This is a genomic window from Achromobacter sp. GW823-FHT04E03 (genome assembly GCF_058796095.1).
Window position 1 is genome coordinate 1,510,767 of record NZ_JBXAIJ010000001.1, and the last position, 54,944, is coordinate 1,565,710.

Here is a 54,944-nt window from a genome sequence, read left to right on the forward strand (position 1 = left end):
TTGCGTACTGACTTTGGGGCTACTCGCTGGCTGTGCGACACAGCAGGCGAAGATCCGCGTCGAATCGATTGCCGACCCCGCAGCCCAGCAGATGCGACGATTTGTGCTCGTTTCAGGGGTCCCCAACGTCAACAGTGGGAATCTGGAGTTTCGGGGGTATGCCGAGCAAATCGGCAGAGAAATGACACGCCGAGGCTACACCCAAGTACTGTCCCCCACGGATGCTGATGTCGCCGTGTTTCTTCAGTATCAGACCACCGGCCCCCACACCAGCACCAGCACATCTGTCATGCCTCTCTGGGGGCAAACTGGATACTCATCGTCCCAAACATATGGAACCATCGATCAATTCGGCGGTTATTCCGGGACCACCACCTACACGCCAAAGTACGGCATCACTGGGTACATGCCGATCACCAACACCAGCGTCTATTACGTGCACGGCCTGCGCCTTTCAGCCTATGACATGCGCATGCTGTTCAAGGGGACGAACCATGAGGTTTGGAATGCAACGGCCACCGGCATATCCTCAGATACAAATCTCCGAGACGACTTCTGGGTTCTGGTCGAAGCGATAGGACCATTTATCGGTCACACACAATCGGCGTCGACGGTCATCGTCAAGCCAAAAAGCAACTGAACTCCCAGCGCCGCCTACAGGGCGGCGTTCTGTTACATAAAAATATAGGCCAACCTATTGCCAACAAATATTGGCTGTCCTATAGTTTATCCCACGCACTCACCACCCGGTGAGCAGACAGGGAGAAAGCCTTGAAACACGAGATCAAGAACCGCTACACCGGCGCCGTGCTGTTCACGGCTGACGTGCCTGAGGGCACCGAGAGCGGGCTGATTGCTCGTGTGGCGCTGGAGCAGGCAGTAGAAGCCCGTGCCAACCTGGACGGTGCCAACCTGGACGGTGCCAACCTGCGCGGTGCCAACCTGGGCGGTGCCAACCTGGACGGTGCCAACCTGGACGGTGCCAACCTGCGCGGTGCCTACCTGGGCGGTGCCAACCTGGACGGTGCCAACCTGGACGGTGCCAACCTGCGCGGTGCCTACCTGGGCGGTGCCAACCTGGACGGTGCCAACCTGGACGGTGCCTACCTGCGCGGTGCCTACCTGGGCGGTGCCAACCTGGACGGTGCCTACCTGGGCGAGCTCAGCAACATCTGGGGCGCCAGCGGAAACCTACGCGAGATCAAGGCTCTCCAGTGCGACACGTGGCCCGTCGCCTACACAGCCACGCACATGCAAATCGGCTGCCAATTCCACACGCTGGAGCGCTGGTGGTCTTTCACCGATGAGCAGATAGCCCGCATGGATTCGTGGGCGCTCGCGTGGTGGCAGAAGTGGAAACCGGTGCTGCACACGATCGTCACGATGTCGCCGGCCGTTCCTGGCACGGAGAAACCTGTCGAGCAGCAGGAAGCGGCCTAACCCCCACCCCGCCCCGGGTGCCGGGGCAAGGAGACATCCATGTCCATCATCTTCGAAGCGACCACCGCCGAGCAGGCCATCAGCACGATGGAGGCCTATGGCGGCACGTTCATCAAGCAGCTTGCGCACCTGTGGTGCGTGGCTGACCCGGTCAACCGCGGCCGCCTGCAGCTGGCCTTCCGCGCTGAGTTCGACAAGTACGCCGAGGACGCCAAGATCCTGAAGCATTACCAGGGCATGGCGCGCGAGGCTGAGCTGGCTGCCAGGAACTGATGCCATGGGTGCCTATCACGCACAACTGATGGACGACCTGCTGCGGGTCGCGCCGCCTCACTCTCTGCCGCATGAGCCGGACGAGGACGCGCCCACGGTGACGAAGGCGCGCGCGGTGGCCTTGGTGGTGGCCTGCCTCGCCAACGAAGAGCCGACCGCCTTTGGTCTGTCCGCCAAGGACTGGGCCGAACACCTGATGAACGAGCTGGCCGACAACCAAGGCGCGGTGCTGCTGGTGCTGCTGATAGGCGCCAGCGTGCCGAGCGTGGGCGAGTTCCTGGCCGGTCATCTGGGCGACTGCATCGAGGGCTTAGCCAACCGCCAGCTTGCCGAAATGGACCCCGAGGAAGCGGAGGCCTGCAAATGATCGGCTTCCTTCTCATCGGCGTGCTGTGCCTCTACGACGCGATCGTCGACTGGCGGGCCGGCAAATGACCGCCACCTACGCCATCTGGGGCCTGTGCGGCCTGTACCTGATTGCCTTGATAGGCGACGAAATCGCCGCGCGCCGCAGGAGAAATGTATGACGACGAATCACACAGAGGGGCCGTGGAGCCTCGAAACCGTCCGCACATCTAGCGGCGTCTGCCATAAGGTTGGCCCGTTCCCCGGGCGGCGAGAGGACGACAAGCCGCGCCACGCTTGTCTATACGCGGACTATCCCAGCGAGAGCAACCCGGCCGACCAGGAACTGCTGGCCAACGCCCGCCTGATCGCCGCCGCGCCGGAGCTGCTGGACCTGCTGAGCGCGCTGGAATGCGACATCAACACCCTCGTCTACTGCTACGAGCGCAAGCCCGATAACTTCGGTCGGGCCGTGGCGGTTGCCAAAGCGGATGCCGAGCTCGCCCGCGCGGTCATCAGCAAAGCCCGAGGTGCCCAATGATCCGCCGCCTCCTGCGCGACCGCGACGCGCGCCTGTCCGCGTTCATCGTCGCCGCTGTGCTTACCGCCCTGGTCTTCGGCTACGGCGAGCGCCAGCAGCGCGACGAATCCACCCTCACCGCCTGCGAAGGCTGCGGCAAGACCGCCGTGGCCGCGAAACAGTAAACCCAACCACGCCCGGCCGAGTCTCGGGCAGGAGAACCACATGGCAACCGCCCTCACCGTCAGCAACTTCACTTCGTCCCTGGCCACGAAACTGGCCGAACGCTTCGGCATGGACGCCAACCCGGAAATCATCGACGTCCTCAAGAAGACCGCCTTCAAGGGTGACGTGTCGGACGCACAGATGGGCGCGCTGCTGGTCGTTGCGAACCAGTACGGCCTGAATCCCTGGGTCAAAGAAATCTACGCTTTCCCGGACAAGGGCAGCATCGTCCCTGTGGTGGGCGTGGACGGCTGGGCCCGCATCGTGAACGACCATCCGCAGTACGACGGGGTGGAATTCGAGATGGCCGCAGATGGCAGCGAGTGCACCTGCAAGATCTACCGCAAGGACCGTTCGAAGCCCACCGTCACGACCGAATACTTCGCCGAATGCAAGCGCGGCACGCAGCCCTGGCAATCCCACCCGCGCCGCATGCTGCGTCACAAGGCGTTCATGCAGTGCGGCCGCCTGGCCTTCGGCTTTACCGGGATCTACGACCGCGACGAGGCGGAAGCCATCATCGAAAAGGACATGGGCACCGCCCAGCAGGTGGCGCGCACGGCGCAGGAGTTCGCGGAGCAGGCCCGCCCGCAGCCAGCCACCGACGTGGACCGCGACCAGGTCGTCCGGGACCTGGAGATGATTGCACGCAGCGACGACGCCGCTCCGCAGCGCATCGCCGATCTGGAATCCGCCTGGAAGAGGCTCACCAAGGATGAGCGCGCCGCCGTCGGCGCCGCCGAGATCAAGCGCCTGAAGGACTTGGCCGCCGCCGAGGACGCCACGCCGGCGCAGGCCGTGCAGCAGGATGGCGCGCCGGCCGCGCAGGCCACCGAAGACAACCCGTTCGAAGGCGCCCAAGAATGAACGCGCCCGCCGAACAACGAACCGAGGAATGGCGGCAGGAGCGAGCCGGCAAGATCACGGCCAGCAACTTCGCCGCCGCCATCGCGGTCACGCCCGGCGAGGGTGTCTACAAGAGCGGCCCGCGCAAGGGCCAGCAGAAGGTGGCCGAGCCGACGCTGGAGCGCACGAAGCTGATGCGCACGCTGGCATTCGAGCGGCTGGCCGGTATTCCGCGCCGCGAGATCGGCGCGAAGTCGTTGTCCTGGGGCCGCGACCTGGAAGACGCCGCCAAGGAAGCCTACATGGTCGAACGCGGCGCCTTGGTCGAGGACAGCGGCTTCGTGCTGCACCCGGTGCACACGTTCATCGGTGCCAGCCCGGACGGCCTGATAGGCGTGGACGGTGGCATCGAAATGAAGTGTCCGCACGACGAGCAGGTGCATATCCAGACCTGGCTGGAAGGCATGCCAGAAGGCCACATGCCCCAGGTGCAGGGAAACATGCTCGTCACCGGCCGCCAGTGGTGGGACTTCGTCAGCTACGACCCGCGCATGGCCGAACCCTGGCGCCTGTACGTGCAGCGTATCCCGCGCGACAACGCCTACATCAACAGCCTTCTGACCGACCTGCTGCAGTTCGAAGCTGAGCTGCGCGCGATGGTCGACACCCTGCGCCGCAAGGCCGCCTAACCCTTCCCCAGCAGCACAACCTACGGAGCAATCCCGAATGTTCTCGATTACCGAGCAAACCGCCCGCCTCCAGGTCACCAACCGGCTTGAGAAGCACGGCCAATCCAATGTCCCCGCGATGACGTGCCGCCTCACCTTCCGCGCGCCCAACGACATCCTGTCGGAAGTCGATTCCACGCTGAAATCGTCGCTCTATCGCCGTCCGCATCCGGGCGAGAACGATATGGCCGACGAAGCCGACGAACGCATGCAGGACCCCAACTACCTCCCCCGCCTGCGCCACCCGAAGATGAAAAACAAGGTCGTCATCGACGAAAAGATCGTCGGCGCCGAGTTCACCCTGCATTACGGCCTGGGCGGCCCGAGTGACACCGTCCTCAGCGACGTGAACGTCGACAACTTCCAGTTCGATCCACAGGACGGAGGCACGGTTGAATGCTCCATCGACATCGACATGGTGCCGAGCGAGCAGGCCGCGGGCCGGATCTTCATGCAGAACGGGCAAGACGTCGTTTTCTCGGTCAGGCCTCCCGAGGAACCGCAGGCATCCCTGGGCTTGGACCAGTAACCCTTTCGGCCGGCCCGGCGGCGGGACTCCCTCCCTACTCCGACCGCTGCCGGTGCCCGGCCTCCTATACCGAGAACCACATGATCCCCGCCATGAACCGCCAGCAGCGCCGCATGATGGAAAAGCAGCAGGCCCGCGTGCGCGCCACGCGCCGGCCTGATCGCCCGGCCCGCCTGCCCATGCTGATCAAGACCCAGCAGACCCTGGCGCCGCTGGAATCGATCATCGATCAGATCGACCGTGACGGCACGGTGACGACCGATGACCGCGGCGTGCCGATCTTCCATTGCGTCGCGGATGGCGAGTGGTACGCCAGCGCGCCGGCGATCAACGGCATGGCCGACTTCTTCGACATGTGGGCGACGCGGCACGGGCGGGCATTCAAGGCCGTGGCCCTGCGCCAGCTTGCCAAGCGCCTGGAGGTCGGCATGCCCATCGACGGGCCGCTGATGGCCGCCCTGCGCGCCGAGATACCCACCCTGCGCAGGATCGGCGCCAGCCTCGACCAGGCCGACGCTACCGACCTGCTGCAGCAGACCCGAATCCTCGCCGAAATGGACGCCGCGCGCGTCACTGGAGCCTGACCATGACCACCACCCTCCCCGCCGGCCTGTTCCGCAAGAAGCCGGTCGTCATCGAAGCCGTGCAGATCGCCAAGCGGATGGATCTGACCTCGCCGCCCTGGTGGGCCGAGGCAGTCCAGCAGAACCGCGTGATTCTGCGCGGCATGGGCAAATTCACCCGCGACCTACCGATGGTCGAAATCCAGACGCTCGAAGGCGTCATGACCGGTGTGCAGGGCGACTGGATCATTCGCGGCGTGCAGGGCGAGCTGTACCCCTGCAAGCCGGATATCTTCGCCGCGACCTACGAGCCCGCCACCACCCAGGACGACACCCTGGCGCGCACGGGCAACACGGCCGACCACCAGAACGGCTGGTTCGCCGGGGTTGATCACGGGCGCGCCGAGGCGCGGGCTGGCGCACAGGACGATGCGAAGGACGTCCCCGTCGACGTGATGGCCGCGCTGGACCGTATGTGCACGCCGCTGCATACGTCCGTTCTCAGCGGGGCGACCGCCGACGCTGACGCCTTCAGCATGCAGCTCATCCGCGACTACATCTTGCGCCGAGCCGCTCCCGCTGCTGGCGATGCGCGGGCTTGGCAAGGGCTGACGGACGCAGAGCGCGACGGCTATGTGGGCGAGCTGGTGGATTACGGCACCGACTTCGTCGCGCCGCTGTACTCGGTCGTCGAAAGCATCGAGAAGCGCCTGCGCGAGAAGAATGCAGCCTCTCAGCAGCAGGAGGGGTAGATGAAAGTCCTATTCCTCGATATCGACGGCGTGCTGAACAGCGTCCGCTCTGCCGCTGCCCTAGGTGGTTGCCCATGGCCGCGCAATCGCAACATGCAGGCCGACTGGGAGAAGTTCGACCAGGTGGCCGTCAAGCTGATGGCGCGTCTGGTGCAAGAGACCGAGGCACACGTCGTTCTCAGTTCCACCTGGCGCATCGGTATGGATCAAGAGCGCGCTACCGAGCTTGGCGAATTCCTGGGATACGTCATCAGCAGTGCCACCCCTGGCGGTGGCGGACATCGCGGACCTCAGATCCAGCAGTGGCTGGACGAACACCCGGGCGTCGAGAAGTACGCCATCGTTGACGACGACTCCGACATGCTGCCCGAGCAGATGCCGCACTTCGTCAAGGTGGATCCGGCCATCGGCCTCACCTACCAGAACTACAAGGATGCCAAGGAGCTTCTGTCATGACCACCCACACCCCCGCCCCGGCACCTCAGGAGGCCGTCCAAGCTCTGCGTGACCTACGCCTGGGCGTCGAAATGGACCGCCACAATCTGGACGACGGCAACGCCAAGCTCCGCGCCCTTGATGCCGCTATCGAGCTGCTGTCCAAGCTGCGCGCCCCTGTAGCCGATGAGCGGGTCAGCCTTCGCGGCGCGGCCAATCTCGCGTTCAACGCGCTGCACGAGTGCAAGCCAGCCAAAGGCGCGGAGAGGCAGCATTCGGACGCTATCCAGGCGCTGCAATCCGCGTTGCACGATATCGCCTACACGGTCAACCGCACGGCCACGCCGCAGCAGTTCGCCGACCACCTGCAACGGGCCGCCCGCGCGGCCCTGGCAAGCGCCCCTGTAGCCGGGGAGGCGACTTACTACGCCGTGATGCATGGGCAAGCGCTTTTCGGCATCTTCGAAACGGAGACTGCCGCCGGAGATTGCATCGCGAAAGCTCTTTATCCAAAGGTCATGTCCATTCGTCCGCTCTATGCCGCGCCCCAGGCCAGCGAGGCGGTAGCCGCCGAAGCGCTGGAGGTTGCCCGCGAGGCGCTGATGGAAATTGCCGATCTGGCGGATGTGGATGCTGATGACCGCAGCGTCATCGTCAATCAGGCGCTGACAAAGATTGACCGGATCACCGCTCTGTCCGCGCAACCGGGCGCGCAGAAGGAGCAATGATGGGCAGCCAGATCACCGCCTTCATCCTGCCTGCGAAATTGCCGGGCGAGCAGTGGAAGCCCAGCAATGGGACCGTTGGCTTCTTGTTCGTCGAGGACGTCTGTGGCGACTGCGCGCGCGACCATGACGAGGACTGCGACATCCTGGCCAGGTCGTTCCGTGGCGAGGCCGTGGAATGGCGCCACACCGAAGAAGATGGCTGCTTCTGCATGGCCTTTGTCCCAAAGGGCGAACGCCTGCCGGAAGCGCCTTGTCCGCACACCAGCGCGCTGGATTTGGGCGCCCAGGCCCACCCCGACAACAAGGACGGAGGCGAAAATGGCCAGGATTGAGCCAATCAGCCGCACGGTGTACCGCGCGCCCACCGCCGGCCGCACCTATCTGACTGCCCGCGCCGCCGCGAACCGTGAGGCCGCGGCCATGCTGGAGCGGAAATACCCCACCGAGCGCGACGACCCCGAATGCGGCGGCGGCTACCACTGGACTCAGGACCACGCCCTGGTGAAGGTGCGCCAACGCCTGGCACGTCTCATCCTGCGCGCTCTACGTCAAGCCGTCCGCGCCACCGACAACAAGGAGCAGTAATGGCCACATGGTTTCTGATACTCATCCAGTTCGGCGGCGGCGTTTTGTCTGTCCCGTTTCAGTCTGAGGCCGATTGCCGCAATGCTGCGCAGATCATTGAGGCCGATTGGAACGCGAAAGGTCCGAAGTTGCGCGGAATCAGCACTTCTTGCGTACCAGCGAAAAAGGAGCAGTAATGGTCGTCACTATCGAGCAGCACGAGCTGCAGCGCCTGCTGGTCGAAGCGGCGCGCCTGGGCGCCAACCATGCCATCGAGGACCTGGTTTGCTACCACCTGAAAGACGCGTGCGCGCGGTTGGGGATCAGCTACAACACGCTGAAGAAGCGCATCCTGGAGGGGAAAATCCAGGCGGTAGACGGCAGGATTACCGGCGCCGAAATCCGTCGCTATCTAGCCCAGCTTGGCCGCGATGCTTGAGCCGTGCGGGTTGTAATAGACCATGGCCATTTTCGGATCGGTCCAGCCGAACATCTTGCACAGGTCGAGCACGTCGATCTTCTTGGCGATCATCGTCGCCGCGGTGTGCCGGGTGTCGTGGAAGGTGAAGCCCGACAACTCGGCCCGCTCGCGGTACTTGCGGAACAAGGCATCCAGCGACGCCGGCCGGATGCCGAAGACTAGATCTTCATCCCAGCCTTTCATGCGCCTCAGAATTGCCCGCGCCCGGGTCGACAGCGGCACGTCGCGCGGCCGGTCGCTCTTCGTGTCGGGAAGGTGCGCATGCAGGTCATGCACATTCGCCCAGGTCAGCCCGCACAGTTCTCCTGCACGCATGCCCGTGCGCAGCGCCAGCAGCATGCAGTTGGCCACCGCCTCCGCCGTGCTGCCAATGCGCCCGGCGCGCTGATAGCCCATCTCGCGCAGCATCTTGCGCACCTCGGACATGCTGATCGTTCGGTCGCGGTGCTTGCCCTTGGCGGGCTTACGGATCCCGCGCACTGGGTTCAGGTCCACCCACTCCCATTCCAGCCGGGCCGCTTCGAACACCGACGCCAGTAGGCTCAGTTCCCGCAGGACCGATGATGGCCCAATTGTCTTGGCCCGGTCATCCCGGAAGGCCCCGATATGCTGCGCGGTCACCTTGGACATGGCCAGGTCGAGCGGCAGCTTGTAGCTCTCGAAGGCAGCCAGGCGCACCTGCTCCCACCGCTCACCTTTCCGCTGCGGGGACACTTCATCGCTGTATTTTCGCAACGCTTGCCGCAGCGTATGCAGGTCGCCGGCCGGCTTTGTGGCGTGATCCCGGATGTGCGATTCGCGTTTTGCCGCCCACTCGACGGCCTCGCGCCGCGTGGGGAATACTTGGCTCTCGCGGACGCCAAGCAATTTTATTTGTGCCCGATACCCTTTTGCGGTCTTCTGGATGCTTGCCATGTGGGGCCGAGAGCGGGGCTCAGATGGGGCCGGAGACTGCGAATTCTTGCTTTTTGGCAGTCAACCGGTCACCCACTCACCCTGCTAAACCGTTGATTTGAATGAAATTGATCATAGCCGATCAACGGTTTGAATAGTCTTGGTGCGAAGGAGGGGACTCGAACCCCTACACCTGTTACGGCGTCAGGACCTAAACCTGGTGCGTCTACCAATTTCGCCACCTTCGCTATAGGCCAAGCCCGCTATTGTAGCTTGCTTGTTAAAATCTTGCGTCATGAATCCGCGCCTCGATGCCCTACACCCCTATCCGTTCGAAAAACTGCGCGCTTTGCTGGCTTCGGCCAGCCAGCAGCCGGACGGTCTGACGCCCATCAATCTGTCGATCGGCGAGCCCAAACACGCCGCGCCCGCGTGCGTCGAACAGGCCATCCGCGACAGTCTCGCAGGCCTGTCCGTGTACCCGTCCACCAAGGGCGACCCGGCGCTGCGCCGGGCGATCTCGGAGTGGCTGGCGCGGCGCTACAGCATCCCTGCCCCGGATCCGGAAACGCAGGTGCTGCCGGCGCTGGGCTCGCGCGAGGCGCTGTTCGCGTTCACGCAGACCGTCATCGACCCGGCCGCCGGCTCGGTGGTGATCTGCCCCAATCCCTTCTACCAGATCTACGAAGGCGCGGCGCTTCTGGCCGGCGCCACGCCCTACTTCGTCAACGCCGATCCGGTGCGCAGTTTCGCCAGCGACTGGAACCAGGTGCCGGACGAAATCTGGAAGAAGACGCGCATGGTGTTCGTCTGCTCGCCGGGCAACCCGGCCGGCAACGTCATGTCGCTGGACGAATGGAAAACGCTGTTCGAACTGTCCGACCGCCACGGCTTCGTGATCGTCTCGGACGAGTGCTATTCGGAAATCTACCTGGACGAAGGCAACCCGCCGCTGGGCGGCCTTCAGGCCGCGCGCCGCCTGGGCCGCGACACCTACCGCAACCTGGTGGCGTTCTCCAGCCTGTCCAAGCGTTCCAACGTGCCCGGCCTGCGCTCGGGCTTCGTGGCGGGCGACGCCGCGCTGATCGGCCGCTTCCTGCTGTATCGCACGTATCATGGCAGCGCCATGAGCCCCATCGTGTCGGCGGCCAGCATCGCCGCCTGGACGGACGAGGCGCACGTGAAGGACAACCGGCGCCTGTACCGCGAAAAATTCGACGCCGTCGTGCCCATCCTCCAGAAGGTGCTGGACGTGTCCCGGCCGCAGGCTTCGTTCTACCTGTGGGCTGCCACGCCCGGTTCGGATACGGCGTTCGCGCGCGACCTTTATGGCCGTACTGGTGTTACCGTGCTGCCGGGCAGTTTCCTGGCACGCGAGGCGCATGGCGTGAATCCCGGCCAGGGCCGCATCCGCATTGCTCTGGTGGCGCCCTTGGCTGACTGCGTACAGGCAGCCGAGCGCATCGCCCATTTTGTGCATACTTCCGTTTGATCAACCTTTAAAAGCTGAGCCGCTATGACTCTCGACCTGCAGACCACCATCGAAAAAGCCTGGGACGACCGGGCCAACCTGTCGCCCACCGACGCCAGCGCCGAAGTGCGCGAAGCGGTCGAGCGCACCATCGACGGCCTGGACCTGGGCCGCCTGCGCGTGGCCGAGAAAATCAACGACGACTGGGTCGTGCACCAGTGGATCAAGAAGGCCGTGCTGCTGTCGTTCCGCCTGAACGACAACGCCATCATGGGCCAGGCTCCGCTGCAGTTCTACGACAAGGTGCCGCTCAAGTTCTCGGAATACGGCGACAACGCCTTCAAGCAGGGCGGCTACCGCGTGGTGCCGCCGGCCGTTGCCCGCCGCGGCGCCTACCTGGCCCGCAACGTGGTGCTGATGCCCTCTTACGTGAATATCGGCGCCTACGTCGACGAAGGCACCATGGTCGACACCTGGGCCACCGTCGGCTCCTGCGCCCAGATCGGCAAGAACGTTCACCTGTCCGGCGGCGTGGGCATCGGCGGCGTGCTGGAACCGCTGCAAGCCAACCCGACCATCATCGAAGACAACTGCTTCATCGGCGCCCGCTCGGAAGTCGTGGAAGGCGTGATCGTCGAAGAGAACTCGGTGCTGGCCATGGGCGTGTTCCTGTCGCAAAGCACCAAGATCTATGACCGCGCCACCGGCAAGATCACGTACGGCCGCGTGCCCTCGGGTTCGGTCGTGGTCCCGGGTTCGCTGCCTTCGGCCGACGGTTCGCACAGCCTGGCCTGCGCGGTCATCGTCAAGCGCGTCGACGCGCAGACCCGCGCCAAGACCAGCATCAACGATCTGCTGAGGGCTTAAATGAGCACGACGGCTGTACTGGATCTGGTCAAGGACCTGATCGCCCGCCCTTCGGTCACGCCGGCCGATGAAGACTGCCAGGCGACGCTGGCCGCGCGCCTGGAGCGCATCGGCTTCGCCTGCGAGACCATCGCACAGGGCGGTGTCACCAATCTGTGGGCGCGCCGCGGCAACGCGGCGCCGCTGGCCGTGTTCGCCGGTCACACGGACGTGGTGCCTCCGGGTCCGCGCGAGAAGTGGGAAAGCGATCCCTTCGTTCCCACCGAGCGCGATGGCTACCTGTACGGCCGCGGGGCGGCCGACATGAAAAGCTCGATCGCCGCCTTCCTGGTGGCGGCCGAGGAATTCGTGGCGGCCCACCCGCAGCATGGCGGCTCGATCGCCCTGCTGATCACCTCTGACGAAGAAGGCCCGTCCATCGACGGCACCGCCATCGTCTGCGACGCGCTGAAGGCGCGCGGCGAACAGATGGACTACTGCATCGTCGGCGAGCCCACTTCGGGCGACGTGCTGGGCGACACCTGCAAGAACGGCCGCCGCGGCTCGCTGTCGGGCAAGCTCACGGTCAAGGGCATCCAGGGCCATGTGGCCTACCCGCACCTGGCGCGCAACCCCGTGCACCAGCTGGCGCCGGCCCTGGCCGACATCGTCAGCATCGAATGGGACCAGGGCAACGAGTACTTTCCGCCCACCACGTTCCAGGTGTCGAACCTGAACTCGGGCACCGGCGCCACCAATGTGGTGCCGGGCGAGGCGGTGGCGCTGTTCAACTTCCGTTTCTCCACCGCCAGCACGCCGGAAAGCCTGCAGGCGCGAGTACATGAAGTGCTGGACCGCCATGGCCTGGAGTACACGCTGGACTGGGAGCTGGGCGGCGAGCCCTTCCTGACGCCGCGCGGTTCGCTGACGGACGCGCTGGTCTCGGCCATCCGCGACGAAACCGGCGTGACGGCAGAACTCTCCACCACTGGCGGCACGTCCGATGGCCGTTTCATCGCCAAGATCTGCCCGCAAGTCATCGAATTCGGTCCCTGCAACGCCACGATCCACAAGGTCAACGAACGCATCGAATTGGCCTCGCTGGATCCGTTGAAGAACATTTATCGGCGCACGCTGGAAAACCTCCTGCTGCCGCCCAAGTAAAAGCCTCACATGTATCAATCCGCCCGCCAAGAACTGCTGACCCTGCGCGACCTGATCCGCTACGGCGTATCGCGCCTGAACGCCGCCCAGGTGGCGCTGGGACACGGCAGCGACAACGCCTGGGACGAGGCGGTCTACCTGACGCTGCACGCCTTGCATCTGCCTCTGGACACGCTGGAGCCCTTTCTGGACGCCCGCGTGCTCAGCGAAGAGCGCAACCGCGTGCTCGAATTGATCGACCGCCGCGTGACCGAGCGCCTGCCCGCCGCCTACCTCACCAACGAGGCCTGGCTGCGCGGCCACCGCTTCTACGTGGACCAGCGCGTCATCGTGCCGCGCTCGCCCATCGCTGAATTGCTGGACCAGGGCCTTGCGCCCTGGGTGCAGGATGCGCTGGCGGTTGAGAACGTGCTGGACATGTGCACTGGGTCCGGCTGCCTGGCTATCCTGTCGGCGCTGGCCTTCCCCTATGCCCATGTGGACGCGGTCGACGTGTCGCCGGACGCGCTGGAAGTGGCGCGCCGCAACGTCGACGACTACGGCCTGGCGGACCGGCTGGACCTGCACGAAAGCAATCTGTTCGACAGCCTGCCGCCACGCCTGTACGACGTCATCATCTGCAATCCGCCCTACGTGAACAGCGGCTCCATGGACGTCCTGCCCCAGGAGTACCGCCATGAACCGCAGTTGGCCCTGGCTGGCGGCGACGACGGCATGGACCTGGTGCGCCGCATCCTGGAAGCCGCGCCGCGCTTTCTCAGGCCGGAAGGCGTGCTGGTGCTGGAGATCGGCCACGAACGCGACTTCTTCGAGGCCGCCTTCCCGCAGCTCTCGCCCGTGTGGCTGGACACCGAAGAAGCCTCCGACCAGCTTCTGCTGCTTACCCGCGAGCAACTCAGCCTGTGATACGCGCTACTGGATTGACCCTGCGCCGCGGCACCAAGGTGCTGCTGGACGGCGCTGAATTCGTCGTGCATCCGGGCGAGCGCGTGGGCATCGTCGGCAAGAACGGCGCGGGCAAGTCCTCGCTGTTCGCGCTCTTGACCGGCACGCTGGACCTGGACGCGGGCAACCTCGCCATGCCCGCCGGCTGGCGCATCGCCAGCGTCAAGCAGGAAATCGAAGCTGACGAGCGTCCGGCGCGAGAGTTCGTCATCGACGGCGACACGCATCTGCGCGAACTGCAGGCGCGCCGCGCCGAACTGACGGACGAACAAGGCACGCAGATCGCCGAAGTGGAAGCGGCGCTGGTGGAAGCCGGCGCCTGGAGCGCGGCCTCGCGCGCCGAGCAACTGCTGGCCGGCCTGGGCTTCAAGCCCGCCGAATGGATGCAGCCGGTGGCGAGCTTTTCCGGCGGCTGGCGCATGCGCCTGGCCCTGGCCCGCGCGCTGATGGCGCCGTCCGAATTGCTGCTGCTGGACGAGCCCACCAACCACCTGGATCTCGACGCCATGCTGTGGCTGGAGAAATGGCTGGCCGCCTACCCCGGCACCGTCATGCTGATTTCCCACGACACCGAGTTCCTGGATGCGGTCGCCAAATCCATCCTGCATTTCGACCACGCCAAGCTGGTGCGCTACCGCGGCGGCTATGGCGACTTCCTGACACAGCGCGCCGAGCGCCTGCGCCAGACCAATATCGCCTACGAACGCCAGACCCGCGAAGCGGCCCGGCTGCAAGGCTTCATCGACCGCTTCAAGGCCAAAGCCTCCAAGGCCAAGCAGGCGCAGAGCCGCGTCAAGGCGCTGGCGCGCATGCAGGTGCTGGCGCCCTTGCACGCCGAGGCCGGCATCGACATCCGCATCCCCTCGCCCGACCAGGTGCCAGATCCCCTGCTGACCCTGGAGCACCTGTCGGCCGGCTACACGGACGCCGACGGCAACGCCGTGCCCATCCTGCGCGACGTGACGCTGATGGTGCGCGCGGGCAGCCGCGTCGGCGTGCTGGGCGCCAACGGCGCCGGCAAGAGCACGCTGATCAAGACCCTGGCCGAAGAACTGCCGGTGCAGGCGGGTACGCGCCGCGCCTCGCGCGGCTTGGCCATCGGCTATTTCCACCAGCACCAGCTGGACATGCTGGACGTGGACAGCACGCCCATCGCCCATCTGGCGCGCCTGGCCCCCGAGACCCGTGAACAGGAACTGCGCAACTATCTGGGCGGCTTCGGCTTTTCCGGCGACACGGTGACCAGCAAGGTCGGCCCCATGTCCGGCGGCGAAAAGGCGCGCCTGGCGCTGTCCCTGATCGTCTGGCAAAAGCCCAACCTGCTGCTGCTGGACGAACCCAGCAACCACCTGGACGTGGAAACGCGCGAGGCCCTGGCCGCCGCGCTGGCGGACTTCGGCGGCAGCATGCTGCTGGTATCCCACGACCGCCACCTGCTGCGCACCACCGTGGACAGCTTCTGGATCGTGGCCGACGGCGCGGTACGCGAGTTCGACGGCGACCTGGAGGACTACCGCGACTGGCTCGCCGCCCGCAACGCCGGCGAACGCGCGGAAGCCGCGCGCGAGAACGCCGAAGGCAACGAACCGGTGGTGGACCGCAAGGCCCAGCGCCGCGCCGAAGCCGAACAGCGCCAGCGCCTGTCCGCGCTGCGCAAGCCGCTCGAATCCAGGCTCGCCAAGGTCGAGGCCGAGATGGAGAAGCTGCGCGCCAAGCTGCATGCGCTGGACGCCGTCATCGCCGATCCGGACCTGTACTCGGATGCGCGCCGCGCCGAACGCCAAAAGGTCATGGCCGAGCATGGCGAACACGGCAAGCGCATGGACGAGCTGGAAGAACAGTGGCTCGAAATCCAGGGCTCGCTGGAAGAGATCGAACAGTCCGAGGCCTGACGGCCTGCGGCGGGCGCCCTGCCCGCCGCCGCTTCCTGCGCTCTCTCCTTATCTAGAAATAGAAATCGTTATCATTTATACTCTGGCGCGAATTTGACTCTATCTGGCGCCCGGCGCCGGCGACATGTCTACGCTCACGGATGTATTTCTCCGCCATTACCGAGAGGTGCTGGGTTTTCTCTCTTTGCGCACCGGCTCGCGCGACGTCGCGCAAGACTGCGCCCAGGACACCTGGATCAAGCTGGCGGAATTCAAGGACAGGACGCGTCCCGACAACGACCGCGCCTACGTCTTCCGCGTGGCCGCCAACATCGCTACCGACTGGCACCGGCGCCGCAGCCGCGAACAGGCCGCCACCGCCGACTACGCCGCTTCGCGCCCTACCCTGCATGAACCCGACACCCTGGACGTGGCTGCCGCGCGGCAAATGCTGCGCAGGCTGGAAACCGCGCTGCTGGCCCAGCCGCGCCGCAGCCTGGACGTGTTCGTGCTGCACCGGCACGAGGGCCTGAGCTACCGCGCCATCGCCGAGCGTTTCGCGATTTCGGTCAGCGCGGTGGAGAAACACATGATGCGCATCCTGCTGGCCTGCGACCAGGCGCTGGCATCCTGAGCATGGCCGCCCCCAAGACCGGCAGCGCCCAGGAAGAAGCGTCGCGCTGGGTCGTGCGCCACAGCGGTCAGGGCATGGATGCGCAAGCCCAGGCGGAGTTCGAAGCCTGGTACCGCGCTGACGCCAGCCACGCCGCCGCCTATGAACGGCTGGCGCGCCTGTGGCGGCGAATGGGCGAGATCGAACGCGGCAAGCTGCTGGCGCCACGGCGCGCGCATAAGCGCGGCGCGGCGGCCGCGCTTGTATTGCTGGCCGCCTGGCCAGCCTGGCAATTGCTGCGTACGGTCCATCCTGACGCCGACTACACGACCGGCGCCGAAGTGCGCCGCGTGGCCCTGCCCGACGGCTCCAGCGCCACCCTGGATGCGGACTCGGCCATCGCCATCGATTTCGCGCCGGGCAAGCGCGAAGTACGGCTCCTGGCCGGGCGAGCGTTGTTCACGGCCGCACCACGCGCGCCTGGTGGTCCGGATTTCACGGTGGTGACGCCGGACGCGTCCGCAGCCGCACTAGGCACCCGCTATGTCGTGGCGCGCGAGGCCGGCGGCACGCGCGTGGCGGTGTACGAACATCGCGTGGCAGTCCATTGCCTGGTCTGCCAGGATGACGCCGCCTTGGCGCTGGACGCGGGCCAGGAGGCTGCCGTGTCGGCGACGGGCATCACGCGCTTCGCCGCGTCGCAGGAACCGGCGCCGGACTGGAGCCAGGGCCTGCTGGCCTTCAACGATGTCGCATTGCCCGAGGCCGCTGCGCGGCTATCCCGCTATGGCGGCAAGCACATCCTGGTGCTGGGCGAAACCGCCAGGCGTTTGCGCGTCTCGGGCATCGCCAGTATCGACGATCCCAAGCGAGCGCTGGAATTGCTGCTGGCGCAGACCAAAGTCGGCATTACCGAGCTGCCAGGCCTGCTGATCCTGCGTTGAAGCCGATTGCCAATCAGTAAATGAGAATCGATATAAATTATTCATCGGCAATCCGCTGAGGTAATCCGTGCCTGCACACGTCCTACGGCTGACATCAACACCCGCTTGGACGCATTCATGCTGTTTCCCCACTTCAACCGGCGCGCCCGCCGGTCTGGCGCTTCGGCGGCGCTGCTCATCGCCGCGTTGATAACGGCTTCGCCGGCCCCCGCTCAGTCGACCGCGCCCGTCGCCTATGACCTGCCGGCCCAACCCCTGGGCGACGCACTGCTCGCGCTGGGCCGACAGGCGGGCCTGGAGATCTCGTTTCCGCCGGCGGCGGTGGCGGGCAAGACTTCGCCCCCGCTGCAAGGAGAGTATTCGCCGCTGCTCGCGCTGAACCACCTGCTGGCGGGGTCCGGACTGGCGCTGCGCGCGGACGGACCTGGCCGCTACATCGTCTACGTGGACAAGACCAACCAGTTTTCCGCCCTGCGCCTGGATGCCGTGCGGGTCTACGGCGAGCAGGTGGGCGAGCGCATCTATACCCGCGAGGACATCGCCGAAACGCCCAGCTCCAACCGCGACCTCAGCACACTGGTGGCGACGCATCCGGCGGTGCGCACCAATCCGGGCGCCGCCGGCTCGCAGAACCGCGGCTCGCTCAATGTGGAGGACATTTCCTTCCACGGCTCCAGCCCCTACCAGAACTTGTTCCAGCTCGACGGCATGGACGCGACCAACCGCGTGGACCCGGCCAGCAAGAACCTGAACCTGCAGGTCGGCAACGTGCCCAGCAACCCGCAGTCGTACTTCGTGGACACGAGCCTGCTGGAGGAAGTGCGCGTGCACGACAGCTTCGTGCCGGTGGAGTACGGCCGCTTCACGGGCGGCGTCGTCGACGCCAGGCTGCGCCGCTTTTCCGGCGAAAACCGCTTGAATCTGGACTACCGCTGGAACACTTCCAAAATGACGCGGCAGGAGGTCGCCGAGGGCGAACAAAACAGTTGGGCGCAGGGCAAGCCGGGCTATTCGCCGGAATGGAAAAAGCGCTTCTACTCCGCCGTGGGCGACCTCGCCTTCAATGAAAAATCAGGCGCCGTGCTGGCCATGTCGCGCCGCGAATCGGACATCACGCGCTGGAACATGGGCGTGGACGACAAGGGACAGCCGGCGCCGGGCCAGGCCGCCTATAGCGACCGGATCGACAACTTCCTGGGCAAGTTCAGCGTGCGCGCCAGCGCCGATACCACGGCCGACCTGACGCTGAAATACAGCGACCGCAGCGAAACCCTGGCCAGCGACCTGTTCCGGCACACGCGCTGGGACAACAACCATGAGGCGCGCGGCATAGGCGTCAACGTAGACCACTACTTCCAGGGCGGCCGGCTTGCGCTGCAGGCGGGCTGGGACCGGTCGCTCAGCAACCGCGAATCCGTCGGCGACGAGCTGGTGACATTCAGCCCCTACCTGCTGCCGCGGTACACGGCGGGCGGCTTCGGCAAGGAGCAGACGCGGCAGGACACCTGGACGCTGAAGGGCCGGGTCGACCTGGATCCGGTGCGCACGGGCGTGTTCACGCACATCCCCTATGCAGGCGCGGAACTGAACCAGGTGCAGGCGAACTTCGAGCGTTTCCAGGAAAGCCACTCCTACCAGCGCGCTTACAACCGCGACGGCAGCTATCGGGATTTCAGCAAGGTCCGCTACCTGCCCGGCACCGTGGACGTGAACTACAACATGGCCAGCCTTTATCTGTCGGACCGCATCGAATGGCAACGGCTGGCGCTGGACGCCGGCCTGCGCTACGACCGCGAGACGTTCCTCGGCAACAACAACCTGTCGCCGCGTACGCGGTTGGATTGGGACATGTTCGGTTCGGGCGATACCCTGCTCAGCGCCGGCTGGTCGCGGTACTACGGGGCCGGCGTGCTGGAGACGGCGCTCAAGGAAGAACGCAGCCGCCTGCGGCGCCAGGTGCTGGACAAGAACGGCAAGCCCGTGGCGGACGGCAGCAAGGAGTACTACGTGGAGTACAAGGGCCTGCGCATGCCCTATGACGATGAATGGGCGGTCTCGCTGCGCCAGCGCATGGCGGGCATGGAAGGCGTGCTGAGCTACGTGCGCCGCAACGGCCGCGACCAGTGGGCCACGACCGGCAACGACAAGGACGGCTACCGCTACACCAACGACGGCCTGTCCACCACCGACGGGGTCAGCCTGTCGCTGCGCACGCTGGAGCCCTGGCGCCTGGGCGAGACGCGCTGGAACATGCAGGCAAGCTGGAGCTGGCAGAAGCGCAAGACCAACGCGGACCTGGTCGAAGGCTACAACGGCGACGCGCGCGACCCCGGCGAATACGTGATCTACAACGGCTCGCGCCTGCGCGCCATCGACCTGCCTCCAAGCTCCTTCTACCAGCCACAGATCGCCACCCTCAGCCTGACCGGCGCGTGGCCGCGCGCCGGCCTGACCTGGAGCAACATGGTGAACTGGCGCAGCAAGCGCGACGCCACCGTCTACGTCGGGCGCGGTCCGCGGCCCGACTACCTGGATCGATTCGAATCCGGCGAGATCCCGTCCTACTGGACCTGGGACACCAAGCTTTCCTGGAATCCCACGTTTGCGCGCAGTCTGGAATTCACGGTCGAAGTCCTGAACGTGCTGGACCGCAGGCCCGCCGTGACGGCCAGCAATCCCAACGTCAAGACCAACCGCAGTACCTATCAGACGGGACGGGAGCTATGGCTGCAAGTCGGTTACCGCTTCTGATCCTGGGCGCGGCGCTGGCGCTGGCGGCGTCCCTATCCCACGCCGACGCAGACGCCCAGGACGATCAGGCCGCCTGCCGCACGCCCACGGGCTGGAATGCCGCGTGCCTGCGGCCGCTGTACGCTGGGCCGCCCTCGGCGTGGCCAGCGCCCACGATCGATCCTGGCGTGGCCTGGCGCGAATGGGGGCCGGTGCCGCCGGCCTCCAATCCGCCCCTATCCTGGACCGCGGCCAACGCCGGCCAAGCGGAACTGGCTGCGGACGTCGCGCGCCCGGCGGTGGTGACGCTGGGGCAGATGCTGTTCTTCGATACCCGGCTGTCGCGCAAGGGGCAGGTGTCCTGCGTCTCCTGTCATCTGCCGCAGCGCGCCTTCACCGACGGCCTCGCGCTGGCCGTGGGCGAAGACAAGCTGATGGGCAGGCGGCGCTCCACGCCGCTGTATGCGGCGCCGTTCGCGCCCCGGTTGTTCTGGGACGGACGCGCCGCCAGCCTGAAGGAACAGGTGCTGGGCCCCATCCACGATCCCCGCGAAATGAACCATGACGCCGACGGCGCCGTGGCGCGCCTGTTGGCGGCCGATCCCTACCCTGCGCAGTTCCTGCAAGCATTCGGCGCCGCCCCGGCAGCGCAGCCGCCTGTGGACGCCGACCGCCTGGCGCGCGCGCTGGCCGCCTATGTCGCTACGCTGCGGCCCGAAACCACGCGCTTCGACAAGTTCCTCGATGGACAATCGAATGCGCTGGACGACAGCGAGTTAATCGGCATGCACCTGTTCCGCACCCAGGCGCGCTGCATGAACTGCCACAGCGGCGCGATGCTGACGGATCACCAGTTCCACAACATCGGCCTGTCCTTCTATGGCCGCCGCAACCAGGATCTGGGGCGCTACGAAGCGACGCGCAATCCCGCCGATCTTGGCAAGTTCCGCACGCCCAGCCTGCGCAATGTGTCGCGCGCCGGACCGTGGATGCACAACGGACTGTTTCCCGACCTGAAGGGCCTGCTGCGGATGTACAACGCCGGCATGGGCCGCGATCCCGTGCCCAGCGATCCGCCCGACCCGTATGCGCCGCGCAAGTCCGAACACATCCGGCCGCTCGCGTTGAGCGCGGACGAGATCGACGCCTTGCTGGCGTTCATGCAGGTCTTGTAGGAAAGGGAGAGGCGGCGCCCGGCAGCTTGCAGATGCAGGCTCCCATGCGCCGCCGGCCTGGCATTACGAGTACGGGCGCTCGCGCAGGCGGGTGTGGTGGTCGACCACGGTGTCGATCACTTCGCGCAGGATGGTTTCGGCAAGCGCGGGCGGCACGCCCGCCTCTTGCGCCAGGCGGCGGATGCGCGCGACCTGCTGCTCCTCGCGCTTGGGATCCACCAGGTCCATGCCCAGATCGCGCTTGAGCTCGCCGATCATGTCCGTGCAGCGGAACCGCACGCCCAGCAGCAGCATGATCTGCTGGTCGATTTCATCGACCTCGGCGCGCAGCGACGCCAGCTCGGCTTTGGAAGTATCGTTGTCGGCCATGAGTATCAACCCTGAACAATGTCAAGTTTGGCGATGCCCAGCGCCAAGGTCTTGGCGCCCACGTCGCGGAACTGGATTTCAGCCTGGGCGTCCTGCCCTGCTCCGCTCAAGCCGATGATCGTGCCTTCGCCGAACCGCGCGTGGTGCACGCCCTGACCTACACGATACTGCTTGTCGCCCACCGTGACGCCGGTGGTAACGCTGCGGGCTTGACGCGGCGCAATGGTATTGGTGGGCTTGCGGCCGAAAGCGTCGCCGCGATTGCCGCCGCCCCAGCCGGCGCCCGTGCCGCCAACCTGGGCCAGACCGGCCTTGGGCGACAGCCACTTCAGGTGCTGTTCGGGGATTTCTTCCAGGAAGCGCGAACGCATCGCGTAGCGCGTCTGGCCGTGCAGCATCCGGCTTTGCGCCAGGCTGATGTACAGGCGCTGGCGCGCACGCGTGATGGCCACGTACATGAGGCGGCGTTCTTCTTCCAGTCCGGAAGCTTCCAGGACGCTGTTCTCGTGCGGGAACAGCCCCTCTTCCAGGCCGGTGATGAACACCGCGTCGAACTCCAGGCCCTTGGCCGCGTGCACGGTCATGAGCTGGACGGCGTCCTGGCCCTGCTGGGCCTGGTTGTCGCCCGCTTCCAGCGCCGCATGCGACAGGAACGCCGCCAGCGGAGTCAAACCGTCGGATGCCACGACCGGCGCGTCGACCACGCCCGCGTTCAGCGTGGAGGCCGTGTCCTGTTCGGGCACCACGCCGGCAGGCATGCCGTCGTAGTTTTCCTCGGACGCGAACACCGCCGCGGCGGTAACCAGTTCGCTCAGGTTTTCCAGGCGCTCCGCGCCTTCGCGTTCGGCCTTGTAATGCGCGTTCAGGCCGCTGGCCTCGAGCATGTGCTCGACCATTTCCGGCAGCGGCAGGTCGCGGGTCTCTTCGATCAGGCGATGGATCAGCTGCGCGAATTGCGCCAGGTTGGAGCCGCCCTTGCCGGGCACCAGGGCCACGGCCGCGTACAGGCTGGTGTCGTGCGCGCGCGCGGCGTCGCCCAATTGCTCCAGCGTGCGCGCGCCGATGCCGCGCGTGGGGAAATTGACGACCCGCATCCACGAGGTGTCGTCGTGCGGATTGGCCATCAGGCGCAGGTAGGCCAGCGCGTGCTTGATTTCCTGGCGCTCGAAAAAGCGCAGGCCGCCGTACACCTTATAGGGAATGCCGGCGGAAAAGATGGCGTGTTCCAGCACGCGCGACTGCGCGTTGCTGCGGTAGAGCACGGCGATCTCGCGGCGCAGGCTGCCTTCGCGGATCAGGGAGCGGATCTCGTCCACGATCCACTGCGCTTCCATGCCGTCGGACGGCTGCTCGATGACGCGCACCGGCTCGCCGTCGCCCTGCTCGGTCCAGAGGTTCTTGCCCAGGCGGCCGGTGTTATGGCCGATCAGCGCGTTGGCGGAATCCAGGATGTGGCCAAAAGAGCGGTAGTTCTGCTCCAGGCGGATCACGGTGCCGCGCGCGTAGTCGCGTTCAAAGTCAGCCATGTTGCCGACGTTGGCGCCGCGGAAGGCATAGATCGACTGGTCGTCGTCGCCCACCGCGAAGATTGCGGCGCCGCCGCCGGCCAACAGGCGCAGCCACTTGTACTGCAGCGTGTTGGTGTCCTGGAACTCGTCGACCAGGATGTGGCGGAAACGGCGCTGGTAGTGCTCGCGCACCGGCGCATTGCGCGACAGCAGTTCGTAGGCGCGCAGCAGCAGCTCGGCAAAGTCCACCACGCCTTCGCGCAGGCACTGGGCCTCGTAGAGCTGGTAGATCTCGATCAGGCGACGGCGATGGGCGTCGTAGGCTTCCACGTCGGCGGGACGCAGGCCTTCTTCCTTGGCGCCGTTGATGAAGCGCTGCACATCGCGCGGAGGATACTTTTCGTCGTCGACGCCATTGGCCTTCATCAGGCGCTTAATCGCCGCGAGCTGGTCGGTGACGTCCAGGATCTGGAAGCTTTGCGGCAGGCCGGCATCGCGGTGATGCGCGCGCAGCATGCGGTTGCACAGGCCATGGAAGGTGCCGATCCACAGGCCGCGCGTATCGATCGGCAGGATGGCCGACATGCGCGCGAGCATTTCGCGCGCCGCCTTGTTGGTGAACGTGACCGCCAGCAGCCCAAAAGGCGAGGCCTGGCCGGTTTGAATCAGCCAGGCCATGCGGGTGGTGAGCACCCGGGTCTTGCCGCTGCCCGCCCCGGCCAGGACCAGGGCGTGCTGCGGTTCTAACGTTACTGCGGCGCGTTGTTCAGGATTGAGCTTCTCTAGCATCATGCCGCGTAGCGGCGCAGACGTTGAGCGAATTGCTCGAGCCCGGCGATGCCGCTTTGCTGGGCGCGCTGGCACCAGGCCTGCAGGTCATGAAGAAGCTGTTCGCTGCTGGCGCTGGAGCTTTCCCAGATGCGGCCGAGTTCACGGCGCATCTGTACCAGCGTGGCGAGCGACTTGTTGCGGGCGATGGCTTGATCCACGGCGGCAACCTGTTCGGGTTGGAGGATGTCCTCGTTGCGGTGGATGGCGCGGCGCACGCTGTGCAGCTTGGTCCAGTCGCACTCGGCGCTGTCCTTGTTGCGCGAATCCTTCAGCTTGGCCAGCTCTTCACGGGCGGCGCTCTTGATCACGTCCGCATAGCGGGCCATGACTTCGTAGCGGTGCGTGATCACGCCCTGCAGGGTGCGCAGGTCGATGCCGGTCTTGCTGTCGTCCAGCTTGAGCTTGGGCGCAACCTTCTTGATCTTGGCCAGGCCGAAGAACTTCAGGATGTTGATGTAGCACCAGCCGATGTCGAATTCGTACCACTTGGCCGAGAACTTGGCCGACGTGCCATGGGCGTGGTGGTTGTTGTGCAGCTCTTCGCCGCCGATCACGATGCCCCAGGGGAACACGTTGGTGCTGGTGTCCGGGCTGTTGTAGTTGCGGTAGCCCCAGTAGTGGCCGATGCCGTTGACGACGCCGGCGGCCCAGAAGGGGATCCAGGCCATCTGCACGGCCCATACCGTGACGCCGATGGCGCCGAACAGGGCGATGTCGATGGCGAGCATGGTCAGCACGCCCCACAGGCTGTGCTTGCTGTAGACGTTGCGCTCGAGCCAGTCGTCAGGCGTGCCGTGGCCGAACTTGGCCATGGTTTCCTTGTTGTTCGATTCTTCGCGGTACAGTTCCGCGCCGCGGAACAGCACCTTCCAGATGCCGAACAGGATGGGCGAATGGGGATCGCCTTCCTTTTCGCACTTGGCGTGGTGCTTGCGGTGAATGGCCACCCATTCCTTGGTGACCATGCCGGTCGTCATCCAGAGCCAGAAACGGAAGAAGTGCATGACGGCCGGATGCAGATCCAGACCACGGTGCGCTTGGCTGCGATGGAGAAAGACCGTGACCGACACAATCGTGATGTGCGTCACAACCAGAGTGAACACGACAACCTGCCACCAAGTGGCTTGGGTCAGACCGCCGGCAATGAAGGAAAGGATGTAATCCATAAAGCTGTTAGGAGCCTCGCTAGAGAAGTGCCTGGAGTTTAGCTTACCTTGGCTGACTTATGACAAGGTAGTTTCAAAATAGTTTTTGAGCGAAATCAAGGACTAAGCCCCGGTTTTTCAGGGCAAAAACCCACTCTCGCCACCAAAAATGCGGGTTGCGAGGCCGAGCCTTGCGGCACGCGGCGCTAGGGCCGTCCTCCCCAGGGTAGGTGGGGGGCATACGCGAAGGCGCAAGGTTTGGGCTCGATTTCGCCGTTAAAGTTCCTGTCAGCTTGGCGTCCGGTCTTGAAGCGGACTTGCGGCTGGCGCACACTGCGGGTGCTTTACCGACCAAACTGTCTCTTTTGTCCCACTGATGTTGCTGAAAAAAATCCGTCCCCAATTTTTTTACGCCCTGGCCGCGCTGGGCACCGTCCTGCCCGCCACCGTTTCCGCGCAAACGCTGAAATCGGGCGACGTCGCCGTGCTGGCCTCGTACTACGAGATCCGCGGATCGGACTGCCTGGCGCTGCGCGCGCCGCGCGTATCGCTCACCATGACGCCGCGCCTGGGCAAGGCCAACATCATGCAGACGCGGGGCCAGTCCAGCGATTCCGGGCGTTGCGCCTACCAGACCGTGCCGGTGTCCCAGGTGGTCTACCAGGCGGACCAGCCAGGCAATGACAGCCTGGCCTGGGAAGTGAAGTACCAGAACAAGACCCTGGGCACGCGCCGCTACAGCGCCACGGTGGTGGTGACGCCGGGTCCCTGACCTGGCGCTCCCGATCAGGCCGGCTGGTCCTGCGGACCGGCCGCGTCCCCGTCGGACGTTTCTTCAGTCGAAACCTCGTCCGCTTCCGAAGCTTCTTCGGCCACGGTCGCCGCGCCCTTCTTCTTGCGCTCGAATACCGCGGCGAAAAAGCCGTCGGTGCCGTGCACGTCGGGGCGCAGCTGCACGTAGGGGCCGTCCAGCTTCAGGTTTTCACAGCGCGCGGCCAGGATCTCGGCGGCGTCCAGGCGCTCGAAATCCGGATGGCTGGCGAGGAAACGCTCGGCCTGGACCTCGTTTTCCTCGGCCAGCAGGCTGCAGGTGGCGTACACCAGGCGGCCGCCCAGGGCGACGCAGCGCGCCGCGCTGTTGAGGATGCGTTCCTGCAGCTGGCCCAGTTCGGCCAGCGCCTCGGGGTGCTGGCGCCATTTCAGATCCGGATTGCGGCGCAGGGTGCCAATGCCGCTGCACGGGGCATCGACCAGCACGCGCTGGGCCTTGCCGGCCAGGCGCTTGACGCGGGCGTCGTTTTCGCTGTCGATGACCACCGGCACCACGTTGGACAGGCCGCTGCGCGCAAAGCGCGGCTTGGCGCGCTGCAGACGGGCCGCGGACACGTCGAACGCGTACAGGCGGCCGGTGGAGCGCATCAGCGCGCCCAGCAGCAGTGTCTTGCCGCCCGCGCCGGCGCAGAAGTCGATGATCATTTCGCCGCGGCGCGGCGCCACCAGCAGCGCCAGCAACTGGCTGCCCTCGTCCTGGACTTCGATGCTGCCGTTCTCGAACTGCGGCCAACGGTTGATGGCCGGACGGCCTTCCATGCGGATGCCCCAGGGCGAATAAGGCATGGCGACAGGTTCGTAGCGGCCGGCGCCCTGCTGCAATTCGGCCAGCATGGCGTCGCGCTCGACCTTCAGCGGGTTGACGCGCAGGTCCAGGCTGGCCTGGCGGTTCAGCGCCTCGATCAGCGTTTCCGGGCTGTCCATGGCGCCCAGGCGTTCGTCCAGCCAGTCCGGGATGCTGCCGCGCACGGCGCGCGGCAGTGTCGCCAGGTCGATCTGCGACACGCGCTGCAGCCATTCGGCTTCGCCGGCGTCCATGCCTTCGGCCAGCGCCTCGGCGCCCAGCGTCGCGGCCAGGCCCAGGATTGCCAGGCGGCGCGAAGCAGGACCGACGCCGCTTTCGCCGAACTGGCGGTAGCGGCGCAGATGGCGCAGCACGTCGTAGACGGCTTCAGCGACCTCGGAGCGATCGCGCGCGCCCAGATTCGGATGATTGCGCAGCCAGTGCGACAGGGCCGCGTCGGCCGGATAGGTCCATTGCAGGATTTCGCCCAGGACGCGCTGGACCTGGTCGATGCGGATCGCCGCGTGCGATTGGCGCGGGCGATTGAATTGGGGTTTGGGCGGGCGGTCCTGGCCGCCGTCGCCGCCGCGCGGGCCGCCATACTGGCCGCGTTCGCCGCCGCGCTCGCCGCCGCGCTCGCCGCCGCGATCATCGCCTCGCGGCGAGCCATAGGACGGACGCGAGTCCGCGCGGCCTTCGCGACGATCCGGGCCATAGGAGGCGCGTTCGCCGCCACGGCCTTCGCCACGCGGGGCGTCAAAGGACGGACGCGAGTCCGGACGCCCTTCGCGGCGCTCCGAACCATAGGAAGCGCGCTCGCCGCCACGGCCTTCGCCGCGCGGAGCGTCGTAGGACGGACGCTGGCCCGGACGGCCTTCGCGGCGTTCCGAACCATAGGAAGCGCGCTCGCCGCCACGACCTTCGCCGCGCGGGGCGTCGTAGGACGGACGCTGGCCCGGACGGCCTTCGCGGCGCTCCGAACCATAAGAAGCGCGTTCGCCGCCACGACCTTCGCCGCGCGGGGCGTCGTAGGACGGGCGCTGGCCCGGACGGCCTTCGCGGCGTTCCGAACCATAGGGAGCGCGTTCGCCGCCACGGCCTTCGCCGCGCGGGGCGTCGTAGGACGGGCGCTGGCCCGGACGGCCTTCGCGGCGTTCCGAACCATAGGAAGCTCGCTCGCCGCCACGACCTTCGCCGCGCGGGGCGTCGTAGGACGGACGCTGGCTCGGACGGCCTTCGCGACGGTCCGAACCGTAGGAACCGCGTTCGCCGCCACGGCCTTCGCCGCGCGGCGCGTCGTAGGACGGGCGAGGCGTCGGGCGGCCGCCCGAGCGCTCGTCGCGGCTGCCGCCGGAACGGTCGTCACGGGCGCTGTCGCGTGCGATCGGCGCGCGCGCGTCGCCCTTGGGGCGCGAGAAGAAGGACCGACCGTCGCGGCCTTCGGACGCGGCCCTGGCGGTGCCAGCCGGACGGGAACGCGGAGATTGGGGTTTGGTCATGGTGTATTCCAGTGGGGCGGAGGGCTTCCGCCCGAAAAATTCGATTCGGGGCCGCTCAGGCGGCCGGCGACCAAGCGAAAAGGCGATCGGGATCGCCCTGCACATTGACGCGGTGGTCGCTGGTCAGGGTAACCCGGCCTTCGGCAAGCCAGCGCACCGCCGCCGGAAAAGCCCGGTGTTCAACCGCCAGCACGCGCTCGGCCAGGGATTCGGGCGTATCGCCCGCCAGGACCGGCACGCAGCCCTGGGCGATGATGGGACCGTGGTCCAGCACCGGCGTGACGAAGTGCACGGTGCAGCCGTGCACGCGCACCCCGGTGGCCAGGGCCTGGGCGTGCGTGTGCAGCCCGGGAAACGCCGGCAGCAGCGACGGGTGGATGTTCACCAGCCGGCCGGCATAGTGATTGACGAAGCCCGGCGTCAACACGCGCATGAAGCCCGCCAGAATGACGTAATCGGGTTCGTAGCGGTCGATCTCGGCGGCCAGCGCGGCGTCGAAGGCTTCACGGCTGGCGTAGTCCTTGTGATACAGCGCGCCGGTGGGAATGCCCTGCTGGGCCGCCCACTCCAGGCCGGCGGCATCGGGCTTGCTGGCGATGACGGCGGCGACTTCGGCCGGCCAGCCTTCATTGCGGCAGGCCTCGGCCAAGGCCTGCATATTGCTGCCGCGTCCCGAAATCAGGATGACGATGCGGCGCTTGGTGGTAGATATTTCCGGCAAGATAAGGAATTCCAAGGGAAATCGGGCCCGTCCGCCCTACGCAATCCCGCGCGCGGCGACAGCCTGGACGCGCGGCAGGTAAGGACAGGAACAAACCCGGAATCCAAAATTGTAAACTCTCGCTCGTGAAACCATCGCTGCGCATCTACCGATCCCTGCCCCCGCCCGACCGGCGCGCCCCTTGCGCGCTGACGATCGGCAATTTCGACGGCGTCCATCGCGGACACCAGGCCATGCTGGCGCGCGTCTGCCAAGTCGCTCGCGACCGCAACCTGACGCCCGCCGTGATGACCTTCGAGCCGCATCCGCGGGAGTATTTCGCCACCCTGAATCAACGCCCGGAGCTGGCGCCCACCCGTATTTCGGGTTTGCGCGACAAGCTGGCGGCGCTGGCGCGTTACGGCATCAGCCAGGTCGTGGTGGAGCGCTTCAACGCCCGCCTGGCCGAAATGTCGGCCAACGCCTTCATCGAACAATTGCTGGTCCAGGGCCTGCATGCCAAATGGCTGCTGGTGGGCGAGGACTTCCGCTTCGGCCACAAGCGCAGCGGCGACATCGACCTGCTGCGCGAGGCCGGCCTGCGCCATGGCTTCGAGGTGCAGACCCTGGCGGACGTGACCGACCAGCAAGGGCACCGGATCTCCAGTTCCGAGGTGCGCACCGCGCTGGCGGTGGGCGACCTGGAGCGCGCCCGCCACCTGCTGGGCCACCCGTACCACATCAGCGGCCACGTGATCCACGGCCAGAAGCTGGGCCGCACGCTGGGCTTTCCCACCATGAATCTGCGGGTGGCCGAGCGCTGCGCCGCGCGCTCGGGCATTTATGTGGTGCAGGTCTACGGCCTGGCCGACCGCCCGCTGCCGGCGGTCGCCAGCCTGGGCGTGCGCCCCACGGTCGAAGACCGCGGCCGCGTGCTGCTGGAGTCGCACCTGCTCGACGAGACCGTCGACGCTTACGGTAAACTCGTACGCGTCGAATTCCTGCAAAAGCTGCGGGACGAAGAAAAATTTCCTGACCTCCCTTCCCTGACTGCCGCCATCGCCGAAGACGCGCGAAACGCGCGCGCCTATTTTGCCGTTCATGGACTATAAAAAGACCCTCAACCTGCCCGATACCCCCTTCCCCATGCGGGGCGACCTCGCCAAGCGCGAGCCCGCCTGGATTTCGCAGTGGGAAGAAAACCACGTCTACCAGGCGATCCGCGCCGCCAGCCGCGGCCGGCCGCGCTTCGTGCTGCACGACGGCCCGCCCTACGCCAACGGCGACATCCACATCGGCCACGCGGTCAACAAGATCCTGAAGGACATCATCGTCAAGAGCCGCAACATGGCCGGCTATGACGCGCATTACGTGCCGGGCTGGGACTGTCACGGCATGCCGATCGAAATCCAGATCGAAAAGAAGTACGGCAAGCACCTGCCCGTGGCGGAAGTGCAGTCCAAGGCCCGCGCCTACGCCCTCGAACAGATCGACCGCCAGCGCAAGGACTTCAAGCGCCTGGGCGTGCTGGGCGAGTGGGATCGTCCCTACATGACGATGAACTTCAGCAATGAAGCCGACGAAATCCGCGCGCTGGGCCGCATCCTGGACAAGGGCTACGTGTTCCGCGGCCTGAAGCCCGTGAACTGGTGTTTCGACTGCGGCTCGGCCCTGGCCGAAGCCGAGGTCGAGTACGCCGACCGCGTCGATCCGGCGGTGGACGTGGCCTTCCCGTTCGCCGAGCACGCCAAGCTGGCCAGCGCCTTCGGCCTGGACTCGGTGGAAGACGGCGCCATCGTCATCTGGACCACCACGCCCTGGACCATCCCGTCCAACCAGGCGCTGAACCTGCATCCCGAAATCGAATACGCGCTGGTGCGCGTGACGCCGGTTCCCAAGTTCGGTCCGCTCCTGCTGATCGCCAAGGAACGCGTCGAAGCCTGCCTGAAAGCCTGGAACCTGGAAGGCGAAGTGATCGCCACGGCCCCGGGCGCGGCGCTGTCGGGCATCGAATTCCGCCACCCGCTGGCGCAGTTCAACACCGCCTACGACCGCAAGTCGCCCGCCTACCTGGGCGACTACGTGACGGCCGACTCCGGCACCGGCGTGGTGCACTCGGCGCCGGCGTACGGCATCGAGGACTTCATCTCGTGCAAGGAGCACGGCATGAAGGACACCGACTTCATCAGCCCGGTCATGGGCGACGGCAAGTACGTGGACAGCCTGGCGCTGTTCGGCGGCCTGTCCATCTGGGACGCCAACCCCAAGATCGTCGAGGCGCTGACGGAAGCCGGCGCGCTGATGCACGTGGAAAAGCACAAGCACAGCTACATGCACTGCTGGCGCCACAAGACCCCCATCATTTACCGCGCCACCAGCCAGTGGTTCGCCGGCATGGACGTGGCCCCCAAGGACGGCGGCCCGACCCTGCGCGAATCGGCGCTGGCCGGCATCGACGCCACGGCCTTCTATCCGGCCTGGGGCCGCGCCCGCCTGCACGCCATGATCGCCAACCGCCCCGACTGGACGCTGTCGCGCCAGCGGCAATGGGGCACGCCGATGGCCTTCTTCGTGCACAAGGAAACCGGCGAACTGCACCCGCGCACCTCCGAATTGCTGGAACAGGTGGCGCAGCGCGTCGAACAAGGCGGCATCGAAGCCTGGCAGACGCTGGATCCGCGCGAATTGCTGGGCGATGAAGCCGACCAGTACGAAAAGAACCGCGACACGCTGGACGTGTGGTTCGACTCGGGCAGCACGCACGCCACGGTGCTGGGCGGCAAGGACGGCGACTTCGCCGGCTCGCATGGCGCTGAACTCGCCTGGCCCGCCGACCTGTACCTGGAAGGCTCGGACCAGCACCGCGGCTGGTTCCATTCGTCGCTGCTGACTGGCTGCATGCTCTACGGCCAACCGCCCTACAAGGCCCTGCTCACGCACGGCTTCGTGGTGGACGGCCAGGGCCGCAAGATGAGCAAGTCGGTGGGCAACGTGATCGCCCCGCAAAAGGTGTCCGACTCGCTGGGCGCGGAAATCCTGCGCCTGTGGGTGGCGTCCACCGATTACTCGGGTGAACTGTCCATCTCGGACGAGATCCTGAAGCGCGTGGTCGAAGGCTACCGCCGCATCCGCAACACGCTGCGCTTCCTGCTGGCCAACCTGGCCGACTTCGACGCGGTGACGCAGTCCGTTCCTTATGGCGAACTGTTCGAGATCGACCGCTATGCGCTGGCCATGACGGCGCAGATGCAGGCCGAGGTCCAGGCCAACTACGAACGCTACGACTTCCACCCCGCCGTCTCGCGCCTGCAGACGTTCTGCTCGGAAGACCTGGGCGCGTTCTACCTGGACATCCTGAAGGACCGCCTGTACACCTCGGCCGAGGACAGCCGCGCGCGCCGCTCGGCCCAGACGGCCCTGCTGGACATCACGCAGACGCTGCTCAAGCTGATGGCGCCAATCCTGTCCTTCACCGCTGAAGAAGCCTGGAAGGAACTGGTCAACTCGGCCTTGAAGAACCAGGCCGACGCCGCCCGCACCACGATCTTCACCGAGGTCTACCACGCGCTGCCCCCGTTCGCCGATGCCGACGCCTTGTCGGCCAAGTGGGCGCGTCTGCGCGCCATCCGCGCCGAAGTCCAGCGCAAGCTGGAAGAAGTGCGCACGGCCGGCGACATCGGCTCCTCGCTGCAGGCCGAAGTGGACCTGTACGCCAACGGCGCCGACCAGGAACTGCTGGCCAGCCTGGGCGACGACCTGCGCTTCGTGCTGATCGTCTCGCGCGCCACGGTGCACGCGGGCGAAGGCGAAACCCGCATCGAGGTCACGCCGTCCACGCACAAGAAGTGCGAGCGCTGCTGGCACTGGCGCCTGGACGTGGGCCAGGACGCGGATCATCCCGAGATCTGCGGCCGCTGCGTGTCCAACCTGTTCGGCACGGGCGAAGCCCGCGACAAGGCTTGAGCATGGCCCGCCCCTCCGACCCCGGAGTGACGGGCGCCGCCCCCGTCCGCGCCGCGCCGGCGCGCGTGGGCGGCTGGCTGGCCCTGGCATTGCTCATCATCGTGCTGGACCAGTTGACCAAGGTCTACTTCAACACCTCGTTCCAGTACGGAGAACGCGTCAACGTGCTGCCGGTCTTCGACTTCACGCTGATGTACAACCGCGGCGCCGCCTTCAGTTTCCTGGCGTCCGAAGAAGGCTGGCAGCGCTGGCTGTTCACCGGCCTGGGCTGCGTGGCGGCGGTGGTCATCACCATCATCCTGCGCCGTACCCATGGCCAGCCGCGTTTCAGCCTGGCGCTGACCCTGATCCTGGGCGGCGCCATCGGCAACGTCATCGACCGCGTGGTCTATGGCCACGTGGTGGACTTCCTGCTGTTCTACTGGAACACCTCCTACTTCCCCGCCTTCAACCTGGCGGACGTGGGCATCACCTGCGGCGCCATATTGCTGGTGCTGGACGAACTCCTGCGCGGCCGCAAGGCCAAGACCCAGGCCTGAAGATGGCCCGGCCGGGGCGCGACGCCCCGGCTTCCTTCAGCATTTCCCACGGTTTTTGTCCTGCTTGATGCCCCCTGAACGCATCGCGAAAGGCGCAATGCCGCAATGCAGAATAAAATCACTGTCCGTTCCTCGTTTACACGGCGCTGAACCCGCCGCCTCCCTCATGCTCGACCTCGCCCGCAAACGCATCGTCCTCGGCCTGACCGGCGGCATCGCCTGCTACAAAATCGCCGAACTGGTGCGGCGCATGACCGAACAAGGCGCCACCGTCGACGTGGTCATGACCGAGGCGGCCACGCACTTCATCACGCCGGTCACCATGCAGGCCCTGTCGGGCCGTCCGGTGTTCGTGGATGCCTGGGATGCCCGCGTGCCCAACAACATGGCGCACATCGACCTGACGCGCGGCGCGGACGCGGTGCTGATTGCGCCGGCCAGCGCCGACTTCATGGCCAAGCTGGCGCACGGCATGGCCGACGACCTGCTGTCCACGCTATGCCTGGCGCGCGCCTGTCCGCTGCTGGTGGCGCCCGCCATGAACCGCGAGATGTGGGCCAACCCGGCCACGCAGCGCAACGTCGAACAACTGCGCGCCGACGGCATCAGCGTGCTGGGGCCCTCCGCCGGCGAACAGGCCTGCGGCGAAACGGGCGATGGCCGCATGCTGGAAGCGCATGAACTGCTGACCGACCTGATCGCCTTCTTCCAGCCCAAGCTGCTCGCCGGCCGCCACGTGCTGCTGACCGCCGGTCCCACGTCCGAACCCGTGGACCCGGTGCGCGTGCTGAGCAACCGTTCGTCGGGCAAGACCGGCTACGCGCTGGCGCGCGCCGCCCGCGAGGCCGGCGCCCGCGTCACGCTGATCACCGGCGCCACCTTCCTGCAGGTGCCGCGCGGCGTCACCGCGCTGTCGGTCACGACCGCGCGCCAGATGCACGACGCCGTGATGGCCAGCGCGGCCGACGCGGACATCTTCATCGCGGTGGCCGCGGTGGCCGACTGGCGCGTCAAGAACGTCAGCAACCAGAAGCTGAAGAAGACCAGCGAAGGCGGCGGCGCGCCCGTGATGGAATTCGAACCCAATCCGGACATCCTGGCCGAAGTGGCCAAGCTGCCCGACGGCCCCTGGTGCGTCGGCTTCGCCGCCGAAACCGAGAAGCTGGCCGAGCATGCCGAAGCCAAGCGCACGCGCAAGGGCATTCCGCTGCTGGTGGGCAACCTGGCGCACAAGGTCATGGATGCGGACACCACCGAACTGGTGCTGTTCGACGAGCAAGGCACCCATCCCCTGCCCGCCGCCGACAAGCTGGACGCCGCGCGGCGACTGATCGCCGAGATCGCGGCCAGAGTGCCAGGCAAATAAAAAGAGCAGGCCTCGCGGCCTGGCCTGGCTGCCGATGAACCCCTGTCTGCGGACAGGGGTTTTTATTTGCTTGCGGGCTTGCCGCTCATGCGGCCGTCGTCAGTGGATATGCTCCTGCGAGGAACGATCCTCGCGCTCCATCTGCAGCGTCGTATGGTGCAGGTCGAAATCCGCCTGCAGCCTGTCCTCGATGGCCCGGCGTACCTGTTCGCCGTCGGCCCCGGCCGCCAGCACCACGTGACCCGTGAGCATGGGATTGCTCTGCGTCACCGCCCACAGGTGTATGTCATGGATGGAAGCCACACCGGCCGTGCCGGCGATGGCGGCGCGCACGGCCTGCAGGTTCATGCCCGGCGGCACGCCTTCCAGCAGGATATTCACGCACTCGCGCAGCAGCACCCAGGTGCGCGGGAACACCATGAAGCCTATGCCCACCGCCAGCGCCGAATCCACCCAGCGCCAGCCCGTGAACCAGATGAGCACAGCGCCGACGATCACGCCGATCGAGCCCAGCATGTCGGCCCATACCTCCAGATAGGCGCCCTTCACGTTCAGGCTTTCGTCCTTGGCGCCTGCCAGCATGCGCATCGAGATCAGGTTGACGATGAGCCCCACCACGGCGACGGCCAGCATCCCCAGCGACTGGATCTCCTGCGGCGCCGACAGGCGCTGGTAGGCCTCGTACAGGATGTAGAACGCGACGCCCAACAACACCAGCGCATTGACCGCCGCCGCCAGTATCTCGAAGCGGGCGTAGCCATAGGTGCGCATCAGGTCCGCCGCCTTGCGACCGGCGCGTATCGCCACCAGCGCCAGCAGCAAGGCCATGGCGTCGGTCATCATGTGCATGGCATCGGAAATCAATGCCAGGCTGCCTGTGATCAGGCCGCCCGCGATCTCGACCAGCATGAAGCTGCCGGTCAGGCCCAAGGCGATCCAGAGGCGGGATTCGGGCAAGGCGCGCACGTCGCCGTGCTGATGGCTGTCGCTCATGGCTGTCCTGGTCGGGGAAAGGCACCATGACAAAGCCTGTAGCGGCTTCAGAGTCAAGCGCGGCGGCTCGCGCCATGAAAAAAACCCTCCGTGCCACCGGAGGGTTTTTGTTGGACAACCCGGCTTACTGCTCCAGGCTGATGTTGGCCGCCTTGACGATATCGGCCCATTGCTGGCGGTCCTTCTCCAGGAACTGGCCGAACTGCTCGGGCGTCATGCCGGTGACCGGCTCGGAACCCAGGCCGGCCATCTTCTCGACCAGCGCCGGCTGCTTCAGCACGTCCTGCATGGCCGCGTAGTAGGCGGCCAGCACGTCGGCGGGCAGCCCGGCGGGCGCGAACACGCCTTGCCAGGTCGGCATGTCGAAGCCCTTCAGGCCCTGCTCGTCCAGCGTCGGCACGTTGGGCAGCTGCGGCGCGCGCTTGATCGAGGCCACGGCGATGGCCTTGACCTTGCCTTGCGAGGCCAGCGGCGCGGCGGTGGAGATGTTGTCCATCGTCATGGCGATGTGGCCGCCCAGCAGGTCGGTGACGACGGGCGCGGCGCCGCGGTAGGCGGCGTGCGGCACCTTCACGCCCAGCTTGTAGAGCATGGTCTCGGCGATCAGGTGGTTGGAAATGCCCACGCCGGCGGTGCCGTAGGTGGCGGTCGGCGTCTTCTGGAAGTATTCCTTCAGCTCGGCCAGATTGTTGGCCGGCACGTCCTTGTTGACGATGACCACGTTGGGCTGCACCGCGGCCAGCGTGACAGGCGTGAAGTCCGCCGGCTTGTAGTTGGTGCCCTTGGGGTTCAGGACATGGGTGATGGCCATGGACCCGGCGGCGGCGATGCCGATGGTGTAGCCGTCGGCCGGCGACTGGGCCAGGCGGTACGCCATGATGTTGCCGCCTGCGCCGGCCAGGTTTTCGACCACGACGGGTTGGCCCAGGCGCTGCGACAGCGGCTCGGCCAGGAGGCGCGCCAGGGTATCGGCGGAACCGCCGGGCGCAAAGCCCACCAGGAGGCGCACCGGCTTGGCGGGCTTCCAGGCGTCGGCGGCGAAGGCCGGCGCGGCCGTCAGGGCTGTGACGGCGAACAGTGCGCCAGCGGCGCGATGCAGATTACGGCTGAACATGAAAAACACTCCCAACGATTGATTGACGAAGCCCGCTTCGTCTCCTCTCGCCGCTCGCCCGTCCGCGTCGCGCCGCGCATCCATGCGCGGCCGGGTCGCGGAGCGGTACCCGCGGCGTTATTCCAGTATTTGCGCCAGCGTCTGCGCCACCATGCGGTTGGACAGCAGCACCGGCCGGCCTGAGGCCTGTGCCACGGCCTGGCGCATGCGCTCGGCGTAGCCCATGCAATGCATGACGATCAGGTCGCAGGACGCGAGTTCGCGGCCGGCCCGCTCGAAGTTGAGTGCGGCCAGGGCCGCGTCGGCTTCGTAGGGGGAGGCATGCACGACCACGGTCTCGCAGGACAGCGGCACGACCATGTGGAAGGCATCGACCTGCGCCTCCAGCGGCACCACCAGGCCCACCTTGCGGCAATGCTCGGCCAGGCCGGCGACCAGGTGGTCCACCACCTGCTGCGGCTCCACCACCAGCGTGCGCATCGGCGCGATCGCGGTGCCGGTGCACAGCGGCACCAGCACGTCGTAGCCCGCGGCATCGGCCTGGCGCATGACCTCGGCCAAGCGCGCCTCGGCGGCGGCCGCGTCCAGTTCGATCTGCGAGCCGTCGCGCATGCGGGTGGCGAAGCGGTATTCGCCCGGCTTGGGCGCCAGCGCGGCCAGGCCCGCGGCGTCCAGCCCGTCGAGCGCGCCGAATTCGTCGATGCGCACCTGCGCGCCCAAAAGCGGGGCCATCTCGGGCACCACGTCGCTGCGCGGCGACTGGCCGATGGTGAAGAACGCCACGCGGCGCGGCTGCGCGCTCATGCCTCGCCCGCGCTTTCGCGGCCCACGGTCTGCAGATGCGCCATCGAACCGTAGCGGCTCTGCAAGGCGGCCCATTCCGTTTCGTCGACGAAGCTCATCGCGCCCTGCCCGTAGAGCTTGGCGATCTCGATGCAGAAACGCATGGCGACGTCGGCGTCCACGGCGTTGGTCACGCCCGTGGCGCAGCCCGGCACAGTGGTCTGCGCGGTCAGCGCCACGCCCACCACCGGCGCGCCGGTGACGATCGTGGGCTGCATCAACGAGTTCACGTGCCACAGGCCGTTTTCGTAAGGCGTGATGTCCTGCGTGGTCAGCGGCAAGGTCACCGGCAGTTCGCCGCTGACCCAGCCCATGACGTCCAGCATGGTCTCGGGAATGCGCAGCAGATAGCCCTGGCGCGCGACCGGCGTCAGCGCCACGCCGCGCTTGTTGACCAGGCGGTTGCCGCGCGTGGTGTCGACGGACAGGATCGCGTCCATGCGCGGGTCGACTTCATGCGACATCATCTCGCGCATCGGGAATGGCGAACGCATCATCGGCACCGGATGGTGCGGCCGCGTGCCGGCGCGCGGGCAGATGTGGGTGCGGATGCGCACGGTGCCCGGCATGACGTCACCTTGGCGCGCCATGGCCATCAGCTTGAACGCCGCGGCAATCGCGACCACCGCGCCGTCGCTGTCGGACACCAGGCCGGTGACCGCCGGACGCGCGCCGATGCCGCCAAGGCGGCCGACGATGCCGAGTTGCGGCGCGGTGTCGTCGAGGCCCGGAATGACGATGGACAGGAATTCGGTGGCCGCGCCGTCGCGCTCCAGCCGGGTCACTTCGACTTCACAGTTGCCCGCCGCGCGCAGCTGTTCGGCCACGGCCTCGCCCGTGATGTGCGCAGAGGACAGCAGTTCGATGGCGTCGATGACGTGCTTCATGCCGGGATCTCCACGGGACCCGGACGGAACACGCGCGGCTCTTCGTTGCCGAGGAACAGCGGCGCGTCGTGCGGGCCGACCAGGTCGATTCGATTGCCGCGCACGCGCAGCGCGGAGCCTTCCGGCAAGCCCAGCACGGGCATCTGCGGATTCAGCGTGCAGAACTCGGCCAGGCGCTGGGCGCGGGTTTCGCCGCGGTGTCCGGGCGGATGGGCATTGGTGTAGTGCGGATTGATCTGGAACGACAGCAAGCCCAGGGCGTCGAAGCCTTGCGGGTCCGTGATGGGCATGTCGTTGGTGGTGCAGATGCTGGGGCAGCTCAGGTTGGAGCCTGCGCTCCAGCCCAGATAGGCCGCGCCCTCGCGCACGCGGCGCGCCACGACGTCCAGCAGGCCCTGGCGGCGCAGCTGGCCCAGCAGGTTGAAGGTGTTGCCGCCGCCCACGATGATGATCGCGGCGCCTTCCAGCGCGGCCACGGGATCCTCGGCGCGATGCAGCCCCTGGATGTCCAGGCCGGTATCCGCCAGGGCCGACGCCACCAGCGCGGTGTAGTCGTCCCAGTCGCGCGTGACGCCAGCGTACGGCACGAAGACGGCCGGCGCGCCTTGCGGCAGCGACGCGATCAGTTCCCGGATGTCGGGCAGCGCGTGGACCAGATAGCCGGCGTCGCTGCTGGAATTGCTGAGGAGCAGTAGGTTCATGTGGAGGATTTCCGTAAGGGGATTTTCTGGGTGTCCGGCGGCGCGGACGCATCTGTGGGCCTGAAAGCGTTCAGGCCAGCCAATAGGGATCGTTCAGTTCGCGGCCCAGCGCCCCCACCTGCCGCAGCACCGACTCGCGCAAGCGCGCGACGCGGGCGGCATCGGCCTGGAAGGAAACGAAGGACAAACACAGGCCGCGCAGTTCGCCGGTGGCGGGGTCGCGCACGGCGGCCGCCACCGCGCCTATGCCCGGCATGGCCTGGTCGATGGCCACGCCGCAATGGTCCGCGCGGGTCTGCGCGACCAGGCGGGCCAGATCGCCGACCGTGGCGGGACAGTCGCGGCCTTCGGTGGGCAGCGGCTGGTCGGCGTCGGCGCCGTAGAGCGCCTGGAACTCGGCTTCGCTCAGGCGCGACAGCAGCGCCCGGCCCATGGCGGTGCCCGAGGCGGCGCGGCGCGAACCGGGCGGCGACAGCACCTGCACCGGGTGCGAGCCGTTCAGGCGCTGCAGCACCACGGTCTCGCGCTGGTTCAGGGTGGAGAGATAGGCGGTCAGGCCGCTGTCGTCGGAGAGCCGGGCCAGCACCGCGCGGCAGGCGTCGTCCAGCGGCGTGGCCGCCATGCCGGCGCGCACCGCCTGCGCCAGCATCGCCCCCGCGCGGTAGCGGCGCGTGGCGGCGTCCTGGTCGAGCAAGCCGTAGTGCTGCATCTGGTTGAGCAGGCGCGACGCGCTGCTCTTGGGCATGGACAGGCGCGCCGCCACTTCCGTGAAGCTCAGCTCCGACGCGCCTTCCGCGTATAGCCCCAGCACACGCTGGACGCCATCGAGAATACTCATGTTTGTTCCAAAAAACGGAACTTATGTTCCTGTAAGTTGAACAAGAATAATGCGGGGCTCGACGGCGGTCAATATGGGAACAGCATGAAAAAGCCCCGGGGTCGCCCGGGGCCTGGTCGCGGGAGCCGCCGGCCCCCGATGTAGATCAACGGAATGCCTCAGCCAACCGGCGTCTCGCAGAACTGCAGGAATCGATGCAGCGGAGTCTGCCGTTCGGCGGCACGTTGCCATACGACGACCGTGGGCGGATTCTGTTCACGCAGCTCGACCGGCAGGATGACCGCCTCTGCCGCGACGGTCAGGCGCTCGGCCGCCGCCAGCGGCAGCATGACCAGGTAATCCGTGGTGCGCACGAATTCATCGGTCAGCAAAAGATCACTTACCTGAATGCCGCGCGGCGGCAGTCCCAGGTCGCATCCCAGGAACAGCGCGGTCAGCTTGTCGTGCATCATCGTGCCCGGACGCGGCTTGCACCAGGGTTCTGCATGCAACTCCGGCAGCGTAAGGCGGCGGCGGGCGGCCAGCGGCGACAGCCGGGCATTGGCGACGACCACCAGCGGCTGCGGCGGCACCAGCCGCAGGCGTCCCAGGCCAGGCGCTGTCAGCTCGGGCGCGTCGTAGCACACCAGCGCGTCCAGCTTGTCGTCCAGCAACAGGTCCGCCATGGCGCGGTATCCGCCAGCCTGCACATCCAGCGCGACGCCGGGCTGGGCCTGGTTGAAGGCATGGATCAAGGGCGCAAGCGTCAGTTTGCCCATGTCGGTCGCCACGCCGATGCGCAGTTCGCCCAGGCGGCCGCTGCGTACGTCCGTTACGGCTTGGGCCAGCCCGCGCGATTGCGCCACCACGGCCTCCATCATGGGCAGGATCTGGCGGCCCATTTTCGTCGGGCGCTTGGCATTGCCGATGCGCTCGAACAGCTTGAAACCCAGCTGCGATTCCAGCTCGGCCAAGGTTTTGGAGACCGCGGACTCGCTCACGTTCGCGGCCGCGGCCACCTCCTTGGCCGACGGCGCATCGCGCAACGCCAGCGCGATCTGCAGATGCCGCAGCTTCAGGCGCGAAGCCAGCGACTCAATGGGCTGCGACTTGACCATTTTCTCAATCCATTAGTCGAATAATTCACTATACGGTAAACCCGGGCGGACCGATGATAACGGCATAGCGCATTGGCCGTGAGCCGATCCGCGGCCGGCCAGGCCGCAGGAGCAACAGAGCGCAAACAGGAGACCGCCTTGCTAGCCCGCCCCCGACTTCTCGCCTTCATCCTTGCCGCCGCGACGACGGCAGGCCTGCAACCCTGCGCGATGGCCCAAGAGCCAGCCGGCGGCGACAAGCTCGTGCGCCTGGTGGTCGGCTACGCCGCGGGCGGCGCCGCCGACGCGGTGGCCCGCGCCTACGCCGAACAGTTGCAGACGGCGGGCTACGCCAATGTCATCGTCGAGAACCGTCCCGGCGCATCGGGACGCCTGGGTTTCGACGTGGTGAAGCGCGCCAAGGCGGACGGGCTCACCCTGTACCTGGGCTCGTCGCCGATGTTCGTGATCTTTCCGCTGACCTACAAGAAGCTGGGATACGACCCGGACCATGACCTGCGCCCGGTGGCCCTGGTCGCCGACGTGCCCACCGGCGCCGTCACGGGCGCCGCCCAACCCTACGGCAACATGGCCGAATACGTGCAATGGGCCAAACAGGCGCGCGCCAAGGCGACCCTGGGCCTGGCGACGCAAGGCAGCCCCGGCCAGTTGGGCACGATAGAAATGGGCGGCCAGAACGGCCTGGAGGTCGTGCCCGTGCTCTACCGCGGCGCGGCGCCGATGCTGGTGGACGTGGCGGGCGGCGAAGTGTCGATGGGCTGGGACGCCGTCGCCAGCATGCTGCCGCTCTACAACGCCGGCAAGGTGAAATTCCTGGGCGTGGCTGGCAGCCGCCGCCTGCCCTCCCTGCCCGATGTGCCGACGCTGCTGGAACAGGGCTACCCGCAGTACCAGCATGCCGCCAGCTGGTATGGCGTGTACGCTCCCGCGGCCACGCCGGACGCCACGATCGCCCAACTGGAACAGGCTTTCGTCGCCGCCGGCAAACGGCCGGCGCTGGTGGAAAAACTGCAGACCGCGGGCTTCCTGGTCGACCCCCAGGACGCGCAGAGCGCCAAGCGCCGCATCGGCGTCGAGCGCGCGCACTGGGCCCCCATCGTCAAGGCCGCCGGCATTTCCTTCGACGAATAGGCGCAACGTGGCTTCGATGAGCGATTCCCTTTGCGACTTGAGCGCGGTAGAGGCCGCAAGCCTGATCCGGACCAAGGCAGTGTCCCCGGTCGAGCTGGTGCGCGCCTCGCTGGAACGGGCCGAAAGCCTGCAGCCCGTCCTGAACTGTTTCATCACGCTGTGCGCCGAAGAGGCCATGGCCGAGGCCCGGCTTGCCGAGGCCGCGCTGATGCGCGGCGATGCGCCGGGCCTTTTGCATGGCCTGCCCTACACGGTGAAGGATCTGGTCAATACCGCGGGCGTGCGGACCACCTTCGGCGCCGTGCCGTTCAGCGCGAACGTGCCGGCCGAGGACGCCGTGGCCGTGGCGCGGCTGCGCCAGCAAGGCGCCGTCCTGATCGGCAAGACCACGACGCCGGAATTCGGCTCCAAGTCCATGACGGATTCGCCGCTGTTCGGCCACACCCGCAACGCCTGGAACCTGGAACGCACCTGCGGCGGCTCCAGCGGCGGCGCCGCGGCGGCAACGGCCGCCGGCATCACGGCGCTTGCGGTGGCCAGCGATGGCGGCGGATCCACCCGCATCCCCGCGGCGTGCAACGGCGTGGTGGGATTCAAGCAAAGCCTGGGCGCGATACCGCACAGCCAGGCGCAGGACGCCATCGGCAACCAGACCTACGTGACGCCGACCACGCGCACCGTGGCCGATACCCGCCTGATGATGGCGGCCATGGCCGGCCCGCATGACTGCGATCCGTGGTCACTGGGCGTACCCAGGACCGACTACGCCGGCGCGGCGGCCAATCCCGAGATGCTGCGCGGCAAGCGCGTCCGCTATTGCGCCGCCCCGCCCGGCCGCCCCGTGGCCGCCGACGTGCGCCGCGCATTCGAAGCGGCGCTGGCGCGCCTGGCCGACCTGGGCGCGGAAGTAGAACCGTTCGACGGCGAGGGCTTCGATGTCGAGCCCATCTGGCGCGTCATCAACCACACGGTCTGGCGCACCCGCTTCCTGCCACTGATAGAACGCGAGCCCGACGCCTACAGCCCCACCTTCCGGCGGCAGATCGCCACCGCCGCGGCGTTCAGCGCCCAGCAATACCAGGAAGCCATGTTTGCCCGCACCGCGCTCTACCGCAAGGTGCAGGCGCTGTTCGGCCAGGCCGACCTGCTGGCCATGCCGACCATGTCACGCACCGCCTTGCCGCTGGGCACGGACATATTCGACACCATGGACATCGACGGCCGCTCGTACGGCGACATCCGCGCGCACTGGTATCCGTGGACCATGCTGTTCAACCTGACCGGGCACCCCGCCGTCAGCGTGCCTTGCGGTCTGGGCCAGGATGGCCTGCCGATAGGCTTGCAGCTGGTTGCCCCTTGCCACGCCGACCTGCAGCTGCTGCAGGCGGCCGAAGCCTATGAGCAAGCCGGCACTCCGCTGCCGCGGCCGCCGGCGGTAACCTGAATCACGTTCCTATCTGGTCGACAGTTCCGACCACTGCGCCAGCGGCAAGGGCGGCTGCGCATGCAGGATGCGCGCCAGCACCAGCTTCAGTTCGGCCCAACCGCCGCGCTCGGTGGGCCAGATGGACGGCGTCACCGCCTGCCAGCTGCCGTCCGCGGCGCGTTCGGCCATCTTGAAGCGGAAGGTGTAATGCCCGGCCATGCCCATGCGCAGGTCCGTCACCACCAAGGCATTGCCGATGACGTCGTAGCGCAGCCAGTCGTCCGTGAACCAGCGCAGGCGCTGGTGCAACGGCACGTCCGCCAGCGCCCGCACCACATCCAGGTTCAGAGGCTGGCGCAGCCATTCCGGCGGATCGCTGTCGAACAGGCTGCTGACCGATTCGTAATAGTGGCCGTCGGGCGTCTTGGCGATGACGCGCCACACCAGCGTGTTGAAGGGCATGGGCACGGCGCGCAGTTCGCTCAGCGCAATGCCCTGCGCCTGCATCGCCTCGCGCACGCGGTCCTCGGCGGCGATGCGCGCGGCCAGCCCGAATCCCAGGTAGGCCGTGCTGAACACCAGCGCCGCGGCCAGCAGCCGGCGCGCCGTCAGCGTCATGCCGAAGCCGATGGCGAACAACACCGCCAGCAGCAACGGCACGGTATAGACCGGGTCGATGATGAACACGGCGGCCCAGCTTTCGGGGATGAGCGCCAGCGGCCAGAACAGCTGCGTCCCGTAGACCGTGAAGGAGTCCAGCACGGGATGGGTCACCAGCACCAGCCATAAGGTCAGGAACAGCCGGCGTCCGCTGTATGGCGCCTGCGGCCAGTACTTGCGGATCAGCCAGGCCAGGAAAACCGCAAGGCCGGTCAGCACGAAGACCGAGTGCGAGAAGCCGCGGTGGTAGGTCATGAGCGACACCGGGTCCGGATAGCGCATCAGGACATCCAGATCCGGCACCGTGGCCAGCGCCGCGCCGTAGATCAACGCCCGCCGCCCCTGCACCCGCCCCAGGAGGGCGCCCTGTATGCCCGCGCCCAGTACCGCCTGCGTAACCGAATCCATAACTCTCCAACAATTAGCTTCATCCAGACGGACTATACGGTGCACCGGCAGTTCCGCAGGCGTTAACATACCTGATTGCGTTCAGCTAATTTTCAACTTCGTAAATATGGACCAATACATCGACCAGATCGCGATGTTCATCGAGGCCAACCAGGCCTGGGCGGGACCGATCACCTTTCTGCTCACGCTGGGCGAATCCATGGTGCTGCTGGGCCTGTTCATCCCGGCCACGGCCCTGATGCTGCTGACCGGCGGCCTGATCGGCGCGGGCACCCTGAATCCCTGGGCCATCATCGCCTGGGGCATCGCCGGCGCCATCGTGGGCGACGCCCTGTCCTACTGGCTGGGCCGCTGGGCCGGCCCTGGCATCCTGCGCCGCTGGCCGCTGAAGCAGCAGCGCAGCGGCGTGGCGCGCGCACGCCTGTTCTTCTACCGCTACGGCTTCGCCTCCGTGCTGATCGGCCGCTTTCTCGGCCCCATCCGCTCCACCATTCCCACCGTCGCCGGCGTGATGGGCATGGGGCACAGCCGCTTCCAGATGGCCAACGTCGCCTCGGCCATCCTCTGGATGCCGCTGATGCTGGCCCCGGGCTATATCACCGCGCGCAGCCTGGGTACGGCGGACAATGCGCAACAGATTGCCATGATGATCGGCGCGGGCCTCTCGGTACTGCTAGGATGCGGGCTGTTGATAGCCATGCTGCGCAAGCGCCGGGTCCCGGCACGCCAACGCCGCGGCAACTGAACCGGAGAGAGGGGCAATGGCCATAGATGGGGAACCCAGGAATGGCGATTTCGCGCGCTACGTCGAAAACCTGACGCGCGCCGGCGGCGCATCGCCGGGACAGGTTCCCGACAAGCGGGCGCAATCCCGCCCGGCAGCTCCGCCGCCCCCGCCCCCCGCTTCTCCGTCTGAAACGCTATCCGGCGCGCCCTGGGGCAAGGCGGCCCCGCCGCCCCTGCAATCGCGGCAAGCGCCGCCCGCGGCCCCGGGCCAGACCGATGCCGCCGAGGTATCGATGGCCCGCCAAGCCACCCAGCGCAAGATCGGCGTCATCCTGACGGTGGGCGGCATCCTGGCCGGCTGGGCCGGGGCGCGCATCATCTTCGAAGCCCTGCGCGGCCCCGGGTTCGACCTGGACGAGGCCATGCCCGCCGTCTTCCTGTTCTTCTTTGCCATGATGCTGTTCAAGGCGGCCCGCAACGCGCGCAATCCGCGCGGCAAGACGCCGCTGCCTCCGCTCAAGCGCTCTTCCTACCGCAAGGACGGCGACGCCTGATTCCGGCATCACGGCGGCGCGGCCCCCGCGGGTAATGGTGCTAACATTTCCGCCGCTGTCGAAAGACCCATGAACCACGGAGTGAAAGTGAATAACGTAGTCGGATTGAACCAGGCCCAGGCGGCCACGATGCTGAAGCTGCAGGGCCACTTGAACAGCATGATCAATCCGGACTGGGTCAACGGCGGAGCCCGCTTCCTGCGCGCCGCCTTCGTCGAATCCGCCGAAGCGCTGGAACACTACGGCTGGAAATGGTGGAAGAAGCAGACCATCGACCTGCCGCAAGTGCAGATGGAGCTGGTGGACATCCTGCACTTCTATCTGTCGCACACCATCGTCCAGTCCCGCGGCGACATCGGCGCCGCCGCCGACGCGCTGGTCGCGGACCTGTCCGGCCCGGCCTCGGTCGCGCTGGACGGCAAGACCCATGCGCTGGACCAGCTGAACGTGCCCGAACTGCTGGAGCTGATCGGCGGCCTGGCCGTGTGCGGACGCGCCAGCTTCAAGGTCCTGGAACAGACCATGACGTCCTGCGAGATGAGCTGGAACGACGCCTACACGCAATACGTGTCCAAGAACGTGCTGAACATCTTCCGCCAGCAGCATGGCTACAAGGAAGGCACCTACATCAAGATCTGGAATGGCGAGGAAGACAACGTCGTGCTGGCCCGCCTGCTGTCGCAGCTGGATCCCGCGCGCGAGGATTTCGCCGACCAGTTGCACCGCGAACTGGAGCAGGCTTATTCGCGCCTCTGAGCCGCGACGGTTCCTGCCCGCCTGAAGACGCCGCCATCCGCGGCGTTTTTTGTTTTGGAGAAAGCAAGCGCAACAAACGGAGTTTCAAAAAGGCGGTGGATTTCTACACTGGCCTCGCCTGTAATCACAGGGAGGACCGGGCATGCGCGCCGCGGCAAGCGGAGACAAGGACATGACAGCAGCAGCCGACTATGACTGGCAGAACGTGGAGCAAGCGCTCGATGCCCACGGCAACGCCGTGCTGCCCGGACTGCTGACGCCCGCGCAATGCCGCGCCCTCGCCGCCCTCTACCCGGATGAAGCGCGCTTTCGCTCGCGCATCGTCATGGCGCGGCATGGCTTCGGCCGCGGCGAGTACAAGTACTTCGCCTACCCCTTGCCGCCGCTGCTCGATCAATTGCGCCACGCGCTCTATGCCCGGCTGGCGCCGATCGCCAACCGCTGGAACCAGCGGCTGCGCGCGGATACGCAGTACCCGCCCGAACTGGACGCCTACCTGCAACGCTGCCACCGGGCGGGCCAGACGCGTCCAACGCCATTGATGCTCCAGTACGGCGAGGGCGACTACAACTGCCTGCACCAGGATCTCTATGGCGAACATGTGTTTCCGCTGCAGGTCGCCATCCTGCTGGCCGTGCCGGGCAAGGATTTCACCGGCGGCGAATTCGTCATGACCGAGCTTGCGGCCAGAAGCCAGCGCGCCGACGTCGTGACGCTGGGCCAGGGCGACGCGGTGGTGTTCACCGTCAATCAACGGCCCGCGGCGGGCGCGCGCGGGCCGCGCAAGGTCGCCATGCGGCATGGCGTGAGCCGCGTGCGCAGCGGCCGGCGCCACACCTTGGGCATCATTTTTCATGACGCGGCATGATGCCGCGCACGCTTGCGACCATCGATGAGGACCCTATGCATCACAGCGGCATGACCGCCCTCGAAACCAGCCTGGACCGCCTGGATTGGCCGGACATCGGATCGCAGCTCGACGCCGAAGGCTATGCCGTGCTGCCAGGACTGCTGGGCGCGGAACCGGCGCGCAGTCTGGCGCGGCAAGCCGACGCGCCAGACGCCCGGCGGGTGAGCCTGGCATCCGCCGGCCTGGGGCGCGGCGACCTGTATTACTTCGATGCCGGCATCCCGCCGCCGCTGGAGCAATGGCGCTCGGCGCTGTACCGTCGGCTCGTCGTACACGCCAATCGCTGGAACGAGCTTCTGGACGTGCGCGCGCGCTATCCCGATGAGCTGGAAGATTTTCTTCAGCGCAACCGCGACGCCGGCCAGACCCGGGCGCAATCGCACCTGAGCCGGCTCGGCGTCGAAGACTACATCGCGCTGCACCAGCGCAATACAGGCGGACAGGTCTTCCCCATGCAGGCGGTCGCGCTCCTGTCCGAGCCGGGAGACGGCTTCCAGGGCGGCGAGTTCGTGATGACGGAGCAGCGCCCGCGCATGCAATCGCGTCCGCTGGTGGCGCCGCTCGGTTTCGGCGACGTCGCCATCATCGCCACGGGGGAACGCCCCTTTCACGGTTCCAAGGGCTATTACCGCGTCAACCTCAAGCATGCCGTCAGCCGCGTGCGCAAAGGCACGCGCATCGGCCTTGAACTGTTTTTCCACGATGCGCCCTGATGCCAGCCCCAGCCATGCCTACATCAACCATGCTGCACGGCCTGCCTGAAACCCGGATTGCGGATACGGACTGGCAGGACGTCGAAGACGATCTGGGCCGCGATGGCTACGCCGTGCTGCCGGGACTGCTGACGCAGGCCCAGTGCGAGGAACTTGCGGCCGGCTACGGCGACGAAACGCGCTTTCGCAGCCGCATCGTGATGGAACGCTATGCGTTCGGCCGCGGCGAGTACAAATACTTCAGCTATCCGCTGCCGGATATCGTCGCAAGCTTGCGGCAGTCGCTTTATCCACGCCTGGCGCCCATCGCCAACCGCTGGCATGCGGCCATGCGCCTCGAAGCGCGCTTTCCCGCAACGCATGAAGAATTCCGGAGTATCTGCCACGCCGCCGGACAGCGCCGGCCCACGCCGCTGCTGCTGCGCTACCAGGCGGGCGACTACTGCTGCCTGCATCAGGACCTGTACGGCGACCATGTCTTTCCGTTCCAGGCCATCTTCCTGCTCAATGAGCCGGGACGCGATTTCGAAGGTGGAGAGCTGCTGCTGGCCGAAAGCAATCCCAAGCAACCCGGACGGGCCGACGTGGTGCCCTTGCGGCAAGGCGATGCCGTGGTGCTTGCCGTCAATCACAGGCCGGTGCGGTCGGCGCGCGGCTATTACCGCGCGAATCTGCGGCATGGGGTCGGCCGGCTGCGCAACGGAGAGCGGCACACGCTGGGCATCATCTTCCACGATGCCACGTAAGGCTGCGCGATCGTCAGGCCGCGCGCGCAGCCTCGATGGCCGCATCCCACACGGAAGGCGAGCCGATCTGCCGCCGCAATTGTTCGGTGAAGGCGCGGATGCGCGCATTGGCGCGCGGCATGGCGCGCAGCAGGTAGATGCCGCTTTCGGGCGGCGGGCTGGCGTCCTGCAAGGTCAGCTGCACCAGCCGGCCGGCGCCCAGGTCCGCGCCCGCGGACCAGTTGGGCATGAGCGCGATGCCCAGCCCTTCCAGCGCCGCGAACCGGCGCGCGTCGCAGTCGTCGCACTCCAGGACGAACCTGGCGTCCTGGGCCCATTGGCCGTCGCCCAGTTCGCGCCAGCCGCGCACGCTGGTGCTGTGGCGCCGGTCGATGAGGCGATGGCGCGACAGGTCCGCCAGCGTGCGCGGTACGCCATGGCGTTCCAGGTATGAGGGCGCGGCGCAGATCAGGTAGCGATGGCTGCCGATGCGTTGCCCGATCAGGCTGCTGTCTGGCTGTTGCCCCACCCGCACCACCACGTCCATGCGTTCGACCACCGGATCCACCACGCGCTCGGTCAGTTCCAGCTCCACCTGCAATTGCGGATGGCGTTCACCCAGCTGTTGCAGCATGGGCACCACGTAGCGCCGCGCGAACGCCGGCAGGCAACTGACCCGCAACAGGCCCTGCACGGTCTGCTCCAGCGAAATGACCTCGGAACGCGCCTCGGTCATGTCGTGCAGGATCTTCACGGCGCGCTCGTACAGCACCTCGCCGGCCTCGGTGGGCATCAATGCACGGGTCGAGCGCACGAACAGCGGCACCTTGAGCTCGGACTCCAGCGCGCCGATCTGCCGCGCCACGGACGAGGCCACCATGCCCCGGCGGCGCGCCACCTCGGAAAAGCTCTGGGCGCGGGCAACGTCGACGAAGATGGAGAGGCTTTCCGCGAATTTGACGGTTTTCATTTGTGCGTGTGGCGCAAAAGGCTTTGGCGTGGCACGCCAGCTTTCCTGGGAGATTTGGCAATTACGATACTGCGCATGGACGCACTTTGGCAATTTAGACAAAGATAGACGGCCGGACACAACGACGATAAGCCCAGGAGACCCGCATGCCCCCGATCAACGCCCCCCGCCGCTCGCCCCGCGCCCTGCTGGCCAGCGCCGCCCTCGCCGCAGGCGCCTGGGCTGCCGCCCTGCCCGCGCTGGCGGATTCCTATCCCAGCAAGCCGGTGACGGTGGTGGTGCCCTTTGCTGCGGGCGGCACCGTGGACCGGGTGGCGCGCCAGGTGCAGCAGGCGCTGCAGGACAAGCTGGGCCAGACGGTGGTCATCGACAACCGCGGCGGCGCCGGCGGCACCATAGGCACGGCGCTGGTGGCCAAGTCCGCGCCCGACGGCTACACGGTGGAAATGGTGTTCGATTCCTACGCCACCGAGCAACACATCTACCCCAAGCTGTCTTATGACACGGCGCGCGACCTGACGGGCGTGTCGTACATGGTGCGCTCGCCCATGGTGCTGGCCGTGACCGCCAGCGGTCCGTACCAGACGCTGGCCGACTACGTCGCGGCCGGCAAGAAGGGCAGCGTGTCCTACGCCTCGGTCGGCGCGGGCAGTTCCAACCATCTGGCGGCTGAAATGTTCCACCAGGCTGCTGGCACCAGCGGCATCCACACGCCCTACCGCGGCGGCGGCCCGGCGGTATCGGACCTGATGGGCGGACACGTGGAGTCCATCATCGCCAGCCTGCCGCTGGTGCTGCCCCACATCCAGAGCGGCAAGCTGCGTGCGCTGGCGGTGACGGCGCCCAAGCGGGTCGCGGCCCTGCCGGACGTGCCCGCCATCGCCGAGAGCTATCCGGGCTTCGAGATCTATTCCTGGGTGGGCATGGTGGCGCCCGCAAGGACGCCGGCGGCGACGCTGGACAAGCTGGCCGACGCCACCATCGCCGCGCTGCGCGACCCGGCCGTGGCCGGACGCATCACCGAATCGGGATTCGAAGTGGTGGCCGGCGGCCGCGATGACATGAACCGGCTGGTGCAGGCCGAGTCCCAGCGCTGGGGCGAGCTCATCAAGAGCCGCGGAATCGTTGCACAATGACCGACATGCAGACGGGGAACGCCATGCAATCCTTCATCTACGCCAGCCGCGCCCAGCGCGTGGTCTTCGGGCCGGGCAGCCTGGGCGGCCTGGCGGCCGAACTCGATGCGCTGGGGCTGCAGCGCGCGCTGGTGCTCTGCACGCCGCCGCAGCGCGCGCAGGCCGAACGGGTCGCGGCGCTGCTGGGCGAAGCGCGGGTTGCCGGGATCTTCGACCAGGCCGTGATGCACGTGCCGATGGAAATCGCGCGCCAGGCGCGGGAAGCGGCGCGCGAGCTGGGCGCCGATTGCGCGGTGGCCGTGGGCGGCGGCTCCACCATCGGGCTGGGCAAGGCCATCGCGCTGGACTCGGGCCTGCCGGTCATTGCCGTTCCCACGACCTATGCGGGCTCGGAGATGACGCCGATCTACGGTCTCACAGAGAGCGGCCTGAAGAAGACCGGCAAGGATGACCGGGTGCTGCCGCGCAGCGTGGTGTACGACCCAGAACTGAGCCTGTCGCTGCCGGTGTCGATGAGCGTGACCAGCGGCATCAACGCCATCGCCCATGCGGCAGAGGGTCTGTACGCGCGCGACGGCAATCCCATCATGGACCTGATGGCGCAGGAAGGCATACGCGCGCTGGCCCAGGCGCTGCCCGCCATACATGCCGGCGCCCGCGGCGCGGACCTGCTGCAGGCGCGCAGCGACGCGCTCTACGGCGCCTGGCTTTGCGGCACGGTGCTGGGCAGCGTGGGCATGGCGCTGCATCACAAGCTCTGCCATACGCTGGGCGGCAGCTTCAACCTGCCGCACGCGGAAGTCCACACCGTGGTGCTGCCGCATGCCCTGGCCTACAACGCCGCGGCCGCGCCGCGGGCCATGGAGCGCATCGCCGCAGCGCTGGGCGCGCCGGCTGCGGCGGCAGGCGTGTTCGATCTGGCCAGCACGCTGGGCGCGCCCACGGCTTTGCGCGACATCGGCATGCGCCAGGAAGACCTGGACCGCGCCTGCGACATCGCCATGCAGACGCCCTACCCCAATCCGCGTCCGCTGGAACGCGAGGCCTTGCGGGCGCTGCTGCAAAACGCCTACGAAGGCAGGCGGCCTCAATAGACAGGGTCCGGCAGGCTGCCAGCCTGCCGGTTGCGCCTAGCGTTGTCCGAAGCGCGTATCGCCAAACAGCGCCTTCTGGTCACGCGGCTGCGAACGCCAGTACTGGCGCGGCGCGCTGACCTGGCCGCCCAGTTGCGCCGCGGCGTGCCACGGCCAGCGCGGATCGTACAACATGCCGCGCGCCAGCGCGACCATGTCGGCCTGGCCGTTCTGCAGGATGTCTTCGGCCTGCTGCGCCTCGGTGATCAGGCCCACCGTGATGGTCGGCATGCCCACCTTGCGCTTGATTTCGTCGGCGAACGGCACCTGGTAGTTCGGCCCCACGGGTATCTTCTGCTGGGACGAGACGCCGCCGCTGGACACGTCTATGAATTCACAGCCGCGTTCCTTCAAGGCTTGCGCCAGGACCAAGGTCTGTTCCAGGTCCCAGCCGCCTTCGACCCAGTCGGTGGCCGACACGCGCACACCTAGCGTCACCGACGGCGGAATGGCCTCGCGCAGCGCCTGGAAGACTTCCAGCGGAAAGCGCATGCGGTTCTCGAGCGAACCGCCGTAGGCGTCGTCGCGCCGGTTGGACAGCGGCGACAGGAACTGATGCAGCAGATAGCCGTGCGCGGCGTGCAGTTCGATTGCGTCGAAGCCCAGCCGCACGGCGCGCCTGGCGCTGGCCACGAAGGCGTCGCGCACGCGGGCCAGACCCGCCGTGTCCAGCGCGTGGGGCGGCGGTTCCGACGCATTGTGCGGCACGGCCGAAGGCGCCCAGCCCTGCCAGCCGCCGGCCTCGGGCGGCACCAGTTGGCCGCCGTTCCAGGGCGCTTCGCTGGACGCCTTGCGGCCCGCGTGGCCCAGCTGTATGCCCAGCTTGATGGGCGCATAGCGGCGGATGGCTGCAACGACGCGGCCGATGGCCGCCTCGGTTTCATCGGACCACAGGCCCAGGTCTCCCGGGGTGATGCGGCCGTCGGGCTCCACGGCGGTGGCTTCCACGAACAGCAGCGCCGCGCCGGACAAGGCCAGATGCCCCAGGTGGATCATGTGCCAGTCGGTCGCCAGGCCTTCCTCAGCCGAGTACTCGCACATGGGCGCGATGACGATGCGGTTGGCCAGCTCCAGCTGGCCGATGGACGTGGGACTGAAAAGCAGGGACATGCTGGAGCCTCCGGGGCGTGGGATGCGACAGCATAGCGCCCCGACCCGCCCGGGAACCTGAATACCGCAGCCCCGGGCGGGGTCAAGGCTGGCACGCAAGCGCCGCGCTACTGCCCTTCGATCACCGAATCCAGGAACTGGCGCGTGCGCGCTTCCTTGGGCTGGCTGAACAGCACCGCCGATTCGGCGTCCTCGACGATGTTGCCCTCGTCGAAGAACAGGGTCCGGTCCGAGCTGCGTTCTGCGAACTTCATCTGGTGGGTGACGATGATCATCGTCATGCTGCGCCGGGCCGACAGGTCGCGCAGGATCTGCAGGATGCCGCCCACCAGCTCCGGGTCCAGCGCGGAGGTCACCTCGTCGAACAGCATGATGTCGGGGCACATGGCCAGCGCGCGCGCTATGCCCACGCGCTGCTTCTGCCCGCCCGACAACTGCGCGGGATAGACATCGAGCTTGTCGCCCAGCCCGACCATCTCCAGGTATTCCACGGCGCGCTCGCGCGCCTGGTCGCGCGACATGCCCAGCACGTGCACCGGGGCCTCCATGGCATTGGCCAGCGCCGTCATGTGCGGGAACAGGTTGAAGTGCTGGAACACCATGCCGATCTTGCCGCGCACCTTGCGCAGATGCTCTGAATTGAGGCCGGCGGGGCGGCCCTGCGCGTCGGTCCACATGGGCACGCCGTCGATCTCGATGTCGCCGCTGGTGGGCTGGTCCAGCGTCATCAGCACGCGCAGCAAGGTCGATTTGCCCGAGCCGGAGGGGCCGATCACTGCCACGGTCTGGCCGGCCGGTATCTCCAGGTTGATGCCGCGCAGCACCTCCAGTTCTCCGTACTGCTTGCGCAGGTTCTTGATGCTTACGCTCGCGCTCATCGCTTTCCTCCATATCGTTGCAGGCGGGCCTCCAGGCCGCGCACGCCCCAGGCCGCCACCAGGCTCAACGCCAGGAACAGCAGGCCCACCAGGGTCAGGGGCTCGGTGTAGCGGAAGGTGGCAGAGCCGATCATCTTGCTCTGCTGCAGCAGTTCCACCACGGTGATCGCCGACAGCAGCGGCGTGTCCTTGAACATGGCCACCAGGTAATTGCCCAGCGCCGGCACCACAGGCGGAATCGCCTGCGGCAGCACCACGCCCACGGCCGTTCGCCAGCGCGACATGTTCAGCGCGGTGGCGGCCTCCCATTGGCCGCGCGGCACGGCTTCGATGCCGGCGCGGTAGACCTCGGCGCAATAGGTCGCGTAGTGCAGGCCCAGCGCGGTGATGCCGGTGGCCAGCGGCGACATCCGCACGCCGGTCAGCGGCAGCACGTAGAACAAGAAGTACATCTGCACCAGCAGAGGCGTGCTGCGCACGAACTCGATCACGAAGGCGGTGGGCAGGGACACGATGCGCAGCCGCGAACGCCGCAGCAAGGCCAACACCAGGCCCAGCGTCACAGCCACCAGCATGCCCAGCAGCGTGGCCTCGATCGTGATGACCAGCGCGGAGCCC

Annotated in this window: 59 protein-coding genes and 1 tRNA gene (2 of these 60 cut by a window edge); 41 read left to right on the forward strand and 19 right to left on the reverse strand. The window is 67.0% G+C overall.

What is annotated here, in order from left to right; all coding sequences use genetic code 11:
- The 17 genes from AC1RHV_RS07080 to AC1RHV_RS07160 all read left to right on the forward strand — a co-directional run.
- Positions 1-640, forward strand: partial view of a DUF4136 domain-containing protein gene (locus tag AC1RHV_RS07080; RefSeq protein ID WP_492300237.1) — the 3' portion only. 47 nt of this gene lie to the left of the window's left edge; 640 of the gene's 687 nt are visible here — the last part of the coding sequence; its start codon lies beyond the left edge, outside the window; the stop codon is at positions 638-640.
- 131 nt (positions 641-771) lie between these two features.
- Positions 772-1,440: a pentapeptide repeat-containing protein gene (locus tag AC1RHV_RS07085; protein ID WP_492300239.1), complete on the forward strand. Its 669-nt coding sequence runs from the start codon at positions 772-774 to the stop codon at positions 1,438-1,440.
- Between the two features lie 39 nt (positions 1,441-1,479).
- Complete coding sequence (locus AC1RHV_RS07090) at positions 1,480-1,713, forward strand: hypothetical protein (protein WP_492300241.1); 234 nt, start codon at positions 1,480-1,482, stop codon at positions 1,711-1,713.
- A 4-nt stretch (positions 1,714-1,717) separates the two neighbouring features.
- Positions 1,718-2,080 carry a hypothetical protein gene (locus AC1RHV_RS07095; RefSeq protein WP_492300242.1) on the forward strand — a complete coding sequence of 121 codons (363 nt, stop codon included), beginning with the start codon at positions 1,718-1,720 and terminating at the stop codon, positions 2,078-2,080.
- A gap of 156 nt (positions 2,081-2,236) precedes the next feature.
- Positions 2,237-2,599: an XkdD/Y8K6 family phage-associated protein gene (locus tag AC1RHV_RS07100; protein ID WP_492300244.1), complete on the forward strand. Its 363-nt coding sequence runs from the start codon at positions 2,237-2,239 to the stop codon at positions 2,597-2,599.
- On the forward strand, positions 2,596-2,763 hold the full coding sequence (locus AC1RHV_RS07105; RefSeq protein ID WP_492300245.1) for a hypothetical protein: 168 nt from the start codon (positions 2,596-2,598) through the stop codon (positions 2,761-2,763). The genes AC1RHV_RS07100 and AC1RHV_RS07105 overlap by 4 nt, the downstream gene beginning before the upstream one ends.
- A 40-nt stretch (positions 2,764-2,803) precedes the next feature.
- Positions 2,804-3,670, forward strand: a complete 867-nt coding sequence (gene bet / locus AC1RHV_RS07110; protein WP_492300247.1) for a phage recombination protein Bet — start codon at positions 2,804-2,806, stop codon at positions 3,668-3,670.
- Positions 3,667-4,338, forward strand: a complete 672-nt coding sequence (locus tag AC1RHV_RS07115) for a lambda exonuclease family protein (protein ID WP_492300249.1) — start codon at positions 3,667-3,669, stop codon at positions 4,336-4,338. Before bet ends, AC1RHV_RS07115 begins: the two co-directional genes overlap by 4 nt.
- A gap of 37 nt (positions 4,339-4,375) precedes the next feature.
- Complete coding sequence (locus AC1RHV_RS07120) at positions 4,376-4,906, forward strand: hypothetical protein (protein ID WP_492300250.1); 531 nt, start codon at positions 4,376-4,378, stop codon at positions 4,904-4,906.
- An 80-nt stretch (positions 4,907-4,986) separates the two neighbouring features.
- Positions 4,987-5,490 (forward strand): hypothetical protein, encoded by a 504-nt coding sequence (locus AC1RHV_RS07125; protein WP_492300251.1) that lies wholly within the window; start codon positions 4,987-4,989, stop codon positions 5,488-5,490.
- A 2-nt stretch (positions 5,491-5,492) separates the two neighbouring features.
- Complete coding sequence (locus AC1RHV_RS07130) at positions 5,493-6,221, forward strand: hypothetical protein (RefSeq protein WP_492300253.1); 729 nt, start codon at positions 5,493-5,495, stop codon at positions 6,219-6,221.
- Positions 6,222-6,677, forward strand: coding sequence for an HAD domain-containing protein (locus AC1RHV_RS07135; RefSeq protein ID WP_492300255.1), 456 nt, complete (start codon positions 6,222-6,224; stop codon positions 6,675-6,677). It abuts the gene before it with no gap.
- Positions 6,674-7,384 carry a hypothetical protein gene (locus tag AC1RHV_RS07140; RefSeq protein ID WP_492300257.1) on the forward strand — a complete coding sequence of 237 codons (711 nt, stop codon included), beginning with the start codon at positions 6,674-6,676 and terminating at the stop codon, positions 7,382-7,384. Before AC1RHV_RS07135 ends, AC1RHV_RS07140 begins: the two co-directional genes overlap by 4 nt.
- Positions 7,381-7,716: a hypothetical protein gene (locus AC1RHV_RS07145; protein ID WP_492300259.1), complete on the forward strand. Its 336-nt coding sequence runs from the start codon at positions 7,381-7,383 to the stop codon at positions 7,714-7,716. The genes AC1RHV_RS07140 and AC1RHV_RS07145 overlap by 4 nt, the downstream gene beginning before the upstream one ends.
- A complete protein-coding gene (locus AC1RHV_RS07150) occupies positions 7,703-7,969 on the forward strand; it encodes a hypothetical protein (protein ID WP_492300261.1) in 267 nt (88 codons plus the stop codon). The genes AC1RHV_RS07145 and AC1RHV_RS07150 overlap by 14 nt, the downstream gene beginning before the upstream one ends.
- Positions 7,969-8,145, forward strand: a complete 177-nt coding sequence (locus AC1RHV_RS07155; protein ID WP_492300263.1) for a hypothetical protein — start codon at positions 7,969-7,971, stop codon at positions 8,143-8,145. The genes AC1RHV_RS07150 and AC1RHV_RS07155 overlap by 1 nt, the downstream gene beginning before the upstream one ends.
- On the forward strand, positions 8,145-8,387 hold the full coding sequence (locus tag AC1RHV_RS07160; RefSeq protein ID WP_492300265.1) for a hypothetical protein: 243 nt from the start codon (positions 8,145-8,147) through the stop codon (positions 8,385-8,387). Before AC1RHV_RS07155 ends, AC1RHV_RS07160 begins: the two co-directional genes overlap by 1 nt.
- Here the strand turns inward: AC1RHV_RS07160 and AC1RHV_RS07165 are convergent.
- Complete coding sequence (locus tag AC1RHV_RS07165) at positions 8,361-9,344, reverse strand: tyrosine-type recombinase/integrase (RefSeq protein WP_492300267.1); 984 nt, start codon at positions 9,342-9,344, stop codon at positions 8,361-8,363. The two genes, AC1RHV_RS07160 and AC1RHV_RS07165, sit on opposite strands and share 27 nt — an antisense overlap.
- A 140-nt stretch (positions 9,345-9,484) precedes the next feature.
- A tRNA-Leu gene (locus AC1RHV_RS07170) sits at positions 9,485-9,571 on the reverse strand.
- 47 nt (positions 9,572-9,618) lie between these two features.
- Between AC1RHV_RS07170 and dapC the strand changes: the two genes are divergently transcribed.
- From dapC to AC1RHV_RS07215, 9 genes are all read left to right on the forward strand, one after another.
- On the forward strand, positions 9,619-10,815 hold the full coding sequence (gene dapC / locus AC1RHV_RS07175) for a succinyldiaminopimelate transaminase (protein WP_492300268.1): 1,197 nt from the start codon (positions 9,619-9,621) through the stop codon (positions 10,813-10,815).
- A 24-nt stretch (positions 10,816-10,839) separates the two neighbouring features.
- Positions 10,840-11,661, forward strand: a complete 822-nt coding sequence (gene dapD, locus AC1RHV_RS07180; RefSeq protein ID WP_013394697.1) for a 2,3,4,5-tetrahydropyridine-2,6-dicarboxylate N-succinyltransferase — start codon at positions 10,840-10,842, stop codon at positions 11,659-11,661.
- The gene (dapE, locus tag AC1RHV_RS07185) at positions 11,662-12,804 is read left to right on the forward strand and encodes a succinyl-diaminopimelate desuccinylase (RefSeq protein ID WP_492300270.1); all 1,143 of its coding nucleotides are present in this window, start codon (positions 11,662-11,664) and stop codon (positions 12,802-12,804) included.
- Between the two features lie 9 nt (positions 12,805-12,813).
- A complete protein-coding gene (prmB, locus tag AC1RHV_RS07190; RefSeq protein ID WP_492300272.1) occupies positions 12,814-13,710 on the forward strand; it encodes a 50S ribosomal protein L3 N(5)-glutamine methyltransferase in 897 nt (298 codons plus the stop codon).
- The gene (locus AC1RHV_RS07195; RefSeq protein WP_119449339.1) at positions 13,707-15,641 is read left to right on the forward strand and encodes an ABC-F family ATP-binding cassette domain-containing protein; all 1,935 of its coding nucleotides are present in this window, start codon (positions 13,707-13,709) and stop codon (positions 15,639-15,641) included. The genes prmB and AC1RHV_RS07195 overlap by 4 nt, the downstream gene beginning before the upstream one ends.
- A gap of 124 nt (positions 15,642-15,765) precedes the next feature.
- Positions 15,766-16,254, forward strand: a complete 489-nt coding sequence (locus tag AC1RHV_RS07200; RefSeq protein WP_054456036.1) for an RNA polymerase sigma factor — start codon at positions 15,766-15,768, stop codon at positions 16,252-16,254.
- 2 nt (positions 16,255-16,256) lie between these two features.
- Positions 16,257-17,177 carry a FecR family protein gene (locus AC1RHV_RS07205; RefSeq protein WP_492300274.1) on the forward strand — a complete coding sequence of 307 codons (921 nt, stop codon included), beginning with the start codon at positions 16,257-16,259 and terminating at the stop codon, positions 17,175-17,177.
- A gap of 117 nt (positions 17,178-17,294) precedes the next feature.
- Complete coding sequence (locus AC1RHV_RS07210) at positions 17,295-19,928, forward strand: TonB-dependent receptor (RefSeq protein WP_119449373.1); 2,634 nt, start codon at positions 17,295-17,297, stop codon at positions 19,926-19,928.
- A complete protein-coding gene (locus tag AC1RHV_RS07215) occupies positions 19,901-21,082 on the forward strand; it encodes a cytochrome-c peroxidase (RefSeq protein WP_125469996.1) in 1,182 nt (393 codons plus the stop codon). Before AC1RHV_RS07210 ends, AC1RHV_RS07215 begins: the two co-directional genes overlap by 28 nt.
- A 63-nt stretch (positions 21,083-21,145) precedes the next feature.
- On the opposite strand, the gene AC1RHV_RS07220 is transcribed toward AC1RHV_RS07215, so the two are convergent.
- From AC1RHV_RS07220 to AC1RHV_RS07230, 3 genes are read right to left on the reverse strand one after another with little or no spacing between them, the layout of a single operon-like run.
- Complete coding sequence (locus tag AC1RHV_RS07220; protein ID WP_054456030.1) at positions 21,146-21,451, reverse strand: chorismate mutase; 306 nt, start codon at positions 21,449-21,451, stop codon at positions 21,146-21,148.
- A gap of 5 nt (positions 21,452-21,456) precedes the next feature.
- Positions 21,457-23,751, reverse strand: coding sequence for a UvrD-helicase domain-containing protein (locus AC1RHV_RS07225; protein WP_059373632.1), 2,295 nt, complete (start codon positions 23,749-23,751; stop codon positions 21,457-21,459).
- Positions 23,748-24,956, reverse strand: coding sequence for a DesA family fatty acid desaturase (locus tag AC1RHV_RS07230; RefSeq protein ID WP_054456025.1), 1,209 nt, complete (start codon positions 24,954-24,956; stop codon positions 23,748-23,750). Before AC1RHV_RS07230 ends, AC1RHV_RS07225 begins: the two co-directional genes overlap by 4 nt.
- A gap of 355 nt (positions 24,957-25,311) precedes the next feature.
- Between AC1RHV_RS07230 and AC1RHV_RS07235 the strand changes: the two genes are divergently transcribed.
- Positions 25,312-25,707, forward strand: coding sequence for a hypothetical protein (locus tag AC1RHV_RS07235; protein WP_119449336.1), 396 nt, complete (start codon positions 25,312-25,314; stop codon positions 25,705-25,707).
- A gap of 14 nt (positions 25,708-25,721) precedes the next feature.
- Here AC1RHV_RS07235 and AC1RHV_RS07240 read toward each other — a convergent pair whose 3' ends face one another.
- Both AC1RHV_RS07240 and purN read right to left on the reverse strand, forming a co-directional pair.
- Entirely contained in the window at positions 25,722-27,062 is a 1,341-nt protein-coding gene (locus tag AC1RHV_RS07240; RefSeq protein ID WP_492300803.1) for an RsmB/NOP family class I SAM-dependent RNA methyltransferase, read from the reverse strand.
- 1,042 nt (positions 27,063-28,104) lie between these two features.
- The gene (gene purN / locus AC1RHV_RS07245) at positions 28,105-28,761 is read right to left on the reverse strand and encodes a phosphoribosylglycinamide formyltransferase (protein ID WP_088159649.1); all 657 of its coding nucleotides are present in this window, start codon (positions 28,759-28,761) and stop codon (positions 28,105-28,107) included.
- Between the two features lie 134 nt (positions 28,762-28,895).
- On the opposite strand from purN, the gene AC1RHV_RS07250 reads away from it, so the two are divergent.
- The 4 genes from AC1RHV_RS07250 (at position 28,896) to coaBC (ending at position 34,617) form a co-directional block, all read left to right on the forward strand.
- On the forward strand, positions 28,896-29,861 hold the full coding sequence (locus AC1RHV_RS07250) for a bifunctional riboflavin kinase/FAD synthetase (RefSeq protein WP_054456020.1): 966 nt from the start codon (positions 28,896-28,898) through the stop codon (positions 29,859-29,861).
- The gene (gene ileS / locus AC1RHV_RS07255) at positions 29,851-32,712 is read left to right on the forward strand and encodes an isoleucine--tRNA ligase (protein WP_492300278.1); all 2,862 of its coding nucleotides are present in this window, start codon (positions 29,851-29,853) and stop codon (positions 32,710-32,712) included. Before AC1RHV_RS07250 ends, ileS begins: the two co-directional genes overlap by 11 nt.
- Before the next feature lie 2 nt (positions 32,713-32,714).
- A complete protein-coding gene (lspA, locus tag AC1RHV_RS07260; RefSeq protein WP_054456015.1) occupies positions 32,715-33,251 on the forward strand; it encodes a signal peptidase II in 537 nt (178 codons plus the stop codon).
- Between the two features lie 166 nt (positions 33,252-33,417).
- On the forward strand, positions 33,418-34,617 hold the full coding sequence (gene coaBC, locus AC1RHV_RS07265) for a bifunctional phosphopantothenoylcysteine decarboxylase/phosphopantothenate--cysteine ligase CoaBC (RefSeq protein WP_054456013.1): 1,200 nt from the start codon (positions 33,418-33,420) through the stop codon (positions 34,615-34,617).
- A gap of 99 nt (positions 34,618-34,716) precedes the next feature.
- On the opposite strand, the gene AC1RHV_RS07270 is transcribed toward coaBC, so the two are convergent.
- From AC1RHV_RS07270 to AC1RHV_RS07300, 7 genes are all read right to left on the reverse strand, one after another.
- Positions 34,717-35,610, reverse strand: coding sequence for a cation diffusion facilitator family transporter (locus AC1RHV_RS07270; RefSeq protein ID WP_054456011.1), 894 nt, complete (start codon positions 35,608-35,610; stop codon positions 34,717-34,719).
- Between the two features lie 124 nt (positions 35,611-35,734).
- Positions 35,735-36,724 (reverse strand): Bug family tripartite tricarboxylate transporter substrate binding protein, encoded by a 990-nt coding sequence (locus AC1RHV_RS07275; RefSeq protein WP_492300282.1) that lies wholly within the window; start codon positions 36,722-36,724, stop codon positions 35,735-35,737.
- 117 nt (positions 36,725-36,841) lie between these two features.
- Positions 36,842-37,528: an AroM family protein gene (locus tag AC1RHV_RS07280; protein ID WP_175163008.1), complete on the reverse strand. Its 687-nt coding sequence runs from the start codon at positions 37,526-37,528 to the stop codon at positions 36,842-36,844.
- Positions 37,525-38,454 carry a DUF1177 domain-containing protein gene (locus AC1RHV_RS07285; RefSeq protein WP_492300284.1) on the reverse strand — a complete coding sequence of 310 codons (930 nt, stop codon included), beginning with the start codon at positions 38,452-38,454 and terminating at the stop codon, positions 37,525-37,527. The genes AC1RHV_RS07280 and AC1RHV_RS07285 overlap by 4 nt, the downstream gene beginning before the upstream one ends.
- Positions 38,451-39,155: a dipeptidase PepE gene (gene pepE / locus AC1RHV_RS07290; protein ID WP_054456008.1), complete on the reverse strand. Its 705-nt coding sequence runs from the start codon at positions 39,153-39,155 to the stop codon at positions 38,451-38,453. Before pepE ends, AC1RHV_RS07285 begins: the two co-directional genes overlap by 4 nt.
- A 70-nt stretch (positions 39,156-39,225) precedes the next feature.
- Entirely contained in the window at positions 39,226-39,993 is a 768-nt protein-coding gene (locus AC1RHV_RS07295; RefSeq protein WP_175163001.1) for an IclR family transcriptional regulator, read from the reverse strand.
- 158 nt (positions 39,994-40,151) lie between these two features.
- A complete protein-coding gene (locus AC1RHV_RS07300; RefSeq protein ID WP_125470007.1) occupies positions 40,152-41,090 on the reverse strand; it encodes a LysR family transcriptional regulator in 939 nt (312 codons plus the stop codon).
- A 138-nt stretch (positions 41,091-41,228) separates the two neighbouring features.
- Here AC1RHV_RS07300 and AC1RHV_RS07305 point away from each other — a divergent pair, with 138 nt between their 5' ends.
- Positions 41,229-42,221 (forward strand): Bug family tripartite tricarboxylate transporter substrate binding protein, encoded by a 993-nt coding sequence (locus tag AC1RHV_RS07305; RefSeq protein WP_310535661.1) that lies wholly within the window; start codon positions 41,229-41,231, stop codon positions 42,219-42,221.
- A gap of 16 nt (positions 42,222-42,237) precedes the next feature.
- On the forward strand, positions 42,238-43,665 hold the full coding sequence (locus AC1RHV_RS07310) for an amidase (RefSeq protein WP_054456002.1): 1,428 nt from the start codon (positions 42,238-42,240) through the stop codon (positions 43,663-43,665).
- Positions 43,666-43,674: 9 nt separating this feature from the next.
- Here AC1RHV_RS07310 and AC1RHV_RS07315 read toward each other — a convergent pair whose 3' ends face one another.
- A complete protein-coding gene (locus AC1RHV_RS07315; protein ID WP_492300287.1) occupies positions 43,675-44,715 on the reverse strand; it encodes a metal-dependent hydrolase in 1,041 nt (346 codons plus the stop codon).
- Positions 44,716-44,821: 106 nt separating this feature from the next.
- Here AC1RHV_RS07315 and AC1RHV_RS07320 point away from each other — a divergent pair, with 106 nt between their 5' ends.
- The 6 genes from AC1RHV_RS07320 (at position 44,822) to AC1RHV_RS07345 (ending at position 49,120) form a co-directional block, all read left to right on the forward strand.
- Positions 44,822-45,460, forward strand: coding sequence for a DedA family protein (locus AC1RHV_RS07320; protein ID WP_054455998.1), 639 nt, complete (start codon positions 44,822-44,824; stop codon positions 45,458-45,460).
- Between the two features lie 16 nt (positions 45,461-45,476).
- Positions 45,477-45,995, forward strand: a complete 519-nt coding sequence (locus AC1RHV_RS07325; RefSeq protein WP_175213704.1) for a hypothetical protein — start codon at positions 45,477-45,479, stop codon at positions 45,993-45,995.
- Positions 45,996-46,064: 69 nt separating this feature from the next.
- Positions 46,065-46,751, forward strand: a complete 687-nt coding sequence (locus AC1RHV_RS07330) for a dUTPase (protein ID WP_175162993.1) — start codon at positions 46,065-46,067, stop codon at positions 46,749-46,751.
- A gap of 172 nt (positions 46,752-46,923) precedes the next feature.
- Positions 46,924-47,619, forward strand: coding sequence for a 2OG-Fe(II) oxygenase (locus tag AC1RHV_RS07335; protein WP_175181429.1), 696 nt, complete (start codon positions 46,924-46,926; stop codon positions 47,617-47,619).
- Between the two features lie 50 nt (positions 47,620-47,669).
- Positions 47,670-48,374: a 2OG-Fe(II) oxygenase gene (locus tag AC1RHV_RS07340; RefSeq protein ID WP_119449371.1), complete on the forward strand. Its 705-nt coding sequence runs from the start codon at positions 47,670-47,672 to the stop codon at positions 48,372-48,374.
- A 14-nt stretch (positions 48,375-48,388) separates the two neighbouring features.
- Positions 48,389-49,120, forward strand: coding sequence for a 2OG-Fe(II) oxygenase (locus AC1RHV_RS07345; protein WP_370126305.1), 732 nt, complete (start codon positions 48,389-48,391; stop codon positions 49,118-49,120).
- Positions 49,121-49,133: 13 nt separating this feature from the next.
- Here the strand turns inward: AC1RHV_RS07345 and AC1RHV_RS07350 are convergent, their stop codons facing one another.
- A complete protein-coding gene (locus AC1RHV_RS07350; RefSeq protein ID WP_054455989.1) occupies positions 49,134-50,069 on the reverse strand; it encodes a LysR family transcriptional regulator in 936 nt (311 codons plus the stop codon).
- Between the two features lie 146 nt (positions 50,070-50,215).
- On the opposite strand from AC1RHV_RS07350, the gene AC1RHV_RS07355 reads away from it, so the two are divergent.
- Both AC1RHV_RS07355 and AC1RHV_RS07360 read left to right on the forward strand, forming a co-directional pair.
- Positions 50,216-51,205, forward strand: a complete 990-nt coding sequence (locus tag AC1RHV_RS07355; RefSeq protein ID WP_119449326.1) for a tripartite tricarboxylate transporter substrate binding protein — start codon at positions 50,216-50,218, stop codon at positions 51,203-51,205.
- On the forward strand, positions 51,202-52,299 hold the full coding sequence (locus AC1RHV_RS07360) for a maleylacetate reductase (protein ID WP_492300291.1): 1,098 nt from the start codon (positions 51,202-51,204) through the stop codon (positions 52,297-52,299). The genes AC1RHV_RS07355 and AC1RHV_RS07360 overlap by 4 nt, the downstream gene beginning before the upstream one ends.
- Before the next feature lie 36 nt (positions 52,300-52,335).
- Here the strand turns inward: AC1RHV_RS07360 and AC1RHV_RS07365 are convergent, their stop codons facing one another.
- The 3 genes from AC1RHV_RS07365 to ehuD form a co-directional block, all read right to left on the reverse strand.
- On the reverse strand, positions 52,336-53,448 hold the full coding sequence (locus AC1RHV_RS07365) for an NADH:flavin oxidoreductase/NADH oxidase (protein ID WP_175181433.1): 1,113 nt from the start codon (positions 53,446-53,448) through the stop codon (positions 52,336-52,338).
- Between the two features lie 107 nt (positions 53,449-53,555).
- Complete coding sequence (gene ehuA / locus AC1RHV_RS07370) at positions 53,556-54,326, reverse strand: ectoine/hydroxyectoine ABC transporter ATP-binding protein EhuA (protein ID WP_054455983.1); 771 nt, start codon at positions 54,324-54,326, stop codon at positions 53,556-53,558.
- On the reverse strand, positions 54,323-54,944 hold the 3' portion of the coding sequence (gene ehuD, locus AC1RHV_RS07375; RefSeq protein ID WP_054455981.1) for an ectoine/hydroxyectoine ABC transporter permease subunit EhuD. The gene runs 50 nt beyond the window's last position; the window shows 622 of its 672 coding nt (coding positions 51-672); its start codon lies beyond the right edge, outside the window — the gene reads right to left on this strand; the stop codon is at positions 54,323-54,325. The genes ehuA and ehuD overlap by 4 nt, the downstream gene beginning before the upstream one ends.

Coding starts and splice junctions, on each gene's coding strand:
- AC1RHV_RS07140 (WP_492300257.1), top strand. CDS start 6,674: ATGACCACCCACACCCCCGCCCCGGCACCTCAGGAGGCCGTCCAAGCT.
- AC1RHV_RS07235 (WP_119449336.1), top strand. CDS start 25,312: ATGTTGCTGAAAAAAATCCGTCCCCAATTTTTTTACGCCCTGGCCGCG.
- AC1RHV_RS07155 (WP_492300263.1), top strand. CDS start 7,969: ATGGCCACATGGTTTCTGATACTCATCCAGTTCGGCGGCGGCGTTTTG.
- AC1RHV_RS07120 (WP_492300250.1), top strand. CDS start 4,376: ATGTTCTCGATTACCGAGCAAACCGCCCGCCTCCAGGTCACCAACCGG.
- AC1RHV_RS07360 (WP_492300291.1), top strand. CDS start 51,202: ATGACCGACATGCAGACGGGGAACGCCATGCAATCCTTCATCTACGCC.
- ileS (WP_492300278.1), top strand. CDS start 29,851: ATGGACTATAAAAAGACCCTCAACCTGCCCGATACCCCCTTCCCCATG.
- bet (WP_492300247.1), top strand. CDS start 2,804: ATGGCAACCGCCCTCACCGTCAGCAACTTCACTTCGTCCCTGGCCACG.
- AC1RHV_RS07270 (WP_054456011.1), bottom strand. CDS start 35,610: ATGAGCGACAGCCATCAGCACGGCGACGTGCGCGCCTTGCCCGAATCC.
- dapD (WP_013394697.1), top strand. CDS start 10,840: ATGACTCTCGACCTGCAGACCACCATCGAAAAAGCCTGGGACGACCGG.
- AC1RHV_RS07330 (WP_175162993.1), top strand. CDS start 46,065: ATGAACCACGGAGTGAAAGTGAATAACGTAGTCGGATTGAACCAGGCC.
- AC1RHV_RS07215 (WP_125469996.1), top strand. CDS start 19,901: ATGGCTGCAAGTCGGTTACCGCTTCTGATCCTGGGCGCGGCGCTGGCG.
- AC1RHV_RS07325 (WP_175213704.1), top strand. CDS start 45,477: ATGGCCATAGATGGGGAACCCAGGAATGGCGATTTCGCGCGCTACGTC.
- AC1RHV_RS07310 (WP_054456002.1), top strand. CDS start 42,238: ATGAGCGATTCCCTTTGCGACTTGAGCGCGGTAGAGGCCGCAAGCCTG.
- AC1RHV_RS07220 (WP_054456030.1), bottom strand. CDS start 21,451: ATGGCCGACAACGATACTTCCAAAGCCGAGCTGGCGTCGCTGCGCGCC.
- AC1RHV_RS07165 (WP_492300267.1), bottom strand. CDS start 9,344: ATGGCAAGCATCCAGAAGACCGCAAAAGGGTATCGGGCACAAATAAAA.
- AC1RHV_RS07205 (WP_492300274.1), top strand. CDS start 16,257: ATGGCCGCCCCCAAGACCGGCAGCGCCCAGGAAGAAGCGTCGCGCTGG.
- dapC (WP_492300268.1), top strand. CDS start 9,619: ATGAATCCGCGCCTCGATGCCCTACACCCCTATCCGTTCGAAAAACTG.
- AC1RHV_RS07295 (WP_175163001.1), bottom strand. CDS start 39,993: ATGAGTATTCTCGATGGCGTCCAGCGTGTGCTGGGGCTATACGCGGAA.
- AC1RHV_RS07135 (WP_492300255.1), top strand. CDS start 6,222: ATGAAAGTCCTATTCCTCGATATCGACGGCGTGCTGAACAGCGTCCGC.
- dapE (WP_492300270.1), top strand. CDS start 11,662: ATGAGCACGACGGCTGTACTGGATCTGGTCAAGGACCTGATCGCCCGC.
- lspA (WP_054456015.1), top strand. CDS start 32,715: ATGGCCCGCCCCTCCGACCCCGGAGTGACGGGCGCCGCCCCCGTCCGC.
- AC1RHV_RS07275 (WP_492300282.1), bottom strand. CDS start 36,724: ATGTTCAGCCGTAATCTGCATCGCGCCGCTGGCGCACTGTTCGCCGTC.
- AC1RHV_RS07285 (WP_492300284.1), bottom strand. CDS start 38,454: ATGAAGCACGTCATCGACGCCATCGAACTGCTGTCCTCTGCGCACATC.
- AC1RHV_RS07320 (WP_054455998.1), top strand. CDS start 44,822: ATGGACCAATACATCGACCAGATCGCGATGTTCATCGAGGCCAACCAG.
- AC1RHV_RS07340 (WP_119449371.1), top strand. CDS start 47,670: ATGACCGCCCTCGAAACCAGCCTGGACCGCCTGGATTGGCCGGACATC.
- AC1RHV_RS07145 (WP_492300259.1), top strand. CDS start 7,381: ATGATGGGCAGCCAGATCACCGCCTTCATCCTGCCTGCGAAATTGCCG.
- AC1RHV_RS07150 (WP_492300261.1), top strand. CDS start 7,703: ATGGCCAGGATTGAGCCAATCAGCCGCACGGTGTACCGCGCGCCCACC.
- AC1RHV_RS07125 (WP_492300251.1), top strand. CDS start 4,987: ATGATCCCCGCCATGAACCGCCAGCAGCGCCGCATGATGGAAAAGCAG.
- AC1RHV_RS07365 (WP_175181433.1), bottom strand. CDS start 53,448: ATGTCCCTGCTTTTCAGTCCCACGTCCATCGGCCAGCTGGAGCTGGCC.
- AC1RHV_RS07105 (WP_492300245.1), top strand. CDS start 2,596: ATGATCCGCCGCCTCCTGCGCGACCGCGACGCGCGCCTGTCCGCGTTC.
- AC1RHV_RS07115 (WP_492300249.1), top strand. CDS start 3,667: ATGAACGCGCCCGCCGAACAACGAACCGAGGAATGGCGGCAGGAGCGA.
- AC1RHV_RS07210 (WP_119449373.1), top strand. CDS start 17,295: ATGCTGTTTCCCCACTTCAACCGGCGCGCCCGCCGGTCTGGCGCTTCG.
- AC1RHV_RS07225 (WP_059373632.1), bottom strand. CDS start 23,751: ATGATGCTAGAGAAGCTCAATCCTGAACAACGCGCCGCAGTAACGTTA.
- ehuA (WP_054455983.1), bottom strand. CDS start 54,326: ATGAGCGCGAGCGTAAGCATCAAGAACCTGCGCAAGCAGTACGGAGAA.
- AC1RHV_RS07090 (WP_492300241.1), top strand. CDS start 1,480: ATGTCCATCATCTTCGAAGCGACCACCGCCGAGCAGGCCATCAGCACG.
- AC1RHV_RS07130 (WP_492300253.1), top strand. CDS start 5,493: ATGACCACCACCCTCCCCGCCGGCCTGTTCCGCAAGAAGCCGGTCGTC.
- AC1RHV_RS07095 (WP_492300242.1), top strand. CDS start 1,718: ATGGGTGCCTATCACGCACAACTGATGGACGACCTGCTGCGGGTCGCG.
- AC1RHV_RS07100 (WP_492300244.1), top strand. CDS start 2,237: ATGACGACGAATCACACAGAGGGGCCGTGGAGCCTCGAAACCGTCCGC.
- AC1RHV_RS07200 (WP_054456036.1), top strand. CDS start 15,766: ATGTCTACGCTCACGGATGTATTTCTCCGCCATTACCGAGAGGTGCTG.
- AC1RHV_RS07230 (WP_054456025.1), bottom strand. CDS start 24,956: ATGGATTACATCCTTTCCTTCATTGCCGGCGGTCTGACCCAAGCCACT.
- coaBC (WP_054456013.1), top strand. CDS start 33,418: ATGCTCGACCTCGCCCGCAAACGCATCGTCCTCGGCCTGACCGGCGGC.
- AC1RHV_RS07280 (WP_175163008.1), bottom strand. CDS start 37,528: ATGAGCGCGCAGCCGCGCCGCGTGGCGTTCTTCACCATCGGCCAGTCG.
- prmB (WP_492300272.1), top strand. CDS start 12,814: ATGTATCAATCCGCCCGCCAAGAACTGCTGACCCTGCGCGACCTGATC.
- AC1RHV_RS07300 (WP_125470007.1), bottom strand. CDS start 41,090: ATGGTCAAGTCGCAGCCCATTGAGTCGCTGGCTTCGCGCCTGAAGCTG.
- AC1RHV_RS07335 (WP_175181429.1), top strand. CDS start 46,924: ATGACAGCAGCAGCCGACTATGACTGGCAGAACGTGGAGCAAGCGCTC.
- AC1RHV_RS07350 (WP_054455989.1), bottom strand. CDS start 50,069: ATGAAAACCGTCAAATTCGCGGAAAGCCTCTCCATCTTCGTCGACGTT.
- AC1RHV_RS07160 (WP_492300265.1), top strand. CDS start 8,145: ATGGTCGTCACTATCGAGCAGCACGAGCTGCAGCGCCTGCTGGTCGAA.
- AC1RHV_RS07345 (WP_370126305.1), top strand. CDS start 48,389: ATGCCTACATCAACCATGCTGCACGGCCTGCCTGAAACCCGGATTGCG.
- pepE (WP_054456008.1), bottom strand. CDS start 39,155: ATGAACCTACTGCTCCTCAGCAATTCCAGCAGCGACGCCGGCTATCTG.
- AC1RHV_RS07355 (WP_119449326.1), top strand. CDS start 50,216: ATGCCCCCGATCAACGCCCCCCGCCGCTCGCCCCGCGCCCTGCTGGCC.
- AC1RHV_RS07315 (WP_492300287.1), bottom strand. CDS start 44,715: ATGGATTCGGTTACGCAGGCGGTACTGGGCGCGGGCATACAGGGCGCC.